The sequence below is a fragment of the Shewanella sp. 30m-14 genome (assembly GCF_052977125.1).
In genome coordinates this window covers 1-57671 of the sequence record NZ_JBRILW010000012.1, presented here as the reverse complement: position 1 = coordinate 57671, position 57671 = coordinate 1, and the positions used below count along the sequence as shown (strand labels likewise).

The window sequence follows — 57671 nt, the reverse complement described above, 5'->3', positions numbered from 1 at the left end:
AAAGGCTTCGCCTAAACCTCGACCTTGGTAGTCTTGAGCGATTAGAAATCGATCGAACCAGACTCGCTGCATTTTGGACTCATGAAACAAGCCATACATAGCAAATCCTACCACTTGTTGATCACAACACAGCGCAACGGGAGTATAACGAGAGTCTTCTTTAGCCTCTTGTAGGCAGTGAGGAATGGACTCTATAAACCCCAATTGATTGCTTTTGAGTTGTAGTGTAAGTAATACTGGCAGGTTGTCACTGCTGATAGGCTTAATAGTCAGTAAAGGTGAGGAGAAGTTCATCTTTCTCAATCAATAAATTGCTAAAGGAAAAGTTTGGGCGCGGATAGTAACGCTTTTATTGATTAAGACTCAAGCGGCTTGTTTAAAAACGGTGATAAAAAGAATCAACTCACCCTAACGTTCAACGTAACGTCAGGGTGAGTAGTGAAGTATTTATTCGTCGTCAAATTGATCTAAAAAAGCCTTAGATGGCATAAAGAATAAACACCCTGTTTTGGCTTCTACAAAGTCGAGTAGGCGGTCATAGTGGCCATTCTCGTCGGCATGGATCATCTGGCTTAGAGAGGTTTCAATAATAGACGGTGTGGCGGCAAAGCCAACAAACATAGTACCGTGCTCCATCGCATTGCCGTATGGACGGTTTTGTCTAAGCATTTTAATTTCTTCACCATCAATCTCAACTTTACTCTTAGCATTATGCGCCCAAGCAGGTTTTGCTTCATCACTTAGCTCAACGTTATCCATCTTGGTACGGCCAACAACCTGTTCTTGGTATTCTGTTGACTGCTTATCCCAATCTGCTTGGCGGTCAATATAGCGCTGTACGTGCAAGTAACTGCCGCCTTGGTGCAATGCAATGTCAGCAGCAACTAATACTGACTCTACGCGCTCATTACCCGTAGGGTTTTCTGTGCCATCAACAAAGTCAATCATGTCGCGATTATCTAGATACTTATAACCTTGAATATCTTCGCTCAGTGTTGCAATGTCCTCAAAACCATTGCGGATGTATTTCGCTGCCTGAAAGTTCAAGTCGATTCGCTCTGACTTAATCATCACAAAAATATCACCAGAGGTTGAGGGGAACTGCCGTTCGCCGTTACTCATGGCTGGAAACTGATGTAGCTCTGCAGGCATAGGTTGATCTGGAAATAGTTGTGGCCAAGCATTTGCGGAAAAACCAATGGATATGTTTAACCCTGCAGTTAAGTCTTTTTGATTAATCGACTTCTCAATGCCATTTATCGCAGCGATACCATCGCCTATTTGCTTTGCAAGGTCTGAGTGATCTTTTAGGCAGAAAGTGAGGTATTCCACATGAGATGTTGGATTAGATAAAACGCCTGATTGTGCGAGTGAACAGAGCTGTGTCATTGAGTTTTCCTCATCAGATATGGTTTGCTGTGATGGTTCTATAATAAGATAGTTCCATAATAAAGAGTGTAGCGGAACTGATTGGAGTACTTAAAAACTATACGCTTTTAATTGTGGAAGTGAAATTAACTAGCGTTAATCATTGCCTTGGAGCGGCCTGAGGATGGGTGTTTTGGCTAACTTTGACAGAATATAGTGATTTGAGTTGCGAAACTGCCAATAAAGTCAGCGTAATTGCCAAGGCAGTTTGAGAACCCAGTTAACTCTGTGTATTGTGCAGCTGTTTAAGTTGATGTTTTATCAACGTGTTTTATTTTGTGTATTAGGCTTGCCAGCCAAATACCTCTAACCACATTGAGTAATGATTATGCTGTATACCCAAAGATTAAAGCGAATAACGTCCCTATTAATGCTGCTGATAAGTGTGTGGTTACTATCGGCATGCGGCAATGATATACAGCTTCCGGTTAGTGAGGACGATTTAGAGCAAACTCGCTGCAGCGCGCAATATCAAAGTGATTGCCCTGAGTCTTATCGAGGCAAGCTGTTTACTGGCATAGCGACCAATTATGCTTATGGCAAGGCGTTTTATAGAGTGACTCAGTATCAAGATGGACTCGAGCACGGCTATAGCTTCTCGACGTTAAACAACCAACTCAATGAAACCGCTTGGTATAAGGCAGGTAAGTTAGATGGCAAACAGATTAGTTACCACTTTTCGACTACAGGAAAGCCGCAATGGGTGAGGCTTTACCAAGCAGGCGTAAAAACGGAGCACTGGCTTTATAATGAGCAGGGCGTAATCCTCAGCTATAAGCGATTTGAAGGCGACAAAGAAGTCGAGAGTATCAGTTATGAAAAAGGCCGAGAATGGCGCCTGTATTATTTTGTTGATGGTGAAAAGCGCCAGCGTCACAAGGACTATTATGCTGGCGGACAACTTGAGAGCGATAGTGAATTCATTTATGCAGATTATAAAAAACTTAATGAGAAAACTTACTATCGTAGTGGCCGTTTAAGAAGTAAATTTAACTATGACAGAGCAAGTAACAGCGGGATATTAGAAACCTATGGCTCAGATGGCAAGCGGCGCTCAGAGGAGCATTATGGTTATAACCCGTTAAGTACTCGCCATGGGGTGCAGTTAACCTTTTGTGGTGAAAATGGTCGGGTTGATTCTCGCGAGCATTACAATATGGGCGTAGAAGATGGCGAGTTTGCTAAATATCACTGTAATGGTCAGTTAATATTCAAGCGTACCTATGTCAACGGTGTGGTGACAGATAAACAGATTAAAATCTATGATGAGAATGGCCTGGCGGTGGTGATTAAAAAGCTTGATGGCAAAGGTAAGGTCACACAGGAAAGCTACTATGATGATGACTCTGCTAAATGGGTGACCTATTCAACGACGGACTAGCTGCTAGATGAACTCTATCCTCTGCTGAGGGCGGCGACTTAGCATAAGCTGCTTTATTGGAGAGTCAGCCAACCATAAAAAGCTCTTTTGAACTTTTACGCTATTAAAATGTGACAAGATCCATTAGGTTAATATTTAGTTAAATTTGTTGGCGGTTAACGGGACTGAGCCTGAGAAGAGGTTATCGCGATATTTGCGAGACTCGTAACAAGTTGAACCAAATACAATCGTTACGTTAGAAACTAAGGTTCAGCCAAGTTTTTATACTGGCAAGCCTATATGGAGAAGAACAGATGAAATCCGCCGAAGAGCAGTTATCGACCTATAAGAGTGTGCATTTAAACCCGAAAAACATTAAGACCCACTTTATTGGGATCCCACTGATTATCTGGTCATTGTTTTTATTACTCAATTTGATCCCGCTAAACTTTGCGGTGTTTAATGACCCGGTGATCAGCTTTAATATTGCGACTATTTTTGCTGTTGGGGTACTCATCTATTACGTGTTTTTGCACTTTAGATTAGCGATTGGCTTAGCCCTGTTTATTATTCCAGTGCTTTACACTTCAAGTCTGGTGGCGCAAATGCCTGGTGCATTTTGGATTGCTGTTGCTGTATTTTTTGTTGGCTGGGTCATTCAGTTTATTGGCCACCACTATGAAAAAGCCAAACCTGCATTTGTAGATGATCTTAATCAACTGCTCATTGGACCTTTTTTCTTAATGGCAGAGATTTATTTTATGCTGGGTATGGAAAAGAGCTTGTTAGCAGAGATTACGCCTATGGCCAGAGATAAACGTAGAGCGATAGAAGCAGCTAAAAAAACGACTTAATTAACTTGTTTGATTGAGTCGCTCACCCATAAAAAAGGCGCTAACAGCGCCTTTTTTATGTTAATCAGGATAAACGATTATTTATCTTTTTTAGGTGACTGATAATGCTGCGGCAACACTCTGACTGTTTTTATCATGTTGTCTGCAACATCAATGACCTCTAGCGGGTAACCGTACAAACGCATTGATGTGTTTGGTTCAGGGATCTCTTCGAGATATTCAAGGACTAGGCCGTTAATGGTTTTAGGTCCATCAATCGGAAAGTGCCAAGCCATCTCTTTGTTTAAGTCGCGGATGTTGATACTCGCTTCAATCAGATAACTACCATCTTGCTGTTGGGTGATATCCTCACTCGCAGTGGTCACCATTGAGGTGGTAAAGTCTCCTACAATCTCTTCTAAAATATCTTCCAATGTCACTAAGCCCTGAATATCGCCGTATTCGTCGACCACAAGGCCAATACGTTCTTTATTGTGCTGAAAATTAGACAATTGCACGTTAAGAGGTGTGGCTTCAGGAATGAAATACAGCTCCTTTACTGCTCGAAGTAATGATGATTTACTAAATTGTCCCTTAGATTGCAGACGAAGTGCATCGCGTAAATGCACAAAACCAACGGCATCATCAACGGTGTCTCGATAGAGTAAAACACGGGTGTGCGGGCTTTGAATAACTTGTTTGTTAATGCTCTTAAAATCATCATTAATGTTGATAGCGTATAAGTCTGAACGCGGGATCATGATGTCATCTACAGTGACGTTTTCTAGATCCATAATCGACAATAACATCTCTTGGTGACGCCGAGGGATTAAGGCGCCCGCCTCATTCACAACTGTACGCAGTTCTTCTTGGCTCAAAGCATCATCGGCTTTAACAGATCGGATCCCGAGTAAACGTAAGAAGCTTGAGGTAATGAAATTTACAACTTTAACGAAGGGCGACAATATGACTAATAGCACGCGAAGGATATAGCTAGAGGGGAATGCGATACGTTCAGGGTGAAGAGCCGCAACGGTTTTTGGGGTGACTTCAGCAAAGACTAACACGACTAACGTTAATACACCTGTGGCAATGGCGACCCCCATGTCACCAAATAAGCGCATACCAATAATGGTTGCGATGGCTGAGGCCAAAATATTAACTAAGTTATTACCGATAAGAATTAAGCCAATGAGCCTATCAGGACGTTCAAGCATCTTTATGGCGCGAATGGCACCTTTATGACCACTGTTAGCCAGGTGGCGTAAGCGATAGCGATTGAGCGACATCATGGCGGTTTCTGAGCCTGAGAAATAGGCTGAGAGTAGAATCAAGACGAACAAAATAGATAAAAGTGCGCCAGTGGATATATCGTCCAAACTTTGGAGCTCCGCTGTTGTTTTAAAGATAGAGGCGAATAAACATTGAATAAAGTGCTATAAAAATTAGTAATTACAGAACTTTCAAAGGGGTGTCAAGTTTAGCCCATCATTTGAAGATGGGCTAAATGACGAAAGTGGTGGCATTAGCTGAGAATGAGTTCTTTTACAATACGAGCACCAAAGTAGGCCAGTGACAGCAAGACCGCACCTGTCAAAGTGTAAGCAACAGCGGTTCTAATGCGGCAACCTACCCAGTACTGCTGGGCTAACATGGCGATATACACACACCAAGCCATGATAGAAAGTACAGCCTTATGACCTTTACCTTCTTCAAACATGTCGTCGAGGAAGATAAAGCCTGTAGCAAGTGACAGACTTAATAAAATCACCCCTACAATCACTAAGTGATACAGCTGCTTCTCTACTGTCATTAGCGGTGGCATTGCCGAAGTCATTATTAATTTCTTACTCTTTAGGCGGTTTTGAATGATTGCCAGCTGAATCGCGTACAGGGCTGCAATCATCAGGGCACTGTAGGCCATAAGCGACAAGACAACATGCACTAAAACATCCGGGTGAACTTCAAAATGGATGATGTACTCAGGCGGTACTAGCCAAAGCAAGGCCACTGATATTACTGAACAGGCAAAGACAACCGGTAAAACAACAATGACTTTGAGTCTAAAAAGTAAAATGGTGAAACTGAACGTGATAATCCAGTTAACCATCGAAATCACGTTGGTTAAGCTAAAGTTTTGTCCATCACCTGTGATGATAGCTTGTGACAATGCCGCAGCATGAAACACCACGCCGAGCGCGGCAAAGACTGCAATTAATTTTCTGTTTGGTCCATCAACATGAAAAAGTCGGCTTGCGACGAGAACCAAAGCAATACTATAGAACAACATGGCTGTAGCTGAGAAAATGACCATCGAGTATTAACCTACTTTGTTTTTAAGGACCTAATGTTCTAACAATGCATTAAAAGTTGACCAAACGACTCGCATAGTAGCGTGATTCAAGCATGAGTTAAATCACTGAGTGAGCTAAATATAGCCTTGAGTCTAGCCATTAAAGTCGTTTCGACTTTATTCATTAAGTTAGCATGTAATATTATTGTGTAGAATAGCATGAGCGGAAGGGATTTGGGCAGTGACCTTGGTTGCAAAAATAGGTCGATTTTTTATCTTATTGACGATTTTTAGTGATTTTTTACGTTTCACTGCACTGAGTTGTAAAAGTAACTTGCGTCATTCTGTAGCATAATATCTGGGCATCGCTATAATACAGCCCCATCAATGTAAATTTTAAACGGTAAAGAACTGGATAATGTTTGAGAACTTAACTGACAGATTGTCACGGACTCTGAAAAATATCAGTGGCCGTGGTCGCTTAACGGAAGAAAACGTTAAGGAAACCTTACGCGAAGTCCGCATGGCACTTCTTGAGGCCGATGTTGCCTTGCCTGTGGTTCGTGAATTCGTAAATAGCGTTAAAGAACGCGCTGTTGGACAAGAGGTTTCAAAGAGTCTAAGTCCAGGCCAAGCCTTTATTAAGATCGTTCAAAGCGAACTTGAAAATGCGATGGGCGAAGCGAATGAAGCTTTAGACCTATCGGCTCAACCGCCTGCAGTGATCATGATGGCGGGTTTGCAAGGTGCGGGTAAAACCACCAGTGTTGCAAAGCTCTCTAAATTCTTGCGTGAACGCGAGAAGAAGTCTGTTCTCGTTGTGTCTGCCGACGTATACCGTCCAGCGGCGATTAAACAGCTAGAAACCTTAGCCGCTGAAGTTGAAGTTGAATTCTTCCCGTCAGATGTGAGCCAAAAGCCTGTTGATATCGCTAAGGCTGCAATTGCACACGCAAAGCTTAAGTTCATTGATGTGGTTATTGTCGATACTGCAGGTCGTTTGCACGTTGATGAAGCCATGATGGATGAAATTAAAGAGCTTCATGCTACGGTGAACCCGGTTGAGACATTGTTCGTGGTTGATGCCATGACGGGTCAAGATGCGGCAAACACAGCAAAAGCCTTTAATGAAGCGCTACCGTTAACCGGTGTGGTACTGACCAAAGTCGATGGTGATGCACGAGGCGGTGCAGCATTATCGATTCGCCACATTACGGGTAAACCAATTAAATTCTTAGGTGTGGGTGAAAAGACCGATGCGTTAGAAGCATTCCACCCAGATCGTGTCGCATCACGTATTCTAGGTATGGGCGACGTTCTTTCTCTTATTGAAGAGGTTGAGCGTGGTGTAGACCAAGAAAAGGCGATGAAGCTTGCAGCTAAAGTAAAAAAAGGCGGCAACTTTGATTTAGAAGATTTCCGCGAACAGCTGCAACAGATGAAAAACATGGGCGGCATGATGAACATGATTGAGAAGCTACCTGGTGTGGGGCAATTACCACCAGAAGCACTTGCTCAAGTTCAAGATGGCAAGATGACTGGGCAGATGGAAGCGATTATCAATTCTATGACGCCAGGTGAGCGCCAACGTCCCGATATTATCAAGGGTTCACGTAAGCGTAGAATCGCGCTGGGCAGCGGCACACAAATTCAAGATGTGAACCGCTTACTTAAGCAGTTTACTCAAATGCAGAAAATGATGAAGAAAATGTCAGCGAAAGGCGGCATGAAAAAAATGATGCGTGGCATGAGTGGTATGTTACCACCAGGCATGAAAATGCCAGGCCGCTAGGCATTTAGAATATTCTGCATAGCTAAATTTACAGACTAGAGTGAAACTTGCTCTGGTCTGTAAATCGTTTTAGGCGTAAAAAACGCCGATTACGGTTGCATTCGCCGGTCAGTCAGGTAAAATCTGCCGGCTTTCTATCTGGGGCTCTTCGCGAACACGGAGTTTCAGTTTTTATTTTTGCTTGATAAAAAGCAAATCATTAGAGGATACCAAACGCATGGTTACCATTCGTTTAGCTCGTGGCGGCGCAAAAAAGCGTCCATTTTATAACATCGTTGTAGCTGACAGCCGTAACGCCCGTGACGGTCGTTTCATCGAGCGCGTTGGCTTTTTTAACCCAGTAGCTCGTGGCCAAGAAGAAGCTCTACGCTTAGATCTTGACCGTGTTGAGCATTGGGTTGCTAACGGTGCTGCTACTACTGATCGTGTAGCAAAACTGATCAAAGACGCTCGTAAAGCAGCTGCTTAATAGCGTTAGGGTATAGATTGATGAGTAGTAAACAAGAACCCGTCATCCTTGGGAAATTAGGTTCCAGTTTTGGCATTAAAGGTTGGTTGAAGATCACTACCTATACCGACTCTGTTGAAGGTATCTTTGACTATTCTCCTTGGCTTATTAAAGAGCAAGGTGAATGGCGCGAGGTTAAAGTCGCCCAGTGGCGTTTTCAGGGTAAAGCGGTTGTCGCTTGTCTTGAAGGCGTAACAACACGGGATGAGGCTCAAGCGCTTACTAATTGTGAGATTGCTGTGCCTGCTGAGCAGATGCAAGATTTACCAGAAGATGAATTCTACTGGCGAGATCTGATCGGATGTGAAGTGACTAATACCAAAGGCTACAACATGGGTACCGTTCAGGAGATCGTGGAAACAGGATCGAATGACGTACTTCTAGTTAAAGCTAACGCAAAAGATGGCTTTGGCAAAGCGGAACGTATGATTCCCTTTGTTACTGACCAGTTCATCCAAAAGGTGGACCTGGCAGCAAAACAGATTTTAGTGGATTGGGATCCGGACTTCTAAGTCGAGGTACAACATATGTGGTTAGGGGTAGTAACCCTGTTTCCCGAGATGTTTCGTGCCGTAACAGACTTTGGTGTAACGGGTCGTGCAGTTAGCAAAGGGTTGCTAGAGTTGCAAACGTGGAATCCTCGAGATTTCACCCATGATAAACATAAAACAGTGGATGATCGCCCTTATGGTGGTGGCCCTGGAATGTTAATGATGGTGCAGCCTCTACGTGATGCCATCCATGCAGCAAAAGCTGCAGCTGGAAAAGAGGCAAAGGTGATCTACCTTTCTCCTCAAGGCCGTAAGCTGACACAGCAAGGCGTTGAAGAGTTAGCGCAATCATCCAGTTTGGTTTTAGTGTGTGGTCGATACGAAGGTGTCGATGAACGTATTATTCAAACTGAAGTGGACGAAGAGTGGTCGATAGGAGATTACGTGCTTTCGGGCGGTGAACTTCCAGCGATGACTTTGATTGATTCAGTATCTAGATTGGTTCCTGGCGTGCTAGGAAAACAAGCTTCCGCAGAGCAAGATTCTTTCTCTGATGGATTACTGGATTGCCCCCACTATACGCGTCCTGAAAGTTTGGATGGCCTGGATGTTCCAGCCGTATTGTTAAGTGGTAACCACGAACATATTAGACGCTGGCGTCTACAGCAAAGCCTAGGTAGGACTTTGTTGAGACGACCAGAATTACTTGAAAATCTAGCTCTGACTGGCGAACAAGAGAAGCTATTAGCTGAATTTGTTGACACCATCAAACAAGATGATTAGTCGAAGCGCAGTTATTACTAGTATGGAGTTTATTTAATGAATAACATCATCAAAATGCTCAACGAAGAGCAAATGAAAACCGACGTACCACAATTTGGTGCCGGTGATACAGTAGTTGTTAAAGTACGTGTTGTAGAAGGCGGTAAAGAGCGTCTACAGGCGTTCGAAGGCGTTGTAATCGCTAAGCGTAACCGCGGCGTTCACTCTGCATTCACAGTACGTAAAATCTCTAATGGTGAAGGTGTTGAGCGTGCGTTCCAGACTCACAGCCCAATCATCTCTAGCATCGAAGTTAAGCGTCGCGGCCGTGTTCGTCGTGCTAAGCTTTACTATCTACGTGATCGTTCAGGTAAGTCTGCACGTATCCGTGAGAAGCTTGCTACTAAGTAATTTAGTACTTGCTATAAAAAAGATGCAGTGTTCGCACGAGAAACCGCCTATATGGCGGTTTTTTGTTGCCTAAATTTATTGGGCATTTCAATTTCCTTCCTGAATCTTCATGTTATTGGTATTACTCTTCAGCCGTATTTACGAAAGCTAGATTAGAAATTTTCATTTATAGAAAATGTCGCTTGATCTCACCGCTTCATCTAGGCATAGTGTTCTTAAGGTGTAATGCTGTACCGTTACAGTGGTACTCGGTTCGGACGATAAAACCGAGCTTAAAATATAAGTTGAGACGTTCTTCAGTGACATAAAGACTGTTAGCGCAAAGCAGATAAGAGATAAAGGCAGGTGGTTATCATGCAACAAGACACAATTAATAATGTTCATATCAGTTCTGAGCAAGTTCTCGTGACTCCTGAGGAGTTAAAGCGCGATCTGCCTCTGTCTAAGCATGCTTATCAATATGTGCTAAATGCCCGAAAAACCGTGTCAGATATCGTACACAAACGTGATAATCGTGTGCTTGTGATCTCTGGTCCTTGCTCAATTCATGATATCGATGCCGCTAAAGAGTATGCTTTAAAACTTAAGAAACTTCATAATGAGCTCGGCGAGCAGTTTTTTGTATTGATGCGTGTTTACTTTGAAAAACCGCGTACAACGGTTGGCTGGAAGGGCATGATTAATGACCCTGATATGAATGAATCATTTGATGTTGATAAAGGTCTAAGACAAGCAAGAGAGCTAATGATTTGGCTTGCTGAGCTTGAGTTACCTGTTGCGACCGAAGCCCTGGATCCTATCAGTCCGCAATACATGTCAGAACTCATCACCTGGTCTGCAATTGGCGCACGTACAACAGAATCTCAGACTCACCGAGAAATGGCCTCGGGTCTTTCTATGCCAGTTGGCTTTAAAAACGGCACTGACGGCAAGCTGGGCGTTGCGATAAATGCGCTAGAGTCGGCCGCGAGTGGGCACCGCTTCATGGGGATTAATCAACAAGGTCAGGTGGCACTACTACAAACTGCCGGTAATCCAGATGGACATGTTATTTTACGTGGCGGTAAAACCCCAAATTATGACGCAGCAAGTGTCGCTGAGTGCGAACAGCAGTTACATGCGGCAAAGCTTAATGCACGCTTGATTGTTGATTGCAGCCATGGGAATTCGTCGAAAGATCACAATAAACAAAAGCCTGTATGTGAAGATGTATTTAATCAAATTGCTGTAGGTAATCAATCTATTATTGGTGTTATGCTAGAAAGCCACCTCAATGCTGGTAAGCAAAGTAGTGACATACCGATGAATCAACTGGCTTACGGTGTATCGGTGACCGATGCTTGTATAGACTGGCAAACCACGGAAAACTTGTTACGAGATGGTGCTAGCTTATTAGCCCCAATATTACCGACTCGATTTGATATGCTGAAAGTAGCAAATGGCTGATGGAAGAAAGATTGATGAATGAGAAGACTACAGCAGAGCTTGAGAACCTGAGAGGTTTGATTGACGGTGTCGATCAGCAGTTACTGCATTTACTGAGAAAACGTTTAGATCTTGTTGCACAAGTTGGCGCGGTAAAACATGGTGCAGGTTTGCCAATTTACGCGCCGCAGCGTGAAGCTAATATGCTAGCGAAAAGACGTGCTGAAGCGAAAGCGATGAATGTCGCGCCGCAACTCATTGAAGATATTTTACGTCGCCTTATGCGTGAGTCTTACCTTAATGAAAAGGACGTAGGCTTTAAGCAAATTAAGGCTGATTTGGGTCATGTGGTTATTGTGGGGGGGGAAGGTAAGTTAGGTGGGTTGTTCTCACAGATGTTAACGCTTTCTGGTTATCAGGTAAAAACGCTTGATAAAGATGATTGGATAAACAGCGAAAGCATCTTTGAGGGGGCAGGCTTGGTTATTGTCACCGTGCCGATAAACATTACCTGTGAATTAATTGCTGAGCAACTGACAAACTTACCTAAAGATTGCATCTTGGCCGATTTGACTTCCATCAAAGGAGCACCAGTGGAGGCGATGCTGGCGGCGCACTCTGGCCCCGTGCTTGGCTTACACCCTATGTTTGGTCCAGATGTAGGCAGCCTTGCAAAGCAAGTTGTCGTCGTGTGTCACGGCCGCGAGCAACAGGCTTATCAATGGCTGATAGAGCAGATTGAGATTTGGGGAGCTCGAATTGTTGAAGCTGAGCCAAGCAAACACGATAAAGCGATGCAATTGGTGCAAGCCATGCGACATTTTTCCTCTTTTGTATATGGCTTGAACCTTTACAAAGAGGAAGCAGATATTGAGTCATTGCTACAGTTTAGCTCGCCAATTTACCGCTTAGAGCTGGCTATGGTAGGACGCTTATTTGCCCAAAGCCCTGAGTTATATGCTGATATTATCTTCGCTCAAGAGGAAAGCCTTGTTGCGATCAGCGATTACTTAGATAACTACTCTCAGGCGTTATCTATTTTAAAGTCCGGCAATCGCGATGCGTTTGTGGCTCAGTTTGCAGAGGTGTCTCGCTGGTTTGGTGATTTTGCGCCGCAATTCCAACGTGAGAGTCGTGCGATGTTGCAATCAGTAAACGACATGAAGACTGGCTAATAACTGCTCGTAATCCTTAAATTGAAAAGGCGCTTAGGCGCCTTTTTTTGCTTTTGCTTTACTTACCTTTAATTGAATGACTGCGCATTTTTGGTCATGCTTATCACTACTTAAAAACTTCACTCTTGCGAATGCATCTTGAGATAACGTCGCTACCCTCGGCTCCTGCGCTTGCATTAATCACTGAAAATAAAGCTTTTTATTTTATATTCCTTCAGTACTTTAAGTGTTTATTAGTTAACACTTAAAGTGATCTCTTTCATAGTTTTAGCTTTTGTTGTTAGAAAACCCTTTTGCAATTCGTCAAGAAGCGTACACTAACATCAAAACATGCAGATGAGATGCATGATTAAAATATAGGAGTTAGTGTCGTGTTTTGTATTCAATGTGAGCAAACAATTAGAACACCTGCGGGTAATGGCTGTAGCTACACGCAAGGTATGTGCGGTAAGTCGTCTGATACCTCAGACTTACAAGATCTTCTTATCTATATTCTCCAAGGTGTGTCGTCATACGCGGCCCTTGCTCGTGAAGTCGGCATTATCGACCATGAGATTGATACCTTTGTGCCAAAGGCATTTTTCGCGACACTGACCAACGTTAACTTTGATGATGAGCGTATCATTGCTTATACCACCCAAGCTGAAACTTTCCGTAACCGTTTAAAGTCGGCATACGAAGCTAAGTGCGGTGAACTAAGCATTGAAGCCAAGCCAATGAATGCGCCTATGCAGTTGGTATTGGGCGCGACTAAGCCTGAAATGCTATCTCAAGCGCTTCAAGCTGTGCCTAACCGTGGTAAAGATGAAGTCCATGAAGATATTATGGGTTTACGTTTACTTTGCTTATACGGCCTTAAAGGCGCAGCAGCCTATATGGAGCATGCTCGCGTACTTGAGCAAACCAGCGATGAAGTGGCTGGCGAGTTCCACGAGATCATGGCTTTTCTTGGTGAAGACTCAGTTGATGCCGATAAGCTATTTAATACAGCAATGCAGATTGGTCAGCTTAACTACCGCGTAATGGCAATGCTCGATGAAGGGGAAACCCATGCCTTTGGTCACCCAGAGCCAACGCAAGTTAACACTAAATCTGTAAAGGGTAAGGCTATCTTAGTGTCTGGTCATGACATGAAAGATCTTGAGCTTATTCTTGAACAAACCCAAGGCAAAGGTATTAACGTTTACACCCACGGTGAGATGTTACCTGCACTGGCTTACCCTGAACTTAAAAAGTATCCACACTTAGTGGGCAATTACGGCAGTGCATGGCAGAATCAGCAAAAAGAATTTGCGACATTCCCTGGTGCAGTAGTAATGACATCAAACTGTATTATTGACCCAAATGTGGGTGATTACTCAAACCGTATCTTCACGCGTAGCATTGTAGGCTGGCCTGGTGTAACCCACATTGTTGGTGATGATTTCAGTGAAGTAATTGCTAAAGCTGAGTCTTTAGAAGGCTTTATCTATGATGAGATCCCCCATCTAATCACCATAGGTTTTGCTCGTAATGCGCTGATGGCTGCTGCACCCACCGTAATCGAGAATGTGAAGAGCGGTGCAATCAAGCATTTCTTCTTGGTCGGTGGATGTGACGGTGACAAGCAAGAGCGTGGTTACTTCACGGATATCGCGACTCAAGCGCCAGCGGATTCGATTATTCTGACATTAGGCTGTGGTAAATATAAGTTCAACAAACTTGAGTTTGGTGACATCAACGGTATTCCACGTCTATTGGATATTGGCCAGTGTAATGATGCTTACTCTGCGATTCAGCTTGCTATTGCACTGTCTGAAGCATTTGAGTGCGATATTAATGAATTGCCACTTACCTTAGTACTTTCATGGTTTGAACAAAAAGCCATTGTCGTGTTATTGACACTATTATCACTGGGTGTGAAGGACATCATGACAGGTCCTACGGCACCAGCATTCCTAACGCCTAACTTGGCCAAAGTGCTAGAAGAGAAGTTTGGTCTTCGTAACACCACAACTGTAGAAGCAGATCTAAATCGCATCCTTAATGTAGCGTAACTGCATCGATACGGGTGATAAGTAAGTTTAAAATGGTCACCAATGTGTGGCCATTTTTAGTTTAAGGGTTAACAACTTAGTTTGATAGGTAGGTATAGCGTGAATATGGCAATGAATAAGCAAACTTCTCATTTAGAATCTTTTTCGGCTCAGCAATGGCAGTCTGGGGAACATCAACTGGTGTGTGTGGAAAAATGGAATGAGACTCACGATGTTATCAGCTTTAGATTTCAAGCTGCCACTCCAGTTAAGTTTCATTTTAAGCCCGGTCAGTTTCTTACTTTATTGCTGGAAATTAATGGTGAGAAAATTGCTCGTAGCTATACCATAAGCTCGTCACCTTCACGTCCATATTCTATTGTACTAACCATTAAGCGTATTGCAGGTGGCAAGGTTTCAAACTACTTAGCCGATAACCTTGAAGTCGGTCATATGGTGCGAGCTCTCGGCCCCGATGGCGTATTTAATTTAGTTGATATTCAAGCGCAAAAGTATCTGTTTTTAAGTGCTGGCTGCGGTATCACGCCTATGTACTCCATGTCTCGTTGGTTAACCGATACCGAAGTTGGCCCAGATGTGAGCTTTCTTCATAGTGCAAAATCTAGTAACGATCTTATATTTGAAGCGTCTATTTCACAGATGGCTGAGCGCAGCGCCCGATTTAAGCTTAACTACATTTTAGAAGAGGTTAGTGAGCAAGCGAGTCCTTATATCGATAATCTGCCTGGGCGTCTAAATGTTGATAACTTAGCGAGATTGGTACCAGACTTTAAAACTCGAACGGTTTTTGTATGTGGCCCTGAGCCTTATATGAAAGCAGTAAAAGCATTACTTGAGTCGTTAGACTTTGATATGACGCATTTCCACCAGGAAAGCTTTGGTAGCTTTAAAGGGGATAGCGCCGAACTGGCTGCAGCAAAAGCGCAAACTACAGCTATTAACGCAGAGACAAGCGGTTTTATGTTGATGATCGGTGATAAAAGCCGAACCTTGTCTGCAGAACAAACCGTATTGGACGGCATTGAAGCCGAAGGGTTACCTATTCTTGCTGCCTGTCGTTCAGGTGTTTGCGGTGCATGCAAGTGTAGGGTTGTTAAGGGAGAAACCGAGTCTACAAGCCAAATGGCATTGACACCTGATGAGGTCGCACAGGGCTTTGTGCTAGCATGTTCAACTAAATTAAAGTCAGATGTGACCTTAGAACTGTAAGTATATAAACCTAAGCGCTAAGTCAATGGCATGAAAATCTGAAATAAATCAGGCGTGAAAGTTGCGTAACTCATCATGAGAAAGTAAGGTTAATGATAGGTCGTGATGGAATTGCGCCTGTCTCTTATTTCTTTTTGGAGTGGCGTATGGCATCAACATTACATTCTCAATCACTAGCGCTGCAAGATAAAAATCTCGCACACTTCCTGTATGCGCTGATGGCATGCTTTCCGATAATGTTAGTGCCCACAGCCCTTAGTCTTGTTATTAATCTGTATCAGCCACAGCAAAATGCCAATAGCATGCTGGCAATCCATTTACGTTGGCAGCGTTGGTCTATCCTCGGCCTATTTTTAGTCATGTTAACCGGGTATTTGTGTGCTCAGCCGTGGTTAAGTGCCACGCTCTATGTTGGCGGTGCGATATGGTTTAGCGGCAGAGTGATTAAAGGTTGGCTGAGCTTAATTGAAGGCCGCATAATCTAATCTCTGTTATTTCCCCCCTCCCTTTTGCTTAATGAGACTTCACTGTGACTAGTTACGAAATCTTATGTCTACTTTCTGTGCTTTCTCTGGTGATATCTCTTGTCTCTTCACGTTTACATCGTTGGCAACAAACCGTCACTATTACTGCACTGGCATTGTGTTTGAGCTTAGCTATTTTGGTGGCCGGTAAGATCTTTGGTATAAAAATTTATTCAACCTTAGTGACCGATCTCGAGCAGCTTGATTTTACAGCTCTACTGCTTAATGGAATGCTGGGTTTTTTACTGTTTGCTGGCACGTTACAGATTAAGCTCAATATATTAAAAAAACAAAAGTGGGAAATATTCATACTGGCTTTTGTGGGGACGTTAATATCAACATTTGTTGTTGGTAGCTTGCTGTACCTATTCGCTATTGCTATCGGTTTACCCCTAAACTTTAGTTATTGCCTGCTATTTGGTGCACTGATTTCGCCAACGGATCCTATTGCGGTGTTGGCAATCATTAAACAGCTTGGCGCGCCAGAAGATATTGCCACTCAGGTTGAGGGTGAATCGCTCTTCAATGACGGTATTGGTTTGGTAATTTTTATCACCGTTTCACAAGTCGCGTTTTCAACTGAACCGTTAACATTTATTGATGTAAGTAAGCTTTTTATTAGAGAAGCGTTAGGCGGTTTACTCTACGGTGGAGTATTGGCCGCTATTCTACATGGCATGCTGCATTTCTCTGAAGAGCGAACGCAGTATTTACTGATGACATTATTGGTGCCGAGTGCAGGTTACATTGGGGCCGATATGTTGGGGGTTTCAGGGCCCCTAGCCATGGTCGCAGCCGGAATTATCATTGGCAATGTGAGTGTGCCTAAGTTGCTAAAGGAAGAGGAGCAAGGACACCTAGAGAGTTTCTGGTTATTAATAGAGTCATTTTTCAATTCATTATTGTTTCTGCTATTAGGCTTACTACTGCTACTCATTCATTTCGATGTTGAGTTGTGGTGGTTTATGCTGCTTGCTGTCCCGATAGTGTTAATTGGGCGCACTATCAGCATTTATCTACCTTATTTTGGCTTTAGGCGTTTTAGGCACTATAACTCTTATGCAGAAAAAATCTTGGTATGGGGAGGATTACGTGGCGGCTTAGCGTTAGCGATGGCGATGAGTTTACCTACCGGCATAATTGTCATGAGTGGCAGCAATATAGACCTGCGAGAGCTGCTAATGGTGATGACTTACGCTGTGGTGGTTTTTTCTATCTTAGTCCAAGGGACAACGATCCCTCGGTTGATTGATAAAAGTAACGCTGAGCAAGCTGCTCAGCGTAAACGCTAATTTCAATTCAGACGCGGTTTGGTAATGAATATCAGTTTCTTTATCAAGCCGCCGCTATCAAATAATCAATATCAAGCTATCGCTATCAAATTGTCTGTATAAGCCATCGCTATTAAGCTGACTATATCAAATAACTCATATCGAGAGACTAACTTTCAAGATACTGATATAAAAGACTAATATAAATTTACCCGTAAGCTAATGGTATAGATTGCCTAATAGCTCATTGAAGAGCGTTGTAGAGTCAGCTTTTGATGCTTGCTCAATAGCACTTAAATTCACCATGACACCATCGCCTTTTAACTGTTTTATCGCCTTAACAAATGTAGGCATTTGTTCTGCTTCAATCGCGTAGCTTGGATTGACCAAAATAGGTAAGTGACTCAGGGCTTTTAGCTCAACCAATGCCGCTAGATCCAGTGATGGTTTTCCTGAGTTATTAAGGGTTGTGACCCCTGATTCACACAAGATAAGTTGTTGATTACCTTGGCTCAAGATAACCTCTGCTGCATTAAGCAGATCATCGACGCTAGCCATGGTATTGCGCTCGACTATAACCGGAACCAATAAAGAGCCAAGTTGGGTTAAAATGGCTTGGTTATACATTAGATTCCCCGATAGCATGACTACATCTGCAAACTGAGTCGCCATGGTTAAATCGGTTTCATGTTCAATGACAAGGACACAAACTAAATCAAATTGTGCGAGAGCATGCTTAAACTTATTGATGGAGTTAATGACATCGCTTTGCTGGTTTAATCCCTGTATCGCAACGGCTTGGAAACCTGATTCTTTAAGCTCTTTTGCTAGCTGCTCAACTTGCTGAAGCTCTAGGGGGAGTTGTACTTGAGCTATCGCACCGATATTACCGGCTCCTAGGTTTAGCTGGCCGCAGATAACTTGCGTAGACTCACTCTTATATTGCTTACTAAAGCGCTGTTGCTTACTACTGGTTGTTGCTGCAACAGTGGTCGACTTAGAGGTGTTAGGCTCAATCATCAACTGGCTATTACTCAGTTGAGTAGGCTTAACGGTTTCACAGGGATAGCAACCGAGCACTTTAATAAAGCGAGTGGTGCGCTCTAACTCTTTAAGCGCAGCTTGCATCGGCTCGCTTGATAGATTGGCATCGATATCTAAATAGAACATCTCTTCCCAAGGCGTGCCAGGAATAGGACGAGATTCGAGTTTACTCATATTAAGATTACGCGCCTTTAACACAAGTAAGGCCTCAACGAGTGCGCCAGGCTTTTGGCCTGTAGCCATGATCAGTGTGCACTTTGCTGGAAGCTGCGATGGCACTTCAACAGCCTTTCTTGCGACAACGATAAAGCGGCTTTGATTAATTTTTTGATTGGCAAGATCTGCTTCAATCGCTTCTAATTGATACAAGGCGCCGCCTTCTGCACTACCGATAGCAGCGACACTGTTATCATTTGCATTACAGACTTTTTCCATCGCTTCTGCACTACTAGAGCAATACTCTAGTTTGAATTCACCGTGCTGACTTAAGTAGCGACTGCATTGACTAATCGGCTGAGGATGTGCATAAACTGTTTTGATGTCACTAATAGTGCTGCCGCTATTGGCCAGTAAGCAGTGACCAACCTCGATGGTGGTTTCCCCAACAATAGCAAGACTGGTGTGCTGTAATACGTCATACACTTCGTTAATAGAGCCTGAAGAGGTATTTTCTATTGGCAGGAAGCCATAGTCGGCGTGGCCAGATTCAACGGCTTGTACTATTTCATCGAAACTTTTGCAGCCTAAATCTTGCATCTCCACTTGGCGTCTATCGCAGTATCGGCTGGCAGCTAGATAGGAGTATGAACCTCTAGCGCCAAGGTAGGCGATACAATATTGCTGCTGTTGGGTTTCTGGATTTGCGCGGCCGTGTAAATAAGCTTGCTGGTTAAGCACTGAGTCTTCGATGATGCTTTGATAGAGTGAGATGACATAATGGGCATCTAATCCTTGCTCACGCCCCTGTTTTACAAGACGTGATAACAGCTCTTTTTCCCGGGTAGTATCGCGGATTGGTCTGACATCGACTTCTTTACTGCGTGCGACATCTAGGCTTAATTCTCTGCGCTTTGCTAGCAGAGCCAGCAGTTCATTATCGAGACTGGTGATCTGCTCTCGAGTGTGATTTAAGGGTTGTGGTTTACTCATCTTAGCCTCTGACTCTTGTATTGCGCTTAGTATTAATACCCTAGTGATAAGCATGACAATGTATGCTTACCTTAGCTGATATAAAAAAGCCTCCCATGTGGGAGGCTTTGGAATTTTCACTTTCGTTTTTACACCGAAATTCCGCCTCCGAGGGTGGGGGACATAAAAAAGAAAGTAAAAAACGTAGTATGGATTTTATTCATTGAAATAAAACTAAAGCGGGGGGCCTTAAGTGTCAATAAAAACTTAGCCTAATTGAGTTTTTTGCAATAAAAAGCGCACCCGAAGGTGCGCTTTGCGTGTAAATTTAACAATAATATCAAGCTGCGTATTCCTCCTCTAGGTTGTCATCAAAGTCGTCATCAATGGCATCATCTTCTATTTTAAGTGTTGCGTGACGTTGACTTTCAGGTTTATGAGTCAGGCGGTTTAGCTGTTTCTCCAGCTTTTGTCCCATTGCATTAATAGCTGCATAGAGGTCGTCGTGTTTCGCCTGGGCAAATAACTTGGCACTTGGGATGCCGACAGAAGCTTCAATTTTAAACCCTTGCTTCTCCTGTAAAATAATTACGTGTGGATTAATTAGCTGCACATCGTGTCTTGCTAATTTCTCTAATCTGGCTTCAATACGTTCGCGGATAGACTCAGTAACTTCAAAATGCTTGCTAGTAATCTTTATCATATGTCGAACCTTTTGTTGTTTCCTTGAATTCAGACTACCAATCTCAGATATGAAAGTCGTGATCTAAATCACGTTTTATTGGCTCTTTTAAACTGTTCGCCTTTTATTTGATCACTTAGACAAATATAGACAATAACTGGCCAAATTTCCTTGTAAACCCCAAAAAATCAGGTCATATTGGATTGGATAAGTCGTCCCTTATTTAGTGTTTTCAGCAAAAAAATCAGTGTAAATAACTCGATAGCTCTTCAGTAATTCCGCGTTTATAATGACCTCCTCAGGTAAATTAATTTTCAAGAGTGACAGTTGATGGAACAAAATCTGGTCAAAATTAAAGTGTGGGATCTTCCGACGCGTGTTTTTCATTGGGGTATGCTGTGCTTACTCGGTGGGTTATGGTGGACAGCCGATGCTGGTGAGATGGAGTGGCATCAAATTCTTGCCTATGGCTTGATGATTTTGATTGCTGTAAGGCTTATCTGGGGACTCGTTGGCAGTGATACGGCTCGTTTTAGTCACTTTGTTTATTCACCTAAAACGGTTATTCACTACCTCAATCGAACTCGACGCGAAGGGATCTCATCATCAATAGGCCATAATCCCGTCGGCGGTTACATGGTGGTGACCTTAATTACGCTTATCTGTATTCAGCTGATAACGGGCTTGTTTGCAACCGACGATATTTTTACTGAAGGCCCTCTGTATTCGTTTGTTAGCTCAGATACGGCAAGTTGGTTAACTTGGTTACATAAGAAGAACTTTGACTTGATTTTAATCTTAGCGGCAATGCACGTGTTAGCAGTTGGAGTGCACATGATTAAAGGCGATAAAATTCTTGGTGCCATGTTTAGCGGTTATAAAAGTCTACCAGAATCGGAAATCACAGATTCTAGCGCTAACAATTTAGCCTTCGCATCCATGTTAAAAGCACTTGTTTTAGTCTTAGTGGTGGGCGCTTTGGTACTGAACTATCTGATGTGGCCTGTGATTGATATGCTCTAAGGACTTAAATAACAAGCCAGTCGGGACTCAGACTGGCTTAATGGAAAGTATGCCTCTAATTCTGGACTAGAGGGGGCTGACGTTTATAGTTAGTCTTTTTTATAAACGTCATGACAGCCTTTACAGCTTTTGCCTGTATTGCCAAAGGCTTGCTTCATCTCTTTCTTATCACCGCTTTTTGCTGCCAGCGCAAGAATCGCGGCGTTCTCTTGGAAGGTTTTCATCTTGGCATCAAAATCAGCTTTATCACTCCAGACTTTAGCTAATGCTTCGGTGTCACCTTTATCAGAACCTGCAACAAAGCCTTCAAGTGGTAGCTTTGATAAGGCTGCAACATTTTCAGCTCGCATAGCAAAAACTTCAGCGTTGAACTCTTTTTTGCCTTTAAGCATTGCACCCATGTCACCAAAGTTATGGGCAATCATGCTAAATGCAGATTGACGGTAATCGATTGCGTCATCGGCTTCTTTAAAGTTATTTGCATATGCACTAGTGGCTAGGGTCGCAGTTGCTGCTAGTGCGATAAGGCTCATTTTGGCTGTCTTTTTCATGGTAATTCTCACGTTTTTATTGTGTTATGTGATCTGTTTTCGCCTAATGTATATAGTTTTATCTTGCTGACTGCAATCGTTTTTCACAATAGTTACTCTTAGTTACAAATGAGTTTTATTTAGTAAGAGCTAATGTTGTTATAAAAAGTGCATGGTGGTTGGCATTCTTGATACAATCGCTGTAATGACGCACTAGTACGTGATTGTGGCTGAAATTAGGAGATAAAATGCGAGCAGAATGGGGTTCGGTTTTAGAGAAAGTCTTATCGCATCAAGCGCAGGACGATTTAACTGTATTGTTTGAGCTGTTACTAACGGAAGAGGAACGCAGTGCTGTCGCGGGCAGGCTAAAAGTTTTTCAGATGCTATTAGATGGTGAGATGAGTCAGCGTCAAATTGCGCAGGAATACCAAATAAGTATTGCGACGATTACACGTTGCTCTAATTATCTTAAGCATATGACTGAGCAGCAAAGAGAAAAGGTTAGGCTGTTAATCTTGTAAATGACTAGGTACGAAGCAGGGCACGAGCAGGAATGGTTTCCTGATGTGCCGAGCAGATTCATCTTTACCTATCCGATATCACAATAGTGGCGCTGCAACGATTCGATGTTTGCGATACTGGGTACGTCTTAAACCTATATATAGTGCGTAGCTGAGCAACATAAGGCTCAATACTGGTGCTAACCTTGAGTCGAGTTTTAACAGAAGTAGCGCCATTAATAGGTAAAGTGCAGGGGTATGCTCATAAAGGGCTATAGGAAGTAAGCCTTTTTTTCTACGTTTTTTAGGATCCGTTCGGCGGTTACTCGAGCGTAATGCATAAATTTTACTTCCTAGCAGAAATAATAACACCGCAAAAAGCAGGGCGTAGGTCTGTTCTAACATAAGTATACTTGCGCTGGCGATAGTGAAGTAGCAGTAGGGTAGAGCTTCATAGACCGTTTTTGAGAGCATTGCAGTTCCTTTGCAAAAATAACTAATAATTCCGTAGCTTAATGTTAAGTTTTTTATTATAGAGCATAAAAAAAGCCCGTTTCATTATCATTAATGAAACGGGCTTGAATTCAACCTAAAGAACTAGTGTCTGCAGCCACAGCCGCCGTTACCGTCACAACCTTCTTTAGCTTCTTTAGTTTCGTCATCACTGCAGCATCCGCCTTCGTGACCGTGATCGTGTCCGCCGCCACAACATCCACCTTCATGAGAATGTTCATGACCGCCGCATCCGCCGCCGTGAGCGTGAATGTGGCCGTGGGCAATTTCTTCTTCAGTCGCTGCACGTACTTCAAGTACTTCAACATTGAAAACTAAAGATTGACCTGCAAGAGGATGGTTGCCATCTACAATAACAACATCATCTTTAACTTCTGTCACTTGTACTGGACGTTGACCCATTTCAGTCTCTGCGATAAAACGCATACCTGGAACGATGTCTTCAATGTCGCCAAACGCTGATATTGGTACTTCTTGGCGAAGCCCATCATGATATGGACCGTAGCCTTGCTCTGCATCTACGGTGACATCAAGGGTGTCACCCTGTGCTTTGCCTTCAAGCGCAGCTTCTAGACCAGGGATCATGTTTTCTGCACCATGCAGATAGATCATTGGCTCGGCTTCAAAAGAACTTTCTACAAGCTGGCCTTTCGCATCTGATAATCGGTAATGGATGCTAACAGCACATTTTTCGGTGATTTTCATATTGGCTCCAATCGGAAATTTGCGCGCATTCTAGCCTGCTTTAACGCTATTTGCGATAGATTGAATGCACTTCTGCTACCTAAGCCACATCTTTAGGGGGATAAATTAGTATTGGCTTAAACGAGCTGGATTAGATACAGAAGGAATTTTCATATCGAGTGCAAACTTATTCATAGGTCGATTTTTGTCAGTCTGTCAGCCCCTTTTTGCTGAACTATTAAGAATGTTACGTTTGGGCTATTTCATATTTAAGTCGTGGATTTGTACCGATTTTGATATTCTGACTTTTTAGGTGACAGCTATCTGTCTGATTTTAATTGTGTTATTTGTTTTATGGATTTTAGTTTACGTTAACGTAACTTAGCCGTTATGTAATAAATTCTTCATTAAACTCCCATTGATAGTTGTTTTATGGCTGTTTTATCTCGTTTATTGCTAATAGTCTTAATAATAACAATAAAGTTGGTTTTAGGGGTTGACACTCGTTAGCAAAAAAGCAATTGTGTTAGTACACAAATCAATCCAATTGGATAGAAACGAATTTATATGTTTAGCCAGATTTTAATGAACACCACCATTATTACAACCACCACGATTACCAACGTGGGGGCGGGCTAAGCACAACCTGATATAAGTAAAATATCAAGCCCGCTCCCCCAAAAGGAGCGGGCTTTTTTGTTTCTTAGGTGGCGCGGCACAAGGAGTTTTTGATGAAAGTAATGAAATTTGGTGGAACCTCGCTGGCGAATTGGCAGCGCTTTAAAGGCGCAGCAGAAATTATCAGCCAGTCAGCTCATTCACAAGCAACCGCCGTAGTATTGTCAGCCCCAGCCACAGTGACAAATGGCTTGATTGAGATGGTTGATGTTGCGGTGAATGGCGGTGACTACCGCGCCGTGTTAGCCAAAGTAGGAAGGGTGTTTGATGAACTATATGCTGCGGCGGCTGCCAGCTTAAGTGCAGAACAAAATACTTTGCTTAATGAAAAACTGCAGCAACAACTCACATTTTGGCAAAGTAAGCTTGAAGGGATGAGCTTACTTGAAGAGTGCCCTGAAAGTGTTGAAGCACAAGTTTTAGTTGGAGGGGAAAAGCTATCATCTGCGTTAATGGTTGAGGTGATGAAGTCCTTTAACCATAGCGCTGATTTATTAGTGCCAGAGTCTCTACTTGTCGGTTATGGCCCTCGCCTAGAATCTGCTGTTGATATTGAAGCGAGTAAACTGCGCTTCAATGCACTGGATTTATCGGTCGCGCAGGTTTGGGTAATGCCTGGATTCACTGCAGGCGACAGCGAAGGCAAGGTGGTTACACTTGGGCGTAATGGTTCAGATTATTCTGCGGCGGTGTTGTCAGCTTGTCTTAGTGCTAGTTGCTGCGAGATCTGGACTGATGTGGACGGCATTTATAATACTGACCCACGAGTGGTGACAGACGCCAAGTTGTTATCGCAACTGAGTTATCAAGAAGCGATGGAAGTATCATATTTTGGCGCAAAAGTACTGCACCCAAAAACGGTCGCACCCATTGCTCAATATCATATCCCTTGTTATATCCGTAATACTTTTAACCCAGATGCAGTCGGCACTCTAGTGTCTGATAAGCCAGACGAAACAGGGTTACATGTTAAAGCCATTTCAAATTTAGATGATCAAACCATGTTTGATGTGTCGGGACCTGGTATGAAGGGGATGGTCGGCATGGCGAGTCGTACACTGGGGGCGATTTCGCGCTCCGGCGTATCTGTGTCCTTGATCACTCAAAGCTCCTCTGAATACAGCATCAGTTTTTGTGTTTCTACTGAAGATGCGATTAAAGCCAAGTTTGCCCTAGAGCAAGAATTTGAACTTGAACTTAAAAACGACATTTTAGAGCAGATTGAGATGCGTCACGATTTAGCGATAGTCTCACTGATTGGCGATGGTATGCGCACTCACAAAGGTGTTGCTGCCAAGTTTTTCCAGGCGCTTGCACAAGCGACCGTTAATATTGTTGCGATTGCTCAGGGATCATCAGAGCGCTCGATTTCAGCTGTTGTTGAGCAGCGCAAGACTAAGCATGCAATAGCGGCATGTCATCAGTCATTTTTCGATGTGCAACATTACCTTGATGTATTTCTTGTGGGCTGTGGCAACGTCGGGGCTGGGCTGCTTAAGCAGATTAATAAACAGCGCAAGATATTAAAGCAGCAGCATATTGCCATTCGGGTTTGTGGTGTCGTGAACTCACAAAAGATGTTGTTAGATGCCGAAGGTATCGATCTTAATAACTGGCAGGGGTTGTTAGCAGATTCTGAGCAGCAAGCGGATCTTGATGCGATGTTAGTGTGGGCGAAAGAGCAACAACTACTCAACCCTGTGCTGGTGGACTGTACTTCAAGTGAATTGGTATCCGATAAATATATTGATGTTATGAATGCAGGACTTCACGTTGTTACGCCTAATAAGAAGGCCAACACTCGTGATATGGCTTACTACCAAGATTTAAGGAAAACAGCGCTTAAACAGCGTCGTCAATTTCTTTATGAAACCACAGTCGGCGCTGGGCTACCGGTTATCGATAACCTAAAAAAACTGCTATTCGCCGGTGATGAGCTGCAACGCTTTAATGGTATTTTATCCGGTAGCTTGTCCTACATCTTCGGTATGTTAGATGAGGGCATGACACTGTCTCAGGCGACATCTATTGCAAGAGATAAGTGCTTTACAGAGCCAGACCCTAGAGATGATTTAAGTGGCATGGACGTGGCGCGTAAGGTATTAATTTTGGCTCGTGAAGTGGGAATGAATTTAGAGCTGAGCGATATCCACGTAGAATCAGTACTGCCCGACTCATTTGATGCCTCTGGTGACGTGAATGCATTTATGAACAATTTACCGTCTCTTGATGCTGCCATTGCCCAGCGGGTAGAAGCGGCAAAATCACAGGGTAAAGTGCTGCGTTATGTTGGCCAAATCGATGAGGAGGGCTGCAAGGTTAAGATTGTTGAAGTTGATGCCGCCGACCCTTTATATAGTGTGAAAGGAGGTGAAAATGCGTTGGCCTTTTACAGCCGTTATTATCAGCCGATCCCATTTGTTCTTAGGGGGTATGGCGCGGGTACCGATGTTACCGCGGCTGGTGCATTTGCCGATATTTTACGTACACTAAATTGGACTCGAGAGGTGGGCGTATGAGTGTCACTATTTATGCTCCAGCATCGATGGGCAACGTCGGAGTAGGTTTTGATTTACTAGGCGCGGCGTTAGCGCCCGTCGATGGTAGCCTGCTTGGTGATAAAGTCACTGTAGAGGCTGCTGAGAATGGATTGTCGTTGGTTTTAGCGGGTCATTGGGCTGATAAGCTTCCGCAGGCTCCGCAACTAAATATTGTTTATCAATGTGCTGAATTTTTCTTAAGCCATTTAGATAAAAGTGCGGGACTTAAATTAACCTTAGAGAAAAATTTACCTGTAGGCAGTGGACTTGGCTCGAGTGCTAGCTCAGTTGTGGCAGCATTGATGGCGCTGAATGAATATTTTCAGCAGCCATTTAATCCGCAAGAACTACTGCGATTAATGGGCGAGTTTGAAGGCAAAATTAGTGGTTCAATTCATTATGATAACGTTGCACCTTGTTACTTAGGGGGGATGCAGCTAATGCTTGATTCGCCCAAGAGTGTTTGTGAAGCGATCCCAGAGTTTAAGCAATGGTATTGGGTGGTGGCGTATCCAGGCATCTCGTTATCGACCTCAAGAATGCGCCAATTGATGCCAACTACATTCGATAAACAGACCACTATTGATTTTGGGCGTTATTTAAGTGCCTTTGTACACGCATCCTATAAGCAAGATGCAGATCTGGCGATTGCGGTATTAAAGGATGTGTTAGCTGAGCCTTATCGCGCTGGGGAGATCCCTCACTATCAAAATGCTAAAGCGGCTTTAGCCGAGTTAGGCATGCTAACGACGGGGATCTCTGGCAGTGGGCCAACACTTTTCAGTGTTACTGATGATCTGAGCGTCGCTCAACAAGCGCAGCAGTGGTTAGATACCTATTATATTGAAGCTGGTAAAGGGTTTTCTCATATCTGCAAAATTGATAGCACTGGCGCACGTAAAGTTGATTAAGCATGCAGGACAAAGATCGTAATAAATTGAATTTAAAGGAAGTCACCATGGAATTGTATAACCTAAAGCACCCTTCACAGGTGGTAAGTTTTACTGAAGCGGTAAAGTTAGGTCTTGGAAAAGACAGAGGCTTGTTTTTCCCAAAACAGATCCCGCAGTTGCAAGATGTCGATAGTCTATTGGCGCTCCCCTTTGTTGAAAGAAGTAAGAAAGTCATTGGTGCTTGGTTAGCATCAGAACTTGGCCAAGATACAGTTGATAGATTAGTAGAGCGCGCCTTTAATTTTGAGCTGCCATTAGTGAAAGCCGATAGTAATCTCTATAGTCTTGAGCTGTTTCACGGCCCTACGCTTGCCTTTAAAGACTTTGGCGCTCGTTTTATGGCTCAGTGTTTAAATGAGTTAGCCAAATCAGAAAAAATTAATATTCTAACAGCGACGTCTGGCGATACTGGCGCTGCGGTAGCGGATGCATTTTATGGCTTAGATAACATTAATGTGGTTGTGCTATATCCAAAAGGAAAAATCAGTGTGCTACAGGAAAAGATGTTTACCACCTTAGGGGGGAACATCCATACCGTGGCGGTAGAGTCTGACTTTGATGCGTGCCAAACCTTGGTGAAGCAATCGTTTGAAGATCTTGATATTAGAGACGGTTTACATCTTAACTCAGCTAACTCTATCAATATCAGCCGCTTGCTGGCGCAAATTTGCTATTACTTTGAAGCGGTTGCTCAATTTAAGCTGCACAATGACAGCGATCCTGTTATTGCCGTTCCAAGTGGTAACTTCGGTAACCTAACGGCGGGCTTATTTGCTAAAGCCATGGGGTTACCTATCAAACGATTTATTGCTGCTACAAACAGTAATGATACCGTGCCACGCTATTTAGAAAGTGGTACTTGGTTGCCTGAAACAACGGTTGCGACAATATCTAATGCGATGGATGTAGCAGAGCCAAGTAATTGGCCACGTGTTGAAGCGATAGTGAAGGCGATGGATTGGTCTTTGGAAGATATTGTAGGGTTAGGGGTATCAGAAGCGCAAACAGCAGACTCTTTGCAAGCGCTTAATCGTTCGGGATACCTTTCAGAGCCCCATGCGGCTATTGCAGCATTAGCGCTTAAACAGACGATGACAGCAGATGAGAAGGGAATATTTCTCGCTACAGCTCATCCGGCTAAGTTTAATGAGGTGGTCGAGGAGATCCTTAATATTGAATTAGCGTTACCAGAGCCTTTAGCTAGAGTCGTTCCCAAAGCCATTTTATCGGCAGAATTACCGGCAGATTTTGAACTGTTAAAGGCTCACCTATTTAAGCTGTTATCGGTTTAGTATTTTACAAAATTACAAGTCGTTACTTAAACAAGGAAGCTGTTAACGCTTCCTTTTTTTTGTTGCTTAAATGTGTTGTTAGTGCGACCTGTGTAAAGCTGTGCAATCTTAGTTTTCATACTCTTTATAGTTAGTTAGTTTATTTAGCAGTTGATGCAGGCTGTGGTACTTAGAACTAACGCTGTGTGATTTTGGTCACAAATTTTAGCTGTGAATTTTTATATTGTGCGCGGCAGTTTTTAAAGAGGGTTGTTATTGTGTTTCGTGCTGTCATAGGTGTTTTATTAGTGAGTCTGTTAAGTGGTTGTGCAACAGAAGAGTTTGAACTTTACCACAGGATTAATGAAGCTTATGACTTTGAAGTAACCCATTGTGACAGCTTCGCTATGGTGACAGGAGTTGGGCGAGGCGATAATGCACTCGCTGATGCAAGATTGAGCGCAATTAAGCAAGGCGAAGAGCTTAAAGGCACTCATATCGTATGGTTGCAATCAGACTTGGGCGAGCCAACCAAAGTCGTTGCTGTGATTTACAAATGTTTAATCTAGCAAAGGAGGGATGAAGTTCACTGCTTAGCGAGAAAACGTAACCAGTTTATCTCTTCCTGCCAGATCTCTGGGCGTATTGTTTCTAAAATAAGTGGGATCCCTTTAACCACATCGAGCTTCATTAAGCTGGCAAAAGCTTCTTGACCGATCTCCCCCTGTCCCAAGGATTCATGACGGTCTACTCTACTGTTGAGTGCCGTTTTACTGTCGTTTAAATGCATGGCTTTCAGGTATCGATTCCCCACTACCTTATCGAAAAGCTCAAAGGTTTGTTTGCAAGCTGCATGGGTGCGAATATCGTAACCTGCGGCAAACAGATGACAAGTATCAATACAGACCCCCACTCGAGACTTATCTTCCACACCATCGATGATCTGCGCTAATTGTTCGAAAGAGTGGCCTAGGTTTGAGCCTTGCCCTGCAGTATTTTCGATGACAGCAGTGACACCTGATGAGCGCTCTAAGGCTAAGTTAATTGATTGACTAATTTTTGCTAAGCATTCATCGATTGAGATCTGTCTTAGGTGACTACCTGGATGAAAGTTTAATAAGCTAAGGCCTATCTGTTCGCAGCGGTGCATTTCGTCGTAAAAAGCCTGACGAGATTTTTCTAGCAGCTCATTTTCAGGGTGACCTAAATTAATTAAGTAACTATCGTGAGGTAAAATAGATTCAAGGCTGATATTGGCATCAAGACAATGCTGTTTGAAAAGTAATATTTGTTTTTCTTCTAGATCATTAGCCTGCCAGCGACGCTGGTTTTTGGTAAACAGAGCAAAAGCGTTTGCGCCAATCGCAGCGGCATTAAGTGGAGCATTTGCGATACCGCCGGCCGCGCTAACATGGGCGCCAATAAGGTGAGAAGCTTGCATCTAAACTTGTCCTACTATCGATGTTCTATTTTCCAATATTATGCCACGGCATAGAAAAACCGGTTGGGTTTATAGAGGTAATATTTATTTTCAGTTAATTATCGAGCTATAACGTTATGTTAATTAATCTAAAATTAGTTGATCTTCATCATAAACTCGATGGCAGTCCACTTGTTATATTGGGTGTTCTTTATACGATTTACTAATATTAGTGGTAGTGGGTGGAATTAGGATGGAGATGACTATGCTAGCGAGGCTCATGCGCGATCATAAACATATTGCTATTTTACTTAAGGTTCTAAAGGACAAATACACTAAGCTGGCGGCTGGCGAAGCGATAAACTACAACCTAGTGCGAGATATCGTGGAGTATATGCAAAGCTATGCTGAGCATAGCCATCATCCATTGGAAGAGGTCATTTCAGAGTTTTACTGGAATAAGCTAGGCCGGGCACATATCAATGAAAAGCTCACTTCAGAACATCAGAAGTTAGCTGAAGCATCGGCGTCTTTGATGGCGACATTAAACCTGATTTTAAATGATATTGTGGTATCAAAACAGCAGTTAGTTACTGATTTAGAAAATTATGTGCGTTTACAGCAAGCGCATATGGAGTTTGAGGAATCGACAGTGTTTCCAAAGTGGAGGGAGGTTATTACCAATGAAGACTGGCACGTGGTTGCGGCTATGTGTGATGCTCGTTTGATTGATGACCCTTTGTTTAGTGATAACGATAAGGCGCTGTTTGAAGAACTTAGAGAGTACTTAATCGCGGCGGAATAGCTAGGTTCAACTCAGAAACTGAATTAAGAACTAAATCAGCGGTTAAATCAGAAACTATATCTCAAAATAAAAGAGCGCGTTAAGCGCTCTTTTATTTGGTGTTACATCAGGAGGGTGTCTAGCTCGCCACTGAAATTATTATCCATTTCTTGAAGTTCTTTAAGTAAACGGTGCTTTTCCTTTAGAGCTTCAATTTCACGCCACTTCCGCTTTTTATTGGAGCTTCTTGAGCGACTTGGCTTTTCAACTACACTATCCAGTTCTAGCGCACTACCATAATCGAGTCGATTCATGGCAACCTCCTGTTGTTTATTTTGTCTTCAAATTAATAGCATGATTTTTGTTCATGTTGCAACTTAAATGTTTCAAAAATGTTAAATCAGGATGAACTTTTAATGTTTTAGTATTCGTTGAGAGAAGATTAATATGGGCTTATCTGTAACCAATATGGAATGCTCAGCTGGAAAAAACAAAAAAGCCAGTCGAAACTGGCTTTTTTAATGCGCGTATGACTCTAGATATTTCCTTGCCTAAACAAGTTAATTAAGCCATTACTCGACGTATCGAGTTCATCGGCATCTTTATTTGCGCAGAGGCGTTCGAGAACATCATTTCCTAGCTGCTTACCAAGCTCTACGCCCCACTGATCAAATGAGTTAATTTGCCAAATAGTACCTTGAACAAATGTTCTGTGCTCATATAGCGCAATTAACGCACCTAAAGTTGCAGGAGTAAGCTTATCCATTAAGATGGTATTGCTTGGCTTATTGCCTGGCATCACCTTATGTTTAGCGATAAGTTGCTTTTGCTCATCACTAAGGCCGCTAGTGTTTAACTCTGTCAATGCTTCTTCATATGTTCGACCTTGCATCAATGCCTGGGTTTGACCAAAGCAATTTGAAGCAAGTTGTACATGATGTTCACCCACAGGGTTATGGCTGTTGAGTGGCATAATGAAGTCGGCAGGAATTAGCGCGGTTCCTTGATGTAATAGCTGGTGGTATGCGTGCTGACCATTTGTCCCTTCGCCGCCCCAAATTACAGGTCCAGTGCTGTAATCAACATCGGTACCATTTAGGGTGACGGACTTACCATTACTTTCCATATCTAGCTGCTGGAAGTAGGCTGGCAGGCCTCGTAGGTAATGATCATACGTTAACACTACATGAGACTGAGCATTGAAAAAGTTACCGTACCATAGCGAGAACAAGCCCATAATGACGGGCATGTTATTTTCTAATGGCGTGTTGGCAAAATGTTCATCCATCTCGTGAGCACCGGCTAATAACTCGCGAAAGTTGTCTATGCCGATGAGGAGTGCGATAGGTAATCCAATTGCAGACCAAAGTGAATAACGGCCTCCAACCCAGTCCCACATAGGGAAGATATTATTGACATCGATGCCAAACTCGGTTGCTTTAGCGACATTTGAGCTAACAGCGACAAAGTGCTTAGCGACATCAGATTGTGATGCTCCTTGCTCTAAAAACCACGCTTTGGCTGTAAGTGTATTGGTTAATGTTTCCTGGGTACCAAAAGACTTTGAAGACATCACAAACAATGTGGTTTGCGGATTTAAGCCTTTTAGCTTTTCGGTGATAGACGTGCCATCAACGTTTGCAACAAAGTGGCAATTGAGCTTATTCGTCCAGTAAGGACGTAGTGCTTGGGACACGATTTTAGGCCCCAAGAAAGAACCGCCAATACCGATACTGACAACGTCAGTAATCGTTTTTCCAGTGTAACCTTTCCAATTCCCCGACGTTACAGAGTCAACGAACTCACCCATTTTTGCCAATGTTTGCTGTACTTCGGCGACAATATTACAGCCATCGACATTAATGACTTTGTCAGCAGGAGCGCGTAGAGCGGTATGAAGCACTGCTCTTTGCTCTGTATTGTTGATGATTTCGCCTGCAAACATCGCCTTAATTTTTGATTCAAGCTGCGTGTCTTTGGCCAGCTTAAACAAAAGAGACATCGTCTCTTTTGAGGCGCGGTTCTTAGAGTAATCTAGAAACAATCCACAGGCCTGAGTCGACATGTCATTAAAACGCTGAGGTTCAGTGCTAAATAGCTCGCGCATATGGGAAAGCGTTTTACTGTGCTTTTCTAACGCTTGCCATGCGGCTTGTTGAGTGAGTTCAGTCATCTTTTGGTCCTATAGGGTTAAGACGAAAGTTTATCTTTAAGCATGACTTCAAGTTTACCTTGGTCGATAGCGAAGTTGCGAATACCTTCAGCAAGTTTTTCAACTGCCATTGCATCTTCGTTAAATTCCCAACGGAACTGTGCTTCAGTCATTTCAGCTTCTGGTGCAACAACGTCAGTCGCAGGAAGTAACTTTTGTACAATTGGTGTCGTACTGTTTTGTAATTCTTCCAGTAGTGCAGGACCAATGGTTAATCTGTCACAACCTGCGAGTTCAATGATTTCCCCCGTGTTTCTGAAGCTTGCGCCCATCACGACGGTGTTAAAACCATGACGCTTATAGTAGTTATAAATACTTGTAACTGACACTACACCAGGATCGTCAGTTGCGCTGTATTCAAGACCTGTGTCTTTTTTATACCAATCTAGAATACGGCCTACGAACGGAGAAATCAGGTAAGCACCAGCTTCTGCACATGCACGTGCTTGAGCAAAGCTAAACAGCAGCGTTAGGTTACAGTTAATGCCTTCTTGCTCAAGTTGTTTCGCGGCGCAAATACCTTCCCATGTTGATGCCAACTTAATAAGGATACGAGACTTGTCGATACCGGCAGCTTGGTAAAGGTTAATAAGCTTATGTGCTTTAGTGATTGATGCTTCTTTATCAAATGATAGGCGGGCATCAACTTCAGTAGAAATACGACCTGGAACAATTTTTAAGATCTCAAGACCGATATTAACCGCAAGCTTATCTCCAGCATCTTCAATCTGCTGCGCTAAATCGTCACTTTGGCTTTTTGCCCATTCGATAGCGTTTTCGATTAATGCACTGTACTCAGGGATTTCAGATGCTTTTAAAATAAGAGAGGGGTTGGTCGTTGCATCTTCTGGCTGGTAGCGTTTTATGGCTTCAATATCGCCAGTATCGGCAACAATGGTAGTGAAAGGTTTAAGTTGTTCTAATGTGTTGGCCATGTGTATCACATCCTTACTCTAGGAACTGCATCGATTGGACAATTAATTTAGCAGCTATTAAAAGCCATTTTAATGAACATTCCAACTATATATGAAAAAAAATTACACAAAAGTTGCAAAAAATCATTTGAAGCGTGTTTTTTGGTAATCTAAGTACAAAATTCTGCTAAAAATTGTTGTTGGGTAAAAGTTTAATCAAGAAGTATAGCGTTTTTATGAAGGCATAAAATTAAAAAGGCTCACGGTTGTGATAACCGTGAGCCTTTACTATCGAGTGTTGACTTTATTTAAGCACTGGAGTGACAGCTATATCTGTAACATGTGCTTCGATACGACGGTTTGCAGCGTTAGCTTCTGCAGAATTGCCTTCCATTAACGGCCTTGTTATACCGTAACCTTTAGTTGAAACTCTGCCCGGTTCAATACCGTATTCGTTAATAAGAACCTCTGCAACCCCGATTGCACGGCGTTCAGAAAGATCCATATTGTAGTCCGCTTTACCAGTATTAGAGGCGTAACCTGAAATCGTCACCGTAGAGTTAGGGTGCTGTTTCATATACGTAGCTAACTCAGTCATAGCACCATATGAAGACTTCTCTACTTTATCGGAGTTATTCGCAAACTTAGCTCCAATATCAAGCTGCGTCTCTACTTCTAGGTAGATAGGACAACCGTTCTCATCAACCTTATAGTCAAATGGCGTATTTGGACACTGATCCATATCGTCGTTGACACCATCATTGTCTGAGTCTAGTACTGGAACAACAGGCTTAGCTTTACTACCAAAGCGATAGCTTAGCTCAAGACCCCAGTAGTTGCTTTCCATCTCTAGGGTTTTCCATTTATCTTCGTCTAGATTTTCATAACGACGATACTTAGCTTGGACCTTAAGATTGTCTGTAATGTTATAACCAATACCTGCGCCAACGTATGGAGCAACACCGCTGTCACTGTAGTATTCACTACCGTAGTTTTTGTTGTTTGAAATAAGGTAGTTGAAAGCACCTGCTTCAGCAGATAAGCTCCAATCACCCGCAAATGGCCAAAATGCCACTAGGCCAAGGTTCATACCTTTAGCGCCAACGTCATTGAGTTTATTTGAGTAGTCGACCCATTCAGCACGGCCTAAGTCACGATAACCAAGCTCTGCACCGAAGTAGTCGTTAAATAGGTAACCTGCGAATACGTCCCATGCATAGGGGTCATCTTTACCACAAGACTTCATGGTTTTTTGATCGCAATTAGGTTCGTAATTGTTGATGCCGACACCGCCACCTACGTACCAGGGGCTCATGCCGTCAGCTGCGCTAGCAGCAAAAGGTAACATCGAAGTAAGCAGAACTGCTTTTAGTGTATTGTTCATCATTCAAAATCCTTATGTTTTATTTATAAAACTCCTCCGTCTGCTTAAAATCATTGTAAGCAGCGCTAGCGCTTATCACGGAGTTCCTTTATGTTTTAGCTAGCTGACACTATTATCTGTTGCAAATGTAATATTTTCCACTTTAATTGTGAAAAATAATAGTTAACTAAGGTTAAAAAAAGGGCGCCTTCATAAAAGACGCCCTTTAATTTGGGTCTATTTAGTGTTTGAAACTAAATTGATTAACGTGTCCAAACCCAGTTTTCAATGCTCTCAGGGTCAACACCGTTGGCCTTGATGTAATTTCTATGGTCGACTAGGCGCTGCAGCATGTCAGTCGTAATCGCAACATGTTGTGTCTCATCTATAACGCTTTGTTGGAATAGCTTGTAAGCCATATCAATAACCAAATGGTAACGAGAGGTACCGTTACGAACACCCATATCAAATGGAGTGGTTGTTGAACCTTCTTCCTCGTAACCTTTGATTCTAAAGCGAGCGCTACCTTTATAGTCAAATACAAGTTTCTTAATCGTGTTTGGATAACCGTGGTAGTTGAACACAACGCCTTTGTCAGCGGTAAATACTTCATCCATCAACCAAGGCTTGCCTTGGAACTCTAAACTTCCTAGGCCACTGCTTGTTAGCTCTGTCACACTTACAAAGCGGATACGAACTCTTGGGAGAAGCTCACGAATAAGCACAAGTGCTGCCATGGCTTCTTGAGTCACGTAGTCACCACAGCCAACAAGAACAACATCTGGATTTTCATCCGATGCAAAATCCCAAACCATTACGCCATCTTTGGCTTGTTGACGAGCTTCATCAAGTGTTAGCCATTGTGGTAGATCTTTCTTGCCCGCCACTAAGATGTTGAGCTTGTCACGATCGGCATAAGCACGTTCTGTATAAACTAAGGTGCTGTTACCATCAGCGGGTAGATATGCTGAAATGATCTTCGGATGTTTTTCAAGCATCGCACCTAAGAAAGAGGGGTTTTGATGTGAGTAACCGTTGTGATCTTGGCGTTCAAGTAACGAAGACAGTACTACGTTACAAGCTGGAACGGGCTTACGGAAATGTACGCCTTGGCTTGCGTAAACATATTTACAGTATTGGTCGGCCATTGAAGAGACAACTTGTGAGAATGCCTCATAAGTTGGGAACATGGCATGACGGCCTGTAACCGTGTAGCCGTGTAGCATACCGAATAATAGATTTTCTGAAAGCAGCTCGATGACTCGACCGTCACGAGACATATCTTCATCCCAGCTTTCAATTGGCCACTGCCATGCACGGCTAGTTTCTTCAAATACTGCTTGTAACTGATTTGAATAGGTTTCATCTGGGCAGAAAATACGTAAGTTACGCTGATCGCGGTTAAGCTTAAATGCATCACGCATCCACTCACCCATTTTATACATAGATAAGCCACGATGTCCTCGAGGTGTTTCAGGGCCATAGGCAAGCTTGTTAAGATCGGGTTTTGCGAGTGCCCGAACCACTTCGCCACCATAACTTAAATGTTGGCGACCACAAGTCAGTTCTTTAGGTGGTAGAAGGGACTGAATATCTGCGTCGAAGATCAGCTCACCTTTGTCATTAATGCTATAAAGCTCATCAAATTTGTAGCTTGCAAGCCAAGTATTGAGTGCATCTAGCTGACCTTTGTCGCTAGCACACTTGTTGACGATAACTTGGTGTGACTCGCAGTTACCTTCTAGTTTCTTACCATTATACTCTGCAGTTCCCGTCCAACCCTTGGCTGTACGCATTAAGATCACTGGCCAGCGTGGCTTAACGATATCTTCACCTGCGCGTGCGCGGGTTTGGATGTCGTTAATCATTTCGTATGACTTATCCATGGCGGCAGTCATCTGCAGGTAAACGTCTTCTTCTAATTGGTCATCAACAATAATTGGATGGTAGCCTAGACCTCTAAATTCAAGGTCAAGTTCTTCATGGCTCATACGGCCCATACGAGTTGGACCTGAAATCTTATAACCGTTGATATGAACAATCGGCAGTACCGCACCGTTATTTTTTGGAGAAACTAAGCGGTTCGCATACCAAGAGGCTGCTAGTGGACCCGTTTCAGACTCGCCGTCACCGATAAGGCAGGCTGCAATCAGGTCTGGATTATCTAAAACGGCGCCCCAGGCAACTGAAAGTGAATAACCTAATTCACCACCTTCAAGAATTTGACCAGGCGCTTCTGGGTTTGCATGGGAAGGGTAACCATAAGCAGCAGAGAATTTCTGACAAATATCGGTGATCCCGTCTTCATTATATGGAATGGTATCGGGGTAGAAGTGGCTTAATGAGCCTTCCATAAATAAGTTTGCTTGAACAGCAGGAAAACCGTGGCCAGGACCTACTAAGTAAACGAATGAGCGATTGTGCTTGGTGATAAGTCTGTTAACGTTAGCGTAGACAAAATTGATACCAGGGCATGTTCCCCAGTGACCAAGTAGCCTTGGCTTGATATCCGTGTGTTCAAGTGCGCGTTTATGCAGCACGTTTTTCTTTAAGTAAATTTGTGATGTCGCTAAAAAGTTAGTTGCTCTAACAAATTTCTTAAGTGCGACAATTTCTTGCTGATGTGCCATAAATAACCCCATTTACGTAATCATAAAGTTAAACAAATTTCATATAACTCACTATATTTGTAATTTTATTACAAAAACGTGTGCTATCTCTGATTTATTGAAAGAATTTTGTACAATTAAATGTAGCTAACTTGCGTGTGACTGTTGTGTTAATTTGGTTAAGTTTTGTGGTGGTGTTTTGGGGTGAGTGTGATGTAGATGTCGGCTAAATGAGAAACTGTGATCTATATCGCTCGGGGTTGAAGCAATGCTATGCTATTTTGCTGCGCGGAATACAGCAGGCGTGATGTAATTTTTTCACGTTTAAGACAATTTTAAAATAAAATCTGCTGTTATTTAAATACTTTAAGAAGGATAAACACAGGACAAACCTAATCTAGTGTTCGACTCGCTAGATTATGCTTGTCATGGGGATTGAATTATATGATAGAAACAACGATTAATTTTCTCAATGCGCTGCTTTGGGGAAAGTTATTAGTATACGGTCTGGTTGGCGCCGGACTGTATTTTACGATTCGACTGACATTTATTCAGATCACTCACTTTAAGCATTCTGGTGAAATTATGCTTAAGAGTCGACAGGGTGAGAGTAAAGGTGGCCTTTCATCTTTTCAGGTATTTTGTACTAGCATGGCGGCTCGCGTTGGCGCGGGTAACATGGCGGGAGTTGCAGTCGCCATCGGTGCGGCGGGCCCGGGTGCCGTTTTCTGGATGTGGCTTATCGCTGTCTTAGGCATGGCTACGGCAATGGTCGAATCGACCTTGGCACAGGTTTACAAGGTACGCGACGAAGATGGTCAGTATCGTGGCGGGCCAGCTTATTACATGGAAAAGGGCCTTGGTCAGCGTTGGATGGGGATCTTATTCTCTATCTTCCTAATTATCGCATTTGGCCTAGTATTTAACGCTGTTCAAGCCAATACGATTACTGGTGCGATGACACAGGTCTTCGGCCTAGATCCTACTTATGTCGGTATCGGCATTGTGATTGTTAGCGCGTTCGTCATTATGGGCGGTTTACGTAAAGTCGCTAAAGTGTCGGAGATCATCGTTCCGGTGATGGCGGTTGCGTATATATTGATCGCTTTTGTCGTTGTAGCAATGAACATCGAAAAACTACCTGACGTATTCATGTTGGTGATCAAGAGTGCATTTGGTTTGCAAGAAGTGGTAGCTGGTGGTGTGGCATACACCATAGCGCAAGCGATGCAAGCGGGTATTGCGCGTGGCCTGTTTTCTAACGAAGCGGGTATGGGTAGTGCTGCAAATGTTGCGGCAAGTGCTTCACCTAATCCAAACCATCCAGCATCACAGGGCTTTGTGCAGATGATGGGCGTGTTTGTTGATACGATTGTTATCTGTACTGCGACGGCTGCGATTATTTTACTTGCGGGCGACGTTGGGGCAAATAGTGATGGCATCAAGCTTACAATCGATGCGCTTACAATGCATGTTGGCCCATGGGGCGGCGGATTTGTAGCATTAGCGATTTTGTTATTCTGTTTTACCTCTATTATTGCCAACTACTCTTACGCTGAAACCAACGTGATGTACTTATCGGGTAACAGCAAGAAGGCGTTACCGGTATTTAGAGTTTGTGTTTTAGGTATGGTGATGTTCGGTGCCGTAGCAAAAATTGGCCTAGTTTGGAACCTGGCCGATGTGTCTATGGGCTTAATGGCCACGGTTAACATCATTGCATTGTTGCTATTGTCTGGCGTGGCTATCCGCGTTATTAACGATTACCGCCAACAATTAAAGAGCGGCAAAACGCCAACATTTGATGCAAGCAAATTCCCTGAGTTATCTAACTTGGAAGGGGACATTTGGACCAGTAAAACGGTAGCTGAAGAGATTAAGTCACAAGAAGTTGCCGATGCAAATCGTGCTTAATCTATAAGCTTTATCAGCACAATCTAAAAAACCACGCCGTTAAAGCGTGGTTTTTTTGTTTTTGATCAGTATGATTGTGTCAGTTTAAGAATATCTCTTTATAGGAATTAGCGATGCTGATTTTAATTTCTCCTGCAAAAACGTTGGACTTTGACAATCCACCAGGCAGCGAAAGCTATTCAATGCCGACGTTACTCGATCAAAGTGAGCAGCTTATCGAGGTGTGCCGTACGCTTACTCCTACAGATATCGCGACTTTGATGAAGGTAAGCGATAAAATAGCTGGGTTAAACGTAGCAAGGTTCGACAGTTGGCAAAAAGATTTCACCCCGAACAATGCTAAGCAAGCCGTATTTGCTTTTCGTGGTGATGTGTATACCGGTCTTGATGCCGATACTCTGCCTGAGGCCAGCTTACAAAAAGCGCAAAAGCAGCTGAGGATCTTATCGGGCTTATATGGGTTGCTTAAGCCTTTAGATTTGATGCAAGCATACCGATTAGAGATGGGGACTCGACTTGCCAATGATAGAGGAGCCAATCTTTATCAGTTCTGGGGCGATATCATTACCGATGAAATCAACCAGACTACACAGGCACAAGGCGAAGAGTTTATTATTAACTTAGCGTCGAACGAGTATTTTAAAGCGGTTAAACCTAAGAAACTTACTGCGAACCTGATAACGCCTGTCTTTAAAGATTGCAAGAATGGCCAGTACAAGGTCATCAGTTTCTTTGCCAAAAAGGCCAGAGGCATGATGGTCCGATATATTCTGGATAATAATATCGACTCGTTAGAAGCACTCACTCAATTTGATACAGCGGGTTATTACTACAGTGAGAAAGACTCGAGCGTTAACGAGCCAGTATTTTTACGCGAAGAGCAATAACGAACCTGCTATTTGAAGCGTAATTTGCAAAAAAGCGGCCATCGGCTGCTTTTTTGTTTAGACGTCGATCTTGAAACTGAGAGTTCTATTATTTTGCCACTATCGGACGTAGCTCTATTGTCGACTGTGCCATTAAATAAGCAAACTGAGCATAAGCAGCCACATTTTGTTGCAGCGCCGCGGGATCAATTTTGTCTAACGTATCGTTAGGCGTGTGGTGATAATCGAAGTAGTCGCTACCATCCTGCCTAAGGGATGCTACAGGTACACCTTTAGATGGCAGCATGGATACATCTGGGCCACCTGAAGCGGTGTTACTGCCCATAACGACCCCATTAGCCGTCATTGGCTGACTTAGCTTAATAAGTTCTTCATATCCTTGCTCACTGGCTCTAAAGTCAATTTGATAGATACGACCCGCACCAAAGTCAGATTCCGCGGCAATATAATGCCTGTCAAGTTCAGCTTCATGGGCTTGAGCATAAGCTTTTCCACCGACAAGCCCTAGTTCTTCAGCGGCGTACAGTACAACCCGAATTGTGCGAGCGGGTTTTACGCTAAGGTCTTGGATCAGTTTTCCTGCAGCGGTTACAATTGCAACACCAGCGCCGTCATCGATAGCGCCAGTGCCTTCATCCCAAGAATCTAAATGCGCGCCAATGAGCACGATTTCATCAGGCTTGGTTGAACCCGTTACTTCTGCTATTACATTGTATGAAGTCGCAACGCCGTGATTCTCAGAGGAAAGCTGCAGTTTCACACTGACCGTTTTATCTCGTTTTAGCATAGCGTTGATTAGATCAGCATCTGGGTTTGACATCGCTGCAGCAGGTATTTTATCCACCCCGTCTTTATAGCGCATCATGCCTGTATGAGCCATGCGGTCATGATCGGTGCCGATTGAGCGGATGATAATCGCGACGGCGCCTTTTTCTGCCGCAGCAACAGCTCCTCTTGAGCGTCCGCCAACACTTTTACCGTAACCCTTACCCGTTTTATGACGCTCTGTGACGTGATCAATAAAGACTATCTTGCCTTGTACATCGGCCATATTGGCTTGCTTTAGAGCATGTAAACTATCAAAGCGGATAATATTCGCTTCTATGCCAGCTTTAGGCGTTGCTATGCTGCCACCTAAGGCTGTTATGACTAGAGGTTGAGGAAATGGCGCTGTGATAGCAGCTTTTGCGCTGCCGCGAGACCATACAGGGACTTGCACCGCTTCTTTATATACATTGTCGAATCCGAGTGAGGCTAATTTTGTTTCGGCCCATTGCACTGCAATAAGATCTTGCTCACTACCTGCTAACCGAGGGCCGACTTCAACCGTTAAAGATTCAACCAGCTCGTAAGCAAGATTAGAGCTAAGCGCTTTTTGTTGTAACGCTGCTGTTACTGCATTGTCTTTATTGTCAGTTGTGATGTGTTGACAGCCAATCAAGGCAAGAAAAACTAACCCAGAGAGTAAGTTGGTGTAGATGCTTTTCATGAGTTTCCTTTGTTTTTATTATGTATGTCCCATTTTTTAAAACAATCTAGCAAAAAGTGTGCTTTATGTCCCGACTATATCTGTAAGGCAACGCTATATTAGGGCGTCGGTTTGTTTTAGGAGAAATAGCTCGTAATGAATATAGAATTAATGCAGCAACGAGCAGACCATGCCGTTGTATTGTTGAAAGCATTGGCTAACGAACGTCGTCTGTTTATCTTGTGTTATCTTCTTAATGAAGGCGAGATGTGCGTTGGTGAAATGAACAAAAAGTTGGGATTAAGCCAATCGGCTTTGTCTCAACATTTAGCTTGGTTACGTAAAGATAATTTGGTTGAAACACGCAAAGAAGCTCAAACGGTTTATTATTCGTTAAAGAGTGAAGAAGTTGCAGAGATCATTAAATTACTGAATAACATCTATTGTGAAAGCTTAAAGACAGTTGCTTAGTCAAACTAAGACCAGTTGTTAGCAAAATTTGCTATGGCTGGTTTTATAGGCTTTGCAGAAGCGATGTAATGGATGACTGATAGAGAGGCTTGCCTCTCTATTTTTTTGCTTGAATTTTGATGATGCGAGTTGTGTACATAAATTACAGGCATAAAAAAACCGGCCGAGGCCGGTTTTTAATTTGCTTTAAAACTAAAAATTAAGCAGCAAGTGCTTTAATTTTAGCATTTAAGCGTGACTTATAACGAGCAGCCTTATTCTTGTGAATAAGACCTTTAGTCGCCATACGGTCAACAATTGGTTGTGCTTTAGCGAAAGCAGCAGTAGCTGTCGCGTGATCACCTGCATTGATTGCAGCAATTACTTTTTTAACGAAAGTACGTAACATTGAGCTACGGCTAGCGTTGTGTTGGCGACGCTTTTCAGACTGAAGCGCGCGCTTCTTTGCAGACTTGCTATTAGCCAAGGTGCAACTCCTAAAACTGGGTTTGGTATTTTTAAGGTCGAGGAATATGCCTTATTTTTGTCACTTTGTCAATGACAATGATTGAATCAATCTGATTAACTCAAAATAATCCAACCAGCTTGGCTATCTTCAACCTAACTCGTGTAATATGTGGCGCAATTCTAGCAGGTATTGCTATGAGACAATAGAGCTAATACTGATTTTTACGTGATATTAGCAAAAGTAATTTAGCTCTGTAGTAGGGGTGGGAGACGTTTTGAGCAAAAAGTTAGTAAAGTCAGGCCTGATTGTGAGTGCCATGACGTTGATTTCCCGTGTTTTAGGTTTAGTTCGAGACGTGGTTATCGCGAACCTCATGGGAGCGGGAAGTAGTGCGGATGTGTTTTTTTTCGCCAACAAGATCCCCAATTTTTTAAGACGCTTGTTTGCCGAAGGTGCTTTTGCGCAAGCATTTGTGCCTGTATTAACGGAGTATCAAGAAAAAAATAGCAGTGAAGAGGTTAAAGATCTCATTTCAAAGGTTGCCGGAACCTTAGGTGTACTTGTTAGCATTGTGACATTAGTCGGCGTGATTGCTTCACCTATCTTGGCGGCTCTATTTGGCGGCGGTTGGTTTTTAGCTTGGCTCAATGACGAACCTAATGGGGCAAAGTTTGAACTCGCTTCGTTAATGCTAAAGATTACTTTCCCTTATTTATGGTTTATCACCTTTACTGCGTTAGCTGGCTCGATATTAAATACTCGCGGCCGTTTTGCGGTGTCAGCGTTTACACCGGTATTTTTAAATATTGCCATTATCGCTGCGGCTATTTTCCTTGCACCAAATATGCAGCAGCCTGAAATTGGCTTGGCATGTGGTGTGTTTTTGGGTGGCTTAATCCAGTTCTTGTTTCAAATCCCTTTCCTGATGAAAGAGAAAGCGTTGGTGAAACCGAGCTGGGGGTGGAGTCACCCTGGCGTGACCAAAATACGCACTTTGATGATCCCGGCACTTTTTGGAGTCTCGGTGTCACAGATTAACTTATTGCTTGATACCTTTATTGCCAGCTTCTTGATGACTGGTTCGATTAGCTGGCTTTATTACTCCGATAGACTATTGGAGTTTCCTTTAGGATTATTTGGCATTGCGATCGCGACAGTTATTTTGCCTGCTTTATCTAAAAGACATGTTAATGCGGAAAGTGCTGAGTTTGCCAAAACCATGGATTGGGGAGTAAAAGCGATAATATTACTTGGGTTACCCGCAATGTGTGGTCTTATTTTGCTCGCCAAGCCAATGCTGATGGTGCTATTTATGCGCGGCGCATTTAGCTATGAAGATGTAGAAATGGCGTCATACAGTTTAATGGCATACGGTAGCGGCTTATTAAGCTTTATGTTGATAAAGATTCTTGCACCTGGTTATTACTCAAGACAAGATACCAAGACGCCTGTGCGTTATGGCATTATTGCTATGGTCAGTAACATGGTATTTAACCTGATTTTTGCGATTCCATTTGGTTATGTCGGTTTAGCTATCGCCACCTCTATGTCGGCGCTGCTTAATGCGGGGTTATTGTATCGTGGGCTACATAAGGCTAATGTTTACCGAGTGAATAAGGCGACGCTGGTCTTTTTAGCCAAGTCTGTGCTTGCGGCTGGGGTGATGTTGCTCGTGTTATTCCAATTCGATCCAACAACCGCTCAATGGCTTGATCTATCCTTTATAGAGCGCAGCTATACTTTGGTTAAGTTGATTGTATTTGCAGCAGTCGCTTACTTTATTTGCTTAGTTTGCCTCGGAATTCGCCCTTGGAAGATGAAAGCTGCTGTTTGAGTGCTGATTATAAAGCCTAGCTGGTATATAATCCGCCCATTTACTCTCATGTGTCGTGTAAGATAATGGAATTAATCCGCGGTATTCATAATATTTTGCCGAAACATCGAGGTTGCGTATTAAGCATAGGTAACTTCGATGGTGTTCACCGTGGTCATGCGGAAGTGATTAATCGGCTCGTCAAAAAAGCAGAGCAGTTAGGTCTGCCTGCTGCTGTAATGACGTTTGAACCGCAGCCACGAGAGTTGTTTCAAGGCGAAAATGCGCCAGCTCGCTTAAGTTTGCTGCGAGATAAAATCGTTTTACTCGATGAGTTAAAGATTGATCGTCTGTTATGTGTCAACTTTAACAAAAAGTTTTCAAGCTATAGTGCCGAAGACTTTATCGAGCAACTGTTAGTTAAGGCCTTAGGCGTTAAGTACTTAGTTGTAGGCGACGACTTTTGTTTTGGTAAGCAGCGTAAAGGTAATTTTGAGATGCTGCGTAAGGCCGGAGAGAAGTTTGGTTTTGTGGTGGTGAGCACTCAGAGCTTTATTCTTGGCGACAAGCGTGTGAGTTCGACCGAAATAAGACAGCAGCTTGCAAAAGGTAACTTAGAGCAGGCTCGGCGTTTGTTGGGGCATCCTTTTACATTAAGCGGTAAGGTTGCTCACGGTGAAAAAATAGGGCGAACCATAGGTTTCCCTACCGCTAACATTGCCTTAAAACGTAAAGTGACGCCGGTAAGAGGCGTGTTTGCAGTAAAAGTCTATTGGGATAATAGCGATATATATGAAGGCGTAGCCAACGTTGGTTTTAGACCTACGGTAAATGGTCAAGTCTGTCAGTTAGAAGTCCATTTGTTTGATTTTGATGGTGACCTTTATGGTAAAGCCGTTGAAGTTGAATTAGTGGCAAAGATTAGAGACGAGCAGCCATTTGGATCGTTAGATGCGCTGAAAAAACAAATTAAAGATGATGCCAATAGAGCGAAAGCCCTACTTGGTAGCGATGCAGGCTGAACAGCTTAGCTAACAAAACGGTAAAGGATCAATGAGCGACTATAAATCTACTTTGAATTTGCCGGAAACAGAGTTTCCGATGCGTGGTAATTTGGCTAATCGTGAGCCAGAGATGTTGAAATCTTGGAACGAGAATGGACTGTACCAGCAGATCCGTGAAAGCCGTAAAGATGCTAAACCGTTTATTTTGCATGATGGTCCTCCATATGCGAACGGTGATATTCATATTGGTCACTCAGTAAACAAAATTCTTAAAGATATTATTATTAAGTCAAAGACCATGTCTGGTTTTGACGCGCCTTACGTTCCTGGGTGGGACTGTCATGGTCTACCTATTGAGCTTAAAGTTGAGCAAAAAGTAGGTAAGCCTGGCCACAAGGTCACAGCGGCTGAGTTTCGCCAAAAGTGCCGTGAATATGCTGCTAAGCAGGTTGACGGTCAGCGTGATGATTTTATTCGCTTAGGTGTATTTGCTGATTGGCAAAACCCATACCTAACAATGGATTTCAGCACTGAAGCTAATATCGTGCGCTCACTGTCTAAGGTGATCGATAACGGCCACCTGCATAAAGGCGTTAAGCCAGTACATTGGTGTACAGATTGTGGTTCTGCTTTAGCTGAAGCTGAAGTTGAATATGAAGACAAGATGTCTCCTGCGATCGATGTTGCTTTCATCGCTGTAGATAAGAGCGCTTTACTGGCTAAGTTTGGTTTGACTGATTACGCTCACGATATCTCAATGGTTATCTGGACGACGACGCCATGGACTCTGCCGGCTAACCGCGCGTTAGCAGTAGGCGCTAATGTTGAGTATACCTTAGTTGAGATGGTGAAAGATGGTCAGACTCAAGCATTAGTATTGGCGACTGATTTGTATGAATCATGTGTTGAGCGCTTTGGCGCACAATCACACACTGTACTGGGTACTGTAGCCGGTAGTGATTTAGAGCTACTTCGTTTTAATCACCCATTCTATGATTTTGATGTGCCTGTTATTTTAGGTGATCACGTCACCGTTGATTCAGGTACCGGTATCGTTCATACCGCACCGGGTCATGGTCAAGACGACTTTGTTGTTGGTCAAAAGTACGGTCTAGAAGTGGCTAACCCTGTGGGTGATAACGGCGTTTATAAGCCAGATACTGAAATCTTCGCTGGTTTACATGTATTTAAGGCAAACAAGAACGTTGTTGAATTGCTAGAAGAGAAAGGCGCGCTGCTTAGTCATGTACAAATTAAGCATAGCTACCCGCATTGTTGGAGACATAAAACGCCAATTATCTTCCGCGCTACGCCGCAGTGGTTTATTTCTATGGATCAAAAGGGTCTGCGTACGCAGGCAATCAGTGAAATAGAGCAAACTAAATGGATCCCTGATTGGGGCCAGAGCCGTATCGAGAAGATGGTAGAGAACCGTCCGGACTGGTGTATTTCACGTCAACGTACATGGGGCGTACCAATTACCCTATTCGTACACCGTGAAACAGAAGAGTTACACCCAGATAGTGTGTCTTTGATGGAGCGCGTAGCTGCTCGTATCGAACAACAAGGCATTCAAGCTTGGTGGGATCTCGATGCATCAGAACTCTTAGGTGAAGAAGCAGACCAGTACCGCAAAGTGACTGACACATTAGACGTTTGGTATGATTCAGGTTCAACATTCTCGACTGTTGTTGCTGCACGTCCAGAGTTCCATGGCCATGATATTGACCTTTACCTAGAGGGTAGCGATCAACACCGTGGTTGGTTTATGTCATCACTCATGATCTCGACAGCGATGAATGGCAAAGCGCCGTACAAGCAAGTGCTTACTCACGGTTTCACCGTGGATGGTCAAGGCCGTAAGATGTCTAAGTCTGTTGGTAACGTGATTTCACCGCAGCATGTGACTAATAAGTTAGGCGCAGACATTCTACGTTTGTGGGTTGCAGCGACAGATTACAGTGGCGAAATGACGGTATCTGACCAGATCTTAAACCGTAGCGCTGATGCATACCGTCGTATCCGTAACACGGCTCGATTCCTACTGGCTAACATCAATGGCTTTAACCCAGCAACAGATATGGTTGCAGTTGAAGACATGGTTGCACTTGATCGCTGGGTTGTTCGCCGTGCAGCTGCACTGCAACAAGAGCTACTAGAAGCATACGAACAGTATAACTTCCACTTAGTAACGCAAAAACTAATGCAGTTCTGTTCAGTTGAGCTAGGTAGTTTCTACTTAGATATTATTAAAGACAGACAGTACACAGCAAAAGAAGATAGCAACGCGCGTCGTAGTTGTCAGTCTGCACTGTACCTTATCTCAGAAGCAATGGTGCGCTGGATGGCGCCAATCCTAAGCTTTACTGCTGATGAGATCTGGAAACTGCTGCCTGGTGAGCGCGGTGAATACGTATTTACTGAAACCTGGTATGAAGGCCTTAAGTCAGTGACACTTGAATCTGATTTGAGTGATGAGTACTGGGATCAGTTATTAGCCGTTCGCGCCGAAGTGAACAAGGTTATTGAAAATGCTCGTCGTGAGAAGCAGATCGGTGGTTCATTAGAAGCTGAGGTGACTTTATTTGCCGATGAAGCATTAGCAGCAATCCTTGAAAATCTTGGTGATGAGCTGCGCTTTGTGTTGCTAACGTCTAAGACTGAAGTCGTTGCATTAGCGGCAGCACCAGCTGATGCGATTGAAACAGAGCTTGCTTCACTTAAGCTGAGCTTGAAAAAGTCTGAAGCAGAAAAGTGTGAGCGCTGCTGGCACCATAGAGAAGATGTTGGCACCGTTGCTGAGCATCCAACACTATGTACTCGCTGCGTGACTAACATCGAAGGCGAAGGCGAAGTTCGCCAATTTGCATAAAGGAACTGTCATGCCCACTACATGGAAAGACAGTGGCCTGCGTTGGTATTGGATAGTTGTGTTGGTATTTGTTGCCGACCAACTATCTAAGCAATGGGTGTTGTCGAATTTTAATCTTGGTGAATCGATTCAGTTACTGCCGGTTTTTAACTTTACCTATGTGCGTAACTATGGTGCTGCATTTAGCTTTTTAAGTGATGCAGGCGGTTGGCAGCGCTGGTTATTTACCTTTGTTGCAGTCGGCTTTAGCGTATTATTATCAGTTTGGCTGCGTCAGCAGCCAAGCAAGATGTGGCGCTTAAACCTTGCTTATACTTTAGTTATTGGTGGGGCGCTAGGTAATCTGATCGATCGTCTGCAGCATGGCTATGTAGTAGACTTTTTACATTTCTATTGGAATACCAGCCATTTTCCTGCATTTAATATCGCCGATTCGGCAATTTGTGTGGGCGCAGCACTTATCATTTTAGACTCATTTATTACGGGTAAAGATGATAAAAAAACTGATGGCGTAAAGGAGTAATTAAGTGTCTGAGATGCATTCAATTTTATGTCATATGAATATAGTGCTTGAAGATGGTTCAACCGCTGAAAGCACACGTTCAAGTGGCAAGCCTGCACGATTTAATGTCGGTGATGAAAGCTTAAGTCCGGCATTTGAAGCTGAGATTATCAACCTCAAAGAGGGAGATAAGCACAACTTTACATTGCAAGCCGCTGATACATTTGGCGAATCAAATCCAGATGCTGTACATCATATGGATAAAAGCCGTTTCCCTGCCGACATGAAGCTTGAGCCTGGTGTGATAGTGAGTTTTGCAGGCCCAGGTGGCAGTGAAATTCCAGGCATGGTAAGAGATGTGGTGGGCGACTCGGTAACAATCGATTTGAACCATCCATTGGCGGGACAAGTGCTCACCTTTGAACTAGAAGTGGTACAGGTACTGTAATTATGAATATTCTTCTGGCCAATCCCCGAGGATTCTGTGCTGGCGTAGATCGCGCGATTAGCATTGTAGAACGTGCGTTAGAGCTTTTCTCTCCGCCAATCTACGTACGCCACGAAGTGGTCCATAATCGCTATGTGGTGCAGAACTTAAAAGATCGCGGTGCAGTGTTTGTCGAAGAGTTAGACCAAGTGCCTGATGAAAGCATCGTGATCTTCAGTGCTCATGGTGTGTCTCAAGCGGTTCGCTCTGAAGCCAAGAAGCGTGGTCTTAAAGTATTTGATGCGACTTGTCCGCTGGTCACTAAAGTTCATCTTCAGGTTGCACGTGCCAGCCGCAAGGGCATTGAGTGTATCTTAATTGGCCATGCAGGCCATCCAGAAGTGGAAGGCACCATGGGGCAATACGATAACCCTGCAGGTGGTGTTCATTTGGTTGAGTCGCCTGAAGATGTCGCGCGGCTTGTGGTTAACGATCCAGAGAACTTATGTTTTGTCACGCAAACAACCTTATCAATGGATGATACGGCCGATGTCATTGCTTCGCTGCAAAAGAAGTATCCTTCGATTGAAGGCCCGCGCAAAGATGATATCTGTTATGCGACACAAAATCGTCAAGATGCTGTGCGTAATGTGGCTGAAAAGGTAGAGTTGTTTATTGTGGTCGGCTCGAAAAACAGCTCCAATTCAAATCGTCTGCGTGAATTAGCTCAGAAGAAAGGAACACAAGCTTTCTTAGTCGACAATGCTGATGATGTTGACGCAACTTGGTTCAATGGTGTTCAACGCGTAGCGGTAACCGCAGGAGCATCGGCCCCAGAAGTATTGGTTAAACAAGTTGTTGATGCTATCGCTAATATGGCGCCAAGTGTGGTGACAGAAGTCGAAGGACGTCTAGAAGACACCGTTTTTGCTGTACCTGCCGAGCTTCGTTAATACCTAACGACACTCAGATACAAATTGAAATAAAAAAGAGGCCTAGGCCTCTTTTTTTTGATCAAAATTCAACCCAAATGACTGTTGAACATGATATTTATTTGAGTTCATCTATCTAGCATTCGACTAAAGTGGTAATGATCTATATGCTGTGTTGCATTTCATAAAGTGCCAATTTTAAACGTTAAAACAACAATCTAGGCTCAATAATATGATCAATGCAGAGGAATTGACGGTGCAAATCAGAGAGAGCGGACTTTCATTAATCGAAGTATTAGTTGCTTTGGTTATTCTAACCGTCGGCTTGATTGGTGTTTTCAATCTCCACGTGGTTTCTAAGCGTGGTAGTTTTGAGTCCTTCCAGCAAACCTTAGCGGCATATTCTGCAAATGACATAGTGAACCGACTTCGACTGAATCACTCACAAATGATTGCTTATAGTGGTGAATATACTGGCACCTTGAACAAGCCTGGTAAGTCTTGTGACGTTGCTGTAAACGCTAATGTGACTTGCTCAAGCACAGAAACGTTAGCTTGGGATATATATCAATGGAAATTACTCATGGATGGTTTGGATGGCGCCACAGGCTGTATTGAAGCAAAGGCAAATGGAGATGTTGCCATAGCCATTACTTGGCGAGGTATTCAGGAGACTAGTGATGGTGCGGCAAATAGCACTAGTTTTGTAAAAGGTTGCGGTACGGCAAATGATCGCCGCCGCGTCTACTTACTCCAGACTGTGATCCTATGAGGCAGAATACTTTTTCTCTAGTAAAGCCTTTAGGCTTCTCACTTGTAGAGTTAATGGTGGCTATGCTGATCAGCTTATTTTTAACTGCTGGTCTTTTGTCTATGTTTTCTATGTCCTCTTCCAATGTCACCACCACTAGTCAATTTAACCAATTACAAGAAAATGGCCGTATTGCATTGGCCTTAGTTGAGCGAGATGTGAGTCAAGTTAGTTTTATGGCTGATTTGACTGGAATAGATTTAAATGTGGGAGTCAATACCTCTATTCTGGCTGCCGCGATTCCTGCAGGCAGTGACTGCATCGGTGGCGGGCCTAACAATGCGAGTTTCCCTGAAAGTGGTACATCTTCAAACTTTAGAAAACTATGGGGATACGAAAGTGGAGTTGGCGGAGAGTCTATTGCATGTTTGGGAAGCGTAATTGCCAATACTGATGTCTTGCAAATAAAAAGGCTAGTCGGCCCTGCTACCAATTCATTTAACAACAACCGCTATTACATGGGAACGAGTAGCAACCAGGGAATAATATTTGCTGGAAATCAAACCCCACCGACGATAGATAACGGTCGCTTTTGGGAGTATCAACATCACATCTACTTTATCCAAATGAGTAATGGTGTGCCTGTTTTAATGAGGCGAGTACTTGGTGTCGGCGGCATGAATAGCGCTAACTCTGTCGAGCAGCTCGTTGAAGGCGTCGAGAATTTTAGGGTGATGTACGGTTTTGATATTAACGGTGACAATAGCGCCGACAGTTTTATGCCTGCCCAAAATGTGAGTTCGCCTATGTGGGATGGCTCGCCAAACCAAAGACTAGTTGCAATTAGGATATACCTGCTGGTTAGAACTGTAGAAGAAGATAATAGCTATACCGATGAACAGACTTATGAGCTCGGCGATAAGACTATTGCCGCAGCAAATGATGGTTTTAGGCGTCGAGTCTTATCGACAACAATCATACTTGAAAACCCAATATTGCTAGGAAGCTAATCATGCAAAAGCAGAAAGGCGTGGTGCTATTTTTTGCTCTAATTGTGTTGTTGATGATGACCGTTATAGGCGTGGCGTTGGCTGTGAATTCGACTCAGTCGATCCGTATGGCTGGGGCCAGCTCTGAACGTGTGGTAGCAAAGTCTGAGGCTAAAGGGGGGCAAGACCGCGTTATTGTTAATAATTCAGGGCGCAATTTTGCCAACGTTAATACGATGAATCCGGTTAAGGATCCTAGTTTCAATGTCACTAGCTCATTTATCGCTTTATCTGATGGTGATGTTGATTGTGCTCGAAAAGTTCATGCTAGTCAGGCGAGTGTAATTGATTGTGTACCAATTGAAGTATCGAGTCAGTCAACATATGGGCGAAGTAATATGGGGCGTTTAACTCTAGTAGCAGGAATAGAACAAGAAGTTCTAGCTAACTCAGGAAATTAGTAATGAAAATTAATAAATGTCTTAAGTCATTTTCTATATCGCTCACGGTGGCGTTGACGGTTTTCTCTGGAATGAGTTTTAGCGATGATACTGAACTTTATGTATTTGAGTCATCGGCTCGTTCAGGCTCGCGGCCTCAAGTACTGATCATCTTTGATAACTCCAGTAGTATGAAAACCTGGGAGTGGACTGATGATTTGTATGATCGAGGTGAAACTGTTGATGATGGCACTAAAATATTTTACAGCAAGGGGGGAGTCGGGGTTCCTGAGCCAACCAGTCCGAATCATTTTCTAAGTGCAGTTAATGGTTGTGCCTCCTCTAAAGAGTATTTAGCTGACTATGGGATGTTTACTGGATTCATCCGCCAATATAGCTTTACAGGTGAAAATGGTGAGTGGTCTGAGTTACCCGATATATTAGGTACTGACGTTAGCACACTCGACTGTTTTGAAGATTTTGAAGATAAGAATAATCTTTATTTTGGCAATGCAAGCGGCATAGGCTCAGGTTTTCCTGTTGATAGCTTAGGCTCTAAAGATAGCCCTGTACTATATACCTATATAAATCAAAGTGCTGAACCTTCAGATATCGATGCTGCTGTTGAAACGGCAACACTGACTGAATTTGGTACAGGAAAGTCTGTTTCCTTATATACCGAGCGCTATGTCAATTGGTATCACTCGACTAAAAGTCAAGGTTGGACCTATCGTTTAGATATTGCAAAACGAGTGATAGAAGACACGGTTGTAGCGACACCGGGTGTTGATTTCGGCTTAGCTGTGTTTAATGGTAATTACAATAACGACCAAAATGGCGGAAGGGTGATCTCAGGGATTAAGCGCCTCAATACGGGTGACAAAGTATCCTTAATTGACACCATTAATGGATTGGGACCTGATACATGGACGCCACTATGTGAAACTTTGTATGAGTCTTATCTTTATTTTGCCGGCAAAGCAGTTAAGTATGGCTTGCAAGCAGATGACTACTTGCCAAATAGAGATGAAACAATAGAAGAAAATGGTTCATACATTTCTCCATTTAAAGCGATGAAGTGCTCTAATAATGCTTATGTTGTTTATATTACCGACGGCGCACCTAACGAAGATAATAACGCAGACTATGACATTGGACTATTAGATGGATATCGTCCAGATGATCGTCAAGGCAACAGCTATATGCCAGCTTTAGCGAGTGTGATGAATCGCAAAGATGTCAATAGCTCTATAGATGGCGAACAGCATGTTACAACATTTACTATTGGATTTAGTGAAGGTGCTAGTAGTGCTGCACCGATCTTAATAAAAACGGCAAATCTAGGGGGGGGGAAATACTTCGCTGCTAAGGATGCCTCAGAGTTACAATCAGCATTGCAGGAGGTGTTCTCGGATATCCTAGAGGTAAATGCAAGTTTTACTTCACCATCAATTGCTAGTAATAACTTTGATAGAACACAAACCTTTGACTCGGTTTATTATGCAATGTTTTTACCCAATAAAGGTGCACGTTGGGTGGGCAATATTAAAAAATTTAAAGTAAAAGGTAACGGTGACATTGTTGATAAGAATGGCGCTAACGCTATTGGTGATGACGGAAATTTAAAAGATTCAGCATGTTCATATTGGACGCCTAATTCAGTTTGCTCTGCAGCCAGTGGTGGTGGGGATGGTAACGATGTTCTTACTGGTGGTGTGCTACATGAGCTGCAAACCACAAGTACTGATAATCGAACGATTTATGGCGACTTTGGTAACAAGGGGAGCCTGTCTGAATTTAGCCGTAATAAAGCGGTAGTAAAAGCGGGAAGTGCATCGGCATTAGCTGCTCACATGGGGATCAGCCCCTCGCAAATTAACGATTATTTTGATTGGATAAAAGGGGAGGATGTTGATGATGATAATAACGATAAGTCAACATCAGATGTTCGAGGCGATGTGTTTGGTGATCCACTGCACTCTAGGCCGGTAGCGATTAACTTCGGTACAGAGGGCAATCCAGATATTCGGATTGTGTTAGGGACGAACCATGGTTTCTTACACATGTTCAAAGATGAAGGTAACACAGTATCAGAAACTTGGTCATTTATGCCTTATGAGTTGTTACCCAATATCAGGGAGCTTAGGGCTAATGTGCCCACCGGCTTGCATTCTGTGTATGGCTTTGATACTCCCCCCGTGTCGTTTGTGCAAACCAAAAGCTCTGGCGAAGTTGACAAAGCCTGGTTATTTGCAGGGATGAGGCGCGGTGGTAAATCCTATTATGCATTAGATATCTCTGACCCTGATAGGCCTAAAATGCTGTGGAAAGTCAGTGCTGATGATGCTGGAATGGCCGAGCTTGGGCAAACCTGGGCTGAACCTGTGGTGACTTACATCCCCGGCTGGCCAGCAGGTAATACTGATTACTCAAAAGCAAAGCCGGTATTGATTTTTGGTGCAGGTTACTCACCGTCGACTAAAGATGGCGCAGCAGTTGGAACTGATGACTCTCAAGGCCGAGGAGTATTTATATTAGATGCTGAAACCGGTGCTTTAGTCCATTCGTTTGGTCCAAACAATGGCAGTACTGTCACCCAAATGCCGGGGATTAAAGATAGTATCCCTAATGCCGTTGCCGTATTAGATAGTAATGGTGACAAATTAACCGATCGTATTTATGCATCTGATACTGGTGCAAATGTTTGGCGTATCGACCTACCTAGTGCCAACCCTAAAGACAGCTCTCGTCCTTGGACTGCATTTAAATTTGCAGATTTAGGTGGCAGCTCAGTTACCAGTGATAGGCGCTTTTTCGTTGAGCCTGCAGTCGCCCAAACCGTATTTACCAATATTGCTGAAGTGGATGTCACTAGCGGTGGGGTTACAACGAGCACCACAACTTATCAAAGTGTTCCTTACGACGCCGTGGTGATAGGTTCTGGTCATCGACCACACCCGCTTGATGTTAAGCGAAGTGATTACTTTTTTACCTTGCAAGATCGCAATGTTGTCACTCGTTCATTTACTGGTTCTGGCAATAATACTATTCCCAGCCCAATTACCTTTAATAACCTCTATGATGTGACTTCAGGTTCGCCTGCAACGGATGCTGATAATATCGAGTTTGGCAAGACGTTAGGCTGGTACTATAACTTTGGCGGCGTGGGGGAAAAGAGTTTAGCTGCGGCGACAATTATTGAAGGGCGAGTGTTTTTTACTTCTTATGTGCCAGGGCAAGCATCTGATGCTAATCAGTGCTTAGTCAGCGGTGTAGGTCGTTTATATGGTTTTGACCTGCATAGAGGCATACGCTCATATACTCATGAGTACCTTGAAATGGGGGAAAGAGTACCTGATACTCCGCAGCTTGTCGTGCCGCCAAATGGTTCTGATGACAGCTATATGTACCTTATTGGCATCGGTGCTGCAGGAGAGAAAATGGAACCTGTTGATTGCCCTGCAGGCAGCATAGATTGTCCGCCACCGCCACCTTGTGCACCGGGAGACAATAAGTGTGTAGGCGGTGCGTTAGGTGTAAACCGAATTTATTATCACGTAAACGAGTAGGTTAGATAGATGTTGAAACATAAAGGTTTTACCTTAATTGAATTAATGATTACGGTCGCAATTATTGGGATTTTGGCATCAATCGCTTATCCATCATATGTTGAGTATGTGGCAAAAGGTGTTAGAGCTGATGGTCTATCGCTACTTGTTAAGGCGGCAAATAGGCAAGAGCAGTTTTATTTAGATAATCGCGCTTACACCAAAGATATGACTAAGCTGGGTTTTAACAAGAGTCCGTTTGTAACCGAAAGTGGTGATTACAGCCTGAGTAGTACTATTGGCACAGGTAGTTTTACTCTTACAGCTACAGCCTTGGCTGGGCAGGCAAAAAGAGATAGCGAATGTGCGACAATCACAATCACTGAAATTGGAGCGAAATCTCCTAAGGCGTGTTGGTAATGAAATGGACTTCATTATTAACGCTGATATTAGCTTCCAGCGTGCAAGCAAATGTTCCTGAAGTTAAAAAGCAAGATTACAAATGCTATGTCGAAACAACAGCAGATCATCGAATTGAGTTTTTTCACTGGCGGATTGATAGCGTACAAAAGCGTATAAATAAACTTGTTACTATGCCCGTCTATACTGACAATCGCTATGCCCGCACGTATATTAAAGAAGTCATCGAGTGTGCCCCATTAGATGTGCCATTTAAAAATGCTAAGGCTAGAGCATTAGATGAGATAACACCAAAATAAATGCTGAAGGCTTAAATAAAAAAAACCACCAATAATTGGTTAATGCCGTTCACTTAAGGTGAACGGCATTTTTATTTTTGGCATACCGTTGAGGCCTTGGTTTTACTGTTCTGGGGA

52 protein-coding genes and 1 other annotated feature (1 of these 53 running past the window's edge) are annotated in these 57671 nt (G+C 43.2%); of the genes, 35 read left to right on the top strand and 17 right to left on the bottom strand.

Annotated elements, in window-relative coordinates; genetic code table 11:
- Together ACVBIU_RS10665 and ACVBIU_RS10660 are read right to left on the bottom strand one after the other, a co-directional pair.
- A protein-coding gene (locus tag ACVBIU_RS10665) for a GNAT family N-acetyltransferase (protein ID WP_447160421.1) crosses the window boundary here: on the bottom strand, nt 1-294 show its 5' portion. Its footprint begins 213 nt before the window's first position; the window shows 294 of its 507 coding nt (coding positions 1-294); it begins with the start codon at nt 292-294; its stop codon lies beyond the left edge, outside the window.
- Between the two features lie 153 nt (nt 295-447).
- Complete coding sequence (locus ACVBIU_RS10660) at nt 448-1389, bottom strand: Dyp-type peroxidase (RefSeq protein WP_447163721.1); 942 nt, start codon at nt 1387-1389, stop codon at nt 448-450.
- A 409-nt stretch (nt 1390-1798) separates the two neighbouring features.
- On the opposite strand from ACVBIU_RS10660, the gene ACVBIU_RS10655 reads away from it, so the two are divergent.
- Both ACVBIU_RS10655 and ACVBIU_RS10650 read left to right on the top strand, forming a co-directional pair.
- Nucleotides 1799-2809 (top strand): toxin-antitoxin system YwqK family antitoxin, encoded by a 1011-nt coding sequence (locus tag ACVBIU_RS10655; RefSeq protein WP_447163720.1) that lies wholly within the window; start codon nt 1799-1801, stop codon nt 2807-2809.
- A gap of 293 nt (nt 2810-3102) precedes the next feature.
- Nucleotides 3103-3642 (top strand): Mpo1 family 2-hydroxy fatty acid dioxygenase, encoded by a 540-nt coding sequence (locus ACVBIU_RS10650; RefSeq protein WP_447163719.1) that lies wholly within the window; start codon nt 3103-3105, stop codon nt 3640-3642.
- A 77-nt stretch (nt 3643-3719) separates the two neighbouring features.
- Here ACVBIU_RS10650 and ACVBIU_RS10645 read toward each other — a convergent pair whose 3' ends face one another.
- The gene (locus ACVBIU_RS10645; RefSeq protein ID WP_447160425.1) at nt 3720-5000 is read right to left on the bottom strand and encodes an HlyC/CorC family transporter; all 1281 of its coding nucleotides are present in this window, start codon (nt 4998-5000) and stop codon (nt 3720-3722) included.
- A 146-nt stretch (nt 5001-5146) separates the two neighbouring features.
- The gene (locus ACVBIU_RS10640; RefSeq protein WP_447160426.1) at nt 5147-5935 is read right to left on the bottom strand and encodes a cytochrome C assembly family protein; all 789 of its coding nucleotides are present in this window, start codon (nt 5933-5935) and stop codon (nt 5147-5149) included.
- Between the two features lie 397 nt (nt 5936-6332).
- Here ACVBIU_RS10640 and ffh point away from each other — a divergent pair, with 397 nt between their 5' ends.
- The 11 genes from ffh to ACVBIU_RS10585 all read left to right on the top strand — a co-directional run bounded on the left by ffh (nt 6333) and on the right by ACVBIU_RS10585 (nt 17539).
- Complete coding sequence (gene ffh, locus ACVBIU_RS10635; protein ID WP_447160427.1) at nt 6333-7706, top strand: signal recognition particle protein; 1374 nt, start codon at nt 6333-6335, stop codon at nt 7704-7706.
- A gap of 217 nt (nt 7707-7923) precedes the next feature.
- The gene (rpsP, locus tag ACVBIU_RS10630) at nt 7924-8175 is read left to right on the top strand and encodes a 30S ribosomal protein S16 (protein WP_012154307.1); all 252 of its coding nucleotides are present in this window, start codon (nt 7924-7926) and stop codon (nt 8173-8175) included.
- A 20-nt stretch (nt 8176-8195) separates the two neighbouring features.
- Complete coding sequence (gene rimM / locus ACVBIU_RS10625; protein WP_447160428.1) at nt 8196-8726, top strand: ribosome maturation factor RimM; 531 nt, start codon at nt 8196-8198, stop codon at nt 8724-8726.
- 15 nt (nt 8727-8741) lie between these two features.
- On the top strand, nt 8742-9488 hold the full coding sequence (gene trmD / locus ACVBIU_RS10620) for a tRNA (guanosine(37)-N1)-methyltransferase TrmD (RefSeq protein WP_447160429.1): 747 nt from the start codon (nt 8742-8744) through the stop codon (nt 9486-9488).
- Between the two features lie 36 nt (nt 9489-9524).
- A complete protein-coding gene (gene rplS / locus ACVBIU_RS10615) occupies nt 9525-9878 on the top strand; it encodes a 50S ribosomal protein L19 (protein WP_012276214.1) in 354 nt (117 codons plus the stop codon).
- A gap of 354 nt (nt 9879-10232) precedes the next feature.
- Nucleotides 10233-11324, top strand: a complete 1092-nt coding sequence (locus tag ACVBIU_RS10610) for a 3-deoxy-7-phosphoheptulonate synthase (protein WP_447160430.1) — start codon at nt 10233-10235, stop codon at nt 11322-11324.
- A gap of 14 nt (nt 11325-11338) precedes the next feature.
- Complete coding sequence (gene tyrA, locus ACVBIU_RS10605; protein WP_447160431.1) at nt 11339-12478, top strand: bifunctional chorismate mutase/prephenate dehydrogenase; 1140 nt, start codon at nt 11339-11341, stop codon at nt 12476-12478.
- A 371-nt stretch (nt 12479-12849) separates the two neighbouring features.
- Nucleotides 12850-14514, top strand: a complete 1665-nt coding sequence (gene hcp / locus ACVBIU_RS10600) for a hydroxylamine reductase (protein ID WP_447160432.1) — start codon at nt 12850-12852, stop codon at nt 14512-14514.
- Between the two features lie 105 nt (nt 14515-14619).
- The gene (locus tag ACVBIU_RS10595) at nt 14620-15723 is read left to right on the top strand and encodes an FAD-binding oxidoreductase (protein ID WP_447163718.1); all 1104 of its coding nucleotides are present in this window, start codon (nt 14620-14622) and stop codon (nt 15721-15723) included.
- Between the two features lie 146 nt (nt 15724-15869).
- On the top strand, nt 15870-16208 hold the full coding sequence (locus ACVBIU_RS10590; protein WP_447163717.1) for a hypothetical protein: 339 nt from the start codon (nt 15870-15872) through the stop codon (nt 16206-16208).
- 44 nt (nt 16209-16252) lie between these two features.
- On the top strand, nt 16253-17539 hold the full coding sequence (locus tag ACVBIU_RS10585) for a cation:proton antiporter (RefSeq protein WP_447160435.1): 1287 nt from the start codon (nt 16253-16255) through the stop codon (nt 17537-17539).
- A 198-nt stretch (nt 17540-17737) separates the two neighbouring features.
- On the opposite strand, the gene pheA is transcribed toward ACVBIU_RS10585, so the two are convergent.
- Together pheA and hpf are read right to left on the bottom strand one after the other, a co-directional pair.
- The gene (pheA, locus tag ACVBIU_RS10580; protein ID WP_447160436.1) at nt 17738-19711 is read right to left on the bottom strand and encodes a prephenate dehydratase; all 1974 of its coding nucleotides are present in this window, start codon (nt 19709-19711) and stop codon (nt 17738-17740) included.
- A gap of 79 nt (nt 19712-19790) precedes the next feature.
- Nucleotides 19791-19911, bottom strand: a sequence feature (Phe leader region).
- Between the two features lie 119 nt (nt 19912-20030).
- Nucleotides 20031-20393, bottom strand: coding sequence for a ribosome hibernation-promoting factor, HPF/YfiA family (gene hpf / locus ACVBIU_RS10575; RefSeq protein ID WP_012154318.1), 363 nt, complete (start codon nt 20391-20393; stop codon nt 20031-20033).
- A gap of 309 nt (nt 20394-20702) precedes the next feature.
- On the opposite strand from hpf, the gene ACVBIU_RS10570 reads away from it, so the two are divergent.
- Nucleotides 20703-21395, top strand: a complete 693-nt coding sequence (locus ACVBIU_RS10570; RefSeq protein ID WP_447163716.1) for a cytochrome b/b6 domain-containing protein — start codon at nt 20703-20705, stop codon at nt 21393-21395.
- Between the two features lie 89 nt (nt 21396-21484).
- On the opposite strand, the gene ACVBIU_RS10565 is transcribed toward ACVBIU_RS10570, so the two are convergent.
- The gene (locus tag ACVBIU_RS10565) at nt 21485-21928 is read right to left on the bottom strand and encodes a c-type cytochrome (RefSeq protein ID WP_447160516.1); all 444 of its coding nucleotides are present in this window, start codon (nt 21926-21928) and stop codon (nt 21485-21487) included.
- Between the two features lie 245 nt (nt 21929-22173).
- On the opposite strand from ACVBIU_RS10565, the gene trpR reads away from it, so the two are divergent.
- Nucleotides 22174-22449, top strand: coding sequence for a trp operon repressor (trpR, locus tag ACVBIU_RS10560; protein WP_439267710.1), 276 nt, complete (start codon nt 22174-22176; stop codon nt 22447-22449).
- 78 nt (nt 22450-22527) lie between these two features.
- On the opposite strand, the gene ACVBIU_RS10555 is transcribed toward trpR, so the two are convergent.
- Both ACVBIU_RS10555 and slyD read right to left on the bottom strand, forming a co-directional pair.
- A complete protein-coding gene (locus ACVBIU_RS10555; protein WP_447160439.1) occupies nt 22528-22902 on the bottom strand; it encodes a hypothetical protein in 375 nt (124 codons plus the stop codon).
- Between the two features lie 123 nt (nt 22903-23025).
- Complete coding sequence (slyD, locus tag ACVBIU_RS10550) at nt 23026-23646, bottom strand: peptidylprolyl isomerase (RefSeq protein WP_447160440.1); 621 nt, start codon at nt 23644-23646, stop codon at nt 23026-23028.
- A 710-nt stretch (nt 23647-24356) separates the two neighbouring features.
- Between slyD and thrA the strand changes: the two genes are divergently transcribed.
- The 4 genes from thrA to ACVBIU_RS10530 all read left to right on the top strand — a co-directional run bounded on the left by thrA (nt 24357) and on the right by ACVBIU_RS10530 (nt 29636).
- Nucleotides 24357-26822, top strand: a complete 2466-nt coding sequence (gene thrA / locus ACVBIU_RS10545) for a bifunctional aspartate kinase/homoserine dehydrogenase I (RefSeq protein WP_447163715.1) — start codon at nt 24357-24359, stop codon at nt 26820-26822.
- Complete coding sequence (thrB, locus tag ACVBIU_RS10540; RefSeq protein ID WP_447163714.1) at nt 26819-27754, top strand: homoserine kinase; 936 nt, start codon at nt 26819-26821, stop codon at nt 27752-27754. Before thrA ends, thrB begins: the two co-directional genes overlap by 4 nt.
- Before the next feature lie 47 nt (nt 27755-27801).
- On the top strand, nt 27802-29088 hold the full coding sequence (gene thrC, locus ACVBIU_RS10535) for a threonine synthase (RefSeq protein WP_447160443.1): 1287 nt from the start codon (nt 27802-27804) through the stop codon (nt 29086-29088).
- A gap of 257 nt (nt 29089-29345) precedes the next feature.
- Nucleotides 29346-29636, top strand: a complete 291-nt coding sequence (locus tag ACVBIU_RS10530; RefSeq protein ID WP_447160444.1) for a hypothetical protein — start codon at nt 29346-29348, stop codon at nt 29634-29636.
- A 17-nt stretch (nt 29637-29653) separates the two neighbouring features.
- On the opposite strand, the gene nfo is transcribed toward ACVBIU_RS10530, so the two are convergent.
- Nucleotides 29654-30508: a deoxyribonuclease IV gene (nfo, locus tag ACVBIU_RS10525; protein ID WP_447160445.1), complete on the bottom strand. Its 855-nt coding sequence runs from the start codon at nt 30506-30508 to the stop codon at nt 29654-29656.
- 244 nt (nt 30509-30752) lie between these two features.
- Here nfo and ACVBIU_RS10520 point away from each other — a divergent pair, with 244 nt between their 5' ends.
- A complete protein-coding gene (locus ACVBIU_RS10520; protein WP_447163713.1) occupies nt 30753-31292 on the top strand; it encodes a hemerythrin domain-containing protein in 540 nt (179 codons plus the stop codon).
- A 101-nt stretch (nt 31293-31393) separates the two neighbouring features.
- Here the strand turns inward: ACVBIU_RS10520 and ACVBIU_RS10515 are convergent, their stop codons facing one another.
- The 5 genes from ACVBIU_RS10515 to ACVBIU_RS10495 all read right to left on the bottom strand — a co-directional run bounded on the left by ACVBIU_RS10515 (nt 31394) and on the right by ACVBIU_RS10495 (nt 38390).
- Nucleotides 31394-31585: a DUF3545 family protein gene (locus tag ACVBIU_RS10515; RefSeq protein ID WP_447160447.1), complete on the bottom strand. Its 192-nt coding sequence runs from the start codon at nt 31583-31585 to the stop codon at nt 31394-31396.
- A gap of 221 nt (nt 31586-31806) precedes the next feature.
- A complete protein-coding gene (pgi, locus tag ACVBIU_RS10510; RefSeq protein ID WP_447163712.1) occupies nt 31807-33444 on the bottom strand; it encodes a glucose-6-phosphate isomerase in 1638 nt (545 codons plus the stop codon).
- 17 nt (nt 33445-33461) lie between these two features.
- Nucleotides 33462-34418, bottom strand: coding sequence for a transaldolase (tal, locus tag ACVBIU_RS10505; protein ID WP_447160449.1), 957 nt, complete (start codon nt 34416-34418; stop codon nt 33462-33464).
- Nucleotides 34419-34701: 283 nt separating this feature from the next.
- Nucleotides 34702-35784, bottom strand: coding sequence for an OmpA family protein (locus ACVBIU_RS10500; protein WP_447160450.1), 1083 nt, complete (start codon nt 35782-35784; stop codon nt 34702-34704).
- Between the two features lie 239 nt (nt 35785-36023).
- Nucleotides 36024-38390 (bottom strand): phosphoketolase family protein, encoded by a 2367-nt coding sequence (locus tag ACVBIU_RS10495; RefSeq protein ID WP_447160451.1) that lies wholly within the window; start codon nt 38388-38390, stop codon nt 36024-36026.
- Nucleotides 38391-38813: 423 nt separating this feature from the next.
- Between ACVBIU_RS10495 and ACVBIU_RS10490 the strand changes: the two genes are divergently transcribed.
- Nucleotides 38814-40283 carry an alanine/glycine:cation symporter family protein gene (locus tag ACVBIU_RS10490; RefSeq protein ID WP_447160452.1) on the top strand — a complete coding sequence of 490 codons (1470 nt, stop codon included), beginning with the start codon at nt 38814-38816 and terminating at the stop codon, nt 40281-40283.
- Nucleotides 40284-40396: 113 nt separating this feature from the next.
- Complete coding sequence (gene yaaA, locus ACVBIU_RS10485; protein WP_447163711.1) at nt 40397-41170, top strand: peroxide stress protein YaaA; 774 nt, start codon at nt 40397-40399, stop codon at nt 41168-41170.
- An 88-nt stretch (nt 41171-41258) separates the two neighbouring features.
- Here yaaA and ACVBIU_RS10480 read toward each other — a convergent pair whose 3' ends face one another.
- Nucleotides 41259-42659, bottom strand: coding sequence for a M28 family metallopeptidase (locus ACVBIU_RS10480; protein WP_447163710.1), 1401 nt, complete (start codon nt 42657-42659; stop codon nt 41259-41261).
- 135 nt (nt 42660-42794) lie between these two features.
- Between ACVBIU_RS10480 and ACVBIU_RS10475 the strand changes: the two genes are divergently transcribed.
- Nucleotides 42795-43109, top strand: a complete 315-nt coding sequence (locus ACVBIU_RS10475) for an ArsR/SmtB family transcription factor (protein ID WP_012276241.1) — start codon at nt 42795-42797, stop codon at nt 43107-43109.
- Between the two features lie 199 nt (nt 43110-43308).
- On the opposite strand, the gene rpsT is transcribed toward ACVBIU_RS10475, so the two are convergent.
- Nucleotides 43309-43575 (bottom strand): 30S ribosomal protein S20, encoded by a 267-nt coding sequence (gene rpsT, locus ACVBIU_RS10470; RefSeq protein ID WP_447160455.1) that lies wholly within the window; start codon nt 43573-43575, stop codon nt 43309-43311.
- Nucleotides 43576-43831: 256 nt separating this feature from the next.
- Between rpsT and murJ the strand changes: the two genes are divergently transcribed.
- From murJ to ACVBIU_RS10410, 12 genes are all read left to right on the top strand, one after another.
- Entirely contained in the window at nt 43832-45391 is a 1560-nt protein-coding gene (murJ, locus tag ACVBIU_RS10465) for a murein biosynthesis integral membrane protein MurJ (RefSeq protein ID WP_447160456.1), read from the top strand.
- A gap of 65 nt (nt 45392-45456) precedes the next feature.
- Complete coding sequence (gene ribF / locus ACVBIU_RS10460; RefSeq protein ID WP_447163709.1) at nt 45457-46392, top strand: bifunctional riboflavin kinase/FAD synthetase; 936 nt, start codon at nt 45457-45459, stop codon at nt 46390-46392.
- A 31-nt stretch (nt 46393-46423) separates the two neighbouring features.
- Entirely contained in the window at nt 46424-49246 is a 2823-nt protein-coding gene (gene ileS, locus ACVBIU_RS10455) for an isoleucine--tRNA ligase (RefSeq protein WP_447163708.1), read from the top strand.
- A 10-nt stretch (nt 49247-49256) separates the two neighbouring features.
- A complete protein-coding gene (gene lspA / locus ACVBIU_RS10450; RefSeq protein ID WP_447160459.1) occupies nt 49257-49769 on the top strand; it encodes a signal peptidase II in 513 nt (170 codons plus the stop codon).
- Between the two features lie 13 nt (nt 49770-49782).
- Nucleotides 49783-50196, top strand: a complete 414-nt coding sequence (gene fkpB / locus ACVBIU_RS10445; protein WP_447160517.1) for an FKBP-type peptidyl-prolyl cis-trans isomerase — start codon at nt 49783-49785, stop codon at nt 50194-50196.
- Between the two features lie 2 nt (nt 50197-50198).
- A complete protein-coding gene (gene ispH, locus ACVBIU_RS10440; protein ID WP_447160460.1) occupies nt 50199-51128 on the top strand; it encodes a 4-hydroxy-3-methylbut-2-enyl diphosphate reductase in 930 nt (309 codons plus the stop codon).
- Nucleotides 51129-51339: 211 nt separating this feature from the next.
- Complete coding sequence (pilV, locus tag ACVBIU_RS10435) at nt 51340-51879, top strand: type IV pilus modification protein PilV (protein WP_447163707.1); 540 nt, start codon at nt 51340-51342, stop codon at nt 51877-51879.
- Nucleotides 51876-52868, top strand: coding sequence for a PilW family protein (locus tag ACVBIU_RS10430; protein ID WP_447163706.1), 993 nt, complete (start codon nt 51876-51878; stop codon nt 52866-52868). Before pilV ends, ACVBIU_RS10430 begins: the two co-directional genes overlap by 4 nt.
- Nucleotides 52869-52870: 2 nt before the next feature.
- Nucleotides 52871-53308: a pilus assembly PilX family protein gene (locus ACVBIU_RS10425; protein ID WP_447163705.1), complete on the top strand. Its 438-nt coding sequence runs from the start codon at nt 52871-52873 to the stop codon at nt 53306-53308.
- Between the two features lie 2 nt (nt 53309-53310).
- The gene (locus tag ACVBIU_RS10420) at nt 53311-56856 is read left to right on the top strand and encodes a pilus assembly protein (RefSeq protein ID WP_447163704.1); all 3546 of its coding nucleotides are present in this window, start codon (nt 53311-53313) and stop codon (nt 56854-56856) included.
- 9 nt (nt 56857-56865) lie between these two features.
- Nucleotides 56866-57255, top strand: coding sequence for a type IV pilin protein (locus ACVBIU_RS10415; protein ID WP_447163703.1), 390 nt, complete (start codon nt 56866-56868; stop codon nt 57253-57255).
- The gene (locus ACVBIU_RS10410) at nt 57255-57554 is read left to right on the top strand and encodes a TapY2 family type IVa secretion system protein (protein ID WP_447163702.1); all 300 of its coding nucleotides are present in this window, start codon (nt 57255-57257) and stop codon (nt 57552-57554) included. Before ACVBIU_RS10415 ends, ACVBIU_RS10410 begins: the two co-directional genes overlap by 1 nt.
- The last annotated feature ends 117 nt before the right edge of the window (nt 57555-57671 follow it).

Bases quoted from the DNA above. Each gene is read 5' to 3' on its own strand.
- ACVBIU_RS10660 (WP_447163721.1), bottom strand. From the start codon at position 1,389: ATGACACAGCTCTGTTCACTCGCACAATCAGGCGTTTTATCTAATCCA.
- ACVBIU_RS10655 (WP_447163720.1), top strand. From the start codon at position 1,799: ATGCTGCTGATAAGTGTGTGGTTACTATCGGCATGCGGCAATGATATA.
- ACVBIU_RS10650 (WP_447163719.1), top strand. From the start codon at position 3,103: ATGAAATCCGCCGAAGAGCAGTTATCGACCTATAAGAGTGTGCATTTA.
- ACVBIU_RS10640 (WP_447160426.1), bottom strand. From the start codon at position 5,935: ATGGTCATTTTCTCAGCTACAGCCATGTTGTTCTATAGTATTGCTTTG.
- ffh (WP_447160427.1), top strand. From the start codon at position 6,333: ATGTTTGAGAACTTAACTGACAGATTGTCACGGACTCTGAAAAATATC.
- rpsP (WP_012154307.1), top strand. From the start codon at position 7,924: ATGGTTACCATTCGTTTAGCTCGTGGCGGCGCAAAAAAGCGTCCATTT.
- rimM (WP_447160428.1), top strand. From the start codon at position 8,196: ATGAGTAGTAAACAAGAACCCGTCATCCTTGGGAAATTAGGTTCCAGT.
- trmD (WP_447160429.1), top strand. From the start codon at position 8,742: ATGTGGTTAGGGGTAGTAACCCTGTTTCCCGAGATGTTTCGTGCCGTA.
- rplS (WP_012276214.1), top strand. From the start codon at position 9,525: ATGAATAACATCATCAAAATGCTCAACGAAGAGCAAATGAAAACCGAC.
- ACVBIU_RS10610 (WP_447160430.1), top strand. From the start codon at position 10,233: ATGCAACAAGACACAATTAATAATGTTCATATCAGTTCTGAGCAAGTT.
- tyrA (WP_447160431.1), top strand. From the start codon at position 11,339: ATGAATGAGAAGACTACAGCAGAGCTTGAGAACCTGAGAGGTTTGATT.
- ACVBIU_RS10595 (WP_447163718.1), top strand. From the start codon at position 14,620: ATGGCAATGAATAAGCAAACTTCTCATTTAGAATCTTTTTCGGCTCAG.
- ACVBIU_RS10590 (WP_447163717.1), top strand. From the start codon at position 15,870: ATGGCATCAACATTACATTCTCAATCACTAGCGCTGCAAGATAAAAAT.
- pheA (WP_447160436.1), bottom strand. From the start codon at position 19,711: ATGAGTAAACCACAACCCTTAAATCACACTCGAGAGCAGATCACCAGT.
- hpf (WP_012154318.1), bottom strand. From the start codon at position 20,393: ATGATAAAGATTACTAGCAAGCATTTTGAAGTTACTGAGTCTATCCGC.
- ACVBIU_RS10570 (WP_447163716.1), top strand. From the start codon at position 20,703: ATGGAACAAAATCTGGTCAAAATTAAAGTGTGGGATCTTCCGACGCGT.
- ACVBIU_RS10565 (WP_447160516.1), bottom strand. From the start codon at position 21,928: ATGAGCCTTATCGCACTAGCAGCAACTGCGACCCTAGCCACTAGTGCA.
- trpR (WP_439267710.1), top strand. From the start codon at position 22,174: ATGCGAGCAGAATGGGGTTCGGTTTTAGAGAAAGTCTTATCGCATCAA.
- ACVBIU_RS10555 (WP_447160439.1), bottom strand. From the start codon at position 22,902: ATGCTCTCAAAAACGGTCTATGAAGCTCTACCCTACTGCTACTTCACT.
- slyD (WP_447160440.1), bottom strand. From the start codon at position 23,646: ATGAAAATCACCGAAAAATGTGCTGTTAGCATCCATTACCGATTATCA.
- thrA (WP_447163715.1), top strand. From the start codon at position 24,357: ATGAAAGTAATGAAATTTGGTGGAACCTCGCTGGCGAATTGGCAGCGC.
- thrB (WP_447163714.1), top strand. From the start codon at position 26,819: ATGAGTGTCACTATTTATGCTCCAGCATCGATGGGCAACGTCGGAGTA.
- thrC (WP_447160443.1), top strand. From the start codon at position 27,802: ATGGAATTGTATAACCTAAAGCACCCTTCACAGGTGGTAAGTTTTACT.
- nfo (WP_447160445.1), bottom strand. From the start codon at position 30,508: ATGCAAGCTTCTCACCTTATTGGCGCCCATGTTAGCGCGGCCGGCGGT.
- ACVBIU_RS10520 (WP_447163713.1), top strand. From the start codon at position 30,753: ATGCTAGCGAGGCTCATGCGCGATCATAAACATATTGCTATTTTACTT.
- ACVBIU_RS10515 (WP_447160447.1), bottom strand. From the start codon at position 31,585: ATGAATCGACTCGATTATGGTAGTGCGCTAGAACTGGATAGTGTAGTT.
- pgi (WP_447163712.1), bottom strand. From the start codon at position 33,444: ATGACTGAACTCACTCAACAAGCCGCATGGCAAGCGTTAGAAAAGCAC.
- tal (WP_447160449.1), bottom strand. From the start codon at position 34,418: ATGGCCAACACATTAGAACAACTTAAACCTTTCACTACCATTGTTGCC.
- ACVBIU_RS10500 (WP_447160450.1), bottom strand. From the start codon at position 35,784: ATGATGAACAATACACTAAAAGCAGTTCTGCTTACTTCGATGTTACCT.
- ACVBIU_RS10495 (WP_447160451.1), bottom strand. From the start codon at position 38,390: ATGGCACATCAGCAAGAAATTGTCGCACTTAAGAAATTTGTTAGAGCA.
- ACVBIU_RS10490 (WP_447160452.1), top strand. From the start codon at position 38,814: ATGATAGAAACAACGATTAATTTTCTCAATGCGCTGCTTTGGGGAAAG.
- yaaA (WP_447163711.1), top strand. From the start codon at position 40,397: ATGCTGATTTTAATTTCTCCTGCAAAAACGTTGGACTTTGACAATCCA.
- ACVBIU_RS10480 (WP_447163710.1), bottom strand. From the start codon at position 42,659: ATGAAAAGCATCTACACCAACTTACTCTCTGGGTTAGTTTTTCTTGCC.
- ACVBIU_RS10475 (WP_012276241.1), top strand. From the start codon at position 42,795: ATGAATATAGAATTAATGCAGCAACGAGCAGACCATGCCGTTGTATTG.
- ribF (WP_447163709.1), top strand. From the start codon at position 45,457: ATGGAATTAATCCGCGGTATTCATAATATTTTGCCGAAACATCGAGGT.
- ileS (WP_447163708.1), top strand. From the start codon at position 46,424: ATGAGCGACTATAAATCTACTTTGAATTTGCCGGAAACAGAGTTTCCG.
- lspA (WP_447160459.1), top strand. From the start codon at position 49,257: ATGCCCACTACATGGAAAGACAGTGGCCTGCGTTGGTATTGGATAGTT.
- fkpB (WP_447160517.1), top strand. From the start codon at position 49,783: ATGCATTCAATTTTATGTCATATGAATATAGTGCTTGAAGATGGTTCA.
- ispH (WP_447160460.1), top strand. From the start codon at position 50,199: ATGAATATTCTTCTGGCCAATCCCCGAGGATTCTGTGCTGGCGTAGAT.
- pilV (WP_447163707.1), top strand. From the start codon at position 51,340: ATGATCAATGCAGAGGAATTGACGGTGCAAATCAGAGAGAGCGGACTT.
- ACVBIU_RS10430 (WP_447163706.1), top strand. From the start codon at position 51,876: ATGAGGCAGAATACTTTTTCTCTAGTAAAGCCTTTAGGCTTCTCACTT.
- ACVBIU_RS10425 (WP_447163705.1), top strand. From the start codon at position 52,871: ATGCAAAAGCAGAAAGGCGTGGTGCTATTTTTTGCTCTAATTGTGTTG.
- ACVBIU_RS10420 (WP_447163704.1), top strand. From the start codon at position 53,311: ATGAAAATTAATAAATGTCTTAAGTCATTTTCTATATCGCTCACGGTG.
- ACVBIU_RS10415 (WP_447163703.1), top strand. From the start codon at position 56,866: ATGTTGAAACATAAAGGTTTTACCTTAATTGAATTAATGATTACGGTC.
- ACVBIU_RS10410 (WP_447163702.1), top strand. From the start codon at position 57,255: ATGAAATGGACTTCATTATTAACGCTGATATTAGCTTCCAGCGTGCAA.